Origin of the sequence: Vibrio sp. 10N.222.55.C6 (assembly GCF_041473395.1) — a bacterium.
GTDB classification, from domain to species: domain Bacteria; phylum Pseudomonadota; class Gammaproteobacteria; order Enterobacterales; family Vibrionaceae; genus Vibrio; species Vibrio crassostreae_C.
Map to the genome: position 1 here is coordinate 57026 of NZ_JBFRSD010000021.1, position 56853 is coordinate 113878.

The 56853-nt window shown below is 43.9% G+C and carries 58 protein-coding genes (1 of these 58 running past the window's edge); 26 read left to right on the forward strand and 32 right to left on the reverse strand.

Annotated features, from left to right (window positions below):
* The 3 genes from wrbA to AB4486_RS14730 all read right to left on the reverse strand — a co-directional run.
* Window positions 1–554 carry the 5' portion of an NAD(P)H:quinone oxidoreductase gene (gene wrbA, locus AB4486_RS14720; RefSeq protein ID WP_017060712.1) on the reverse strand. The gene continues 40 nt to the left of window position 1, outside the view, so the window shows 554 of its 594 coding nt (coding positions 1–554); its start codon is at window positions 552–554; its stop codon lies beyond the left edge, outside the window.
* 6 nt (window positions 555–560) lie between these two features.
* A complete protein-coding gene (gene arsC / locus AB4486_RS14725; protein ID WP_372117528.1) occupies window positions 561–911 on the reverse strand; it encodes an arsenate reductase (glutaredoxin) in 351 nt (116 codons plus the stop codon).
* A gap of 123 nt (window positions 912–1034) precedes the next feature.
* On the reverse strand, window positions 1035–2489 hold the full coding sequence (locus tag AB4486_RS14730; RefSeq protein WP_372117530.1) for a M48 family metalloprotease: 1455 nt from the start codon (window positions 2487–2489) through the stop codon (window positions 1035–1037).
* Between the two features lie 178 nt (window positions 2490–2667).
* On the opposite strand from AB4486_RS14730, the gene AB4486_RS14735 reads away from it, so the two are divergent.
* Together AB4486_RS14735 and AB4486_RS14740 are read left to right on the forward strand one after the other, a co-directional pair.
* On the forward strand, window positions 2668–2907 hold the full coding sequence (locus AB4486_RS14735) for a sulfurtransferase TusA family protein (protein ID WP_017060709.1): 240 nt from the start codon (window positions 2668–2670) through the stop codon (window positions 2905–2907).
* Complete coding sequence (locus AB4486_RS14740) at window positions 2900–3979, forward strand: AI-2E family transporter (RefSeq protein ID WP_372117532.1); 1080 nt, start codon at window positions 2900–2902, stop codon at window positions 3977–3979. The genes AB4486_RS14735 and AB4486_RS14740 overlap by 8 nt, the downstream gene beginning before the upstream one ends.
* Before the next feature lie 132 nt (window positions 3980–4111).
* Here AB4486_RS14740 and bcp read toward each other — a convergent pair whose 3' ends face one another.
* Window positions 4112–4582, reverse strand: a complete 471-nt coding sequence (gene bcp / locus AB4486_RS14745) for a thioredoxin-dependent thiol peroxidase (protein ID WP_017060706.1) — start codon at window positions 4580–4582, stop codon at window positions 4112–4114.
* A 12-nt stretch (window positions 4583–4594) separates the two neighbouring features.
* Window positions 4595–5137, reverse strand: a complete 543-nt coding sequence (locus AB4486_RS14750; protein WP_017060705.1) for a glycine cleavage system protein R — start codon at window positions 5135–5137, stop codon at window positions 4595–4597.
* Window positions 5138–5511: 374 nt separating this feature from the next.
* On the opposite strand from AB4486_RS14750, the gene dapA reads away from it, so the two are divergent.
* Both dapA and bamC read left to right on the forward strand, forming a co-directional pair.
* Window positions 5512–6390, forward strand: a complete 879-nt coding sequence (gene dapA / locus AB4486_RS14755) for a 4-hydroxy-tetrahydrodipicolinate synthase (protein ID WP_017060704.1) — start codon at window positions 5512–5514, stop codon at window positions 6388–6390.
* A 48-nt stretch (window positions 6391–6438) separates the two neighbouring features.
* Window positions 6439–7485 (forward strand): outer membrane protein assembly factor BamC, encoded by a 1047-nt coding sequence (gene bamC, locus AB4486_RS14760; RefSeq protein ID WP_372117534.1) that lies wholly within the window; start codon window positions 6439–6441, stop codon window positions 7483–7485.
* A 161-nt stretch (window positions 7486–7646) separates the two neighbouring features.
* On the opposite strand, the gene AB4486_RS14765 is transcribed toward bamC, so the two are convergent.
* The 4 genes from AB4486_RS14765 to AB4486_RS14780 form a co-directional block, all read right to left on the reverse strand.
* Entirely contained in the window at window positions 7647–7856 is a 210-nt protein-coding gene (locus tag AB4486_RS14765) for a DUF2897 family protein (RefSeq protein ID WP_019821638.1), read from the reverse strand.
* Window positions 7857–7864: 8 nt separating this feature from the next.
* Complete coding sequence (locus tag AB4486_RS14770) at window positions 7865–8539, reverse strand: M15 family metallopeptidase (protein ID WP_017063385.1); 675 nt, start codon at window positions 8537–8539, stop codon at window positions 7865–7867.
* Window positions 8540–8584: 45 nt separating this feature from the next.
* Window positions 8585–9721: a succinyl-diaminopimelate desuccinylase gene (gene dapE, locus AB4486_RS14775; RefSeq protein WP_017060700.1), complete on the reverse strand. Its 1137-nt coding sequence runs from the start codon at window positions 9719–9721 to the stop codon at window positions 8585–8587.
* 98 nt (window positions 9722–9819) lie between these two features.
* The gene (locus tag AB4486_RS14780) at window positions 9820–10167 is read right to left on the reverse strand and encodes an ArsC family reductase (RefSeq protein WP_017060699.1); all 348 of its coding nucleotides are present in this window, start codon (window positions 10165–10167) and stop codon (window positions 9820–9822) included.
* Between the two features lie 205 nt (window positions 10168–10372).
* Here AB4486_RS14780 and AB4486_RS14785 point away from each other — a divergent pair, with 205 nt between their 5' ends.
* Window positions 10373–10660, forward strand: a complete 288-nt coding sequence (locus AB4486_RS14785; RefSeq protein WP_004734273.1) for a helix-turn-helix domain-containing protein — start codon at window positions 10373–10375, stop codon at window positions 10658–10660.
* 91 nt (window positions 10661–10751) lie between these two features.
* Here AB4486_RS14785 and AB4486_RS14790 read toward each other — a convergent pair whose 3' ends face one another.
* Both AB4486_RS14790 and AB4486_RS14795 read right to left on the reverse strand, forming a co-directional pair.
* Window positions 10752–11084 (reverse strand): DUF4156 domain-containing protein, encoded by a 333-nt coding sequence (locus tag AB4486_RS14790; protein ID WP_065585044.1) that lies wholly within the window; start codon window positions 11082–11084, stop codon window positions 10752–10754.
* Window positions 11085–11096: 12 nt separating this feature from the next.
* Window positions 11097–11447: a DUF2956 domain-containing protein gene (locus tag AB4486_RS14795; protein ID WP_372117537.1), complete on the reverse strand. Its 351-nt coding sequence runs from the start codon at window positions 11445–11447 to the stop codon at window positions 11097–11099.
* A gap of 109 nt (window positions 11448–11556) precedes the next feature.
* On the opposite strand from AB4486_RS14795, the gene AB4486_RS14800 reads away from it, so the two are divergent.
* The 4 genes from AB4486_RS14800 to AB4486_RS14815 all read left to right on the forward strand — a co-directional run bounded on the left by AB4486_RS14800 (window position 11557) and on the right by AB4486_RS14815 (window position 15693).
* A complete protein-coding gene (locus AB4486_RS14800) occupies window positions 11557–12018 on the forward strand; it encodes a DUF2919 domain-containing protein (RefSeq protein ID WP_136982704.1) in 462 nt (153 codons plus the stop codon).
* 65 nt (window positions 12019–12083) lie between these two features.
* The gene (locus AB4486_RS14805) at window positions 12084–13007 is read left to right on the forward strand and encodes a Dyp-type peroxidase (RefSeq protein ID WP_371724310.1); all 924 of its coding nucleotides are present in this window, start codon (window positions 12084–12086) and stop codon (window positions 13005–13007) included.
* Window positions 13008–13128: 121 nt separating this feature from the next.
* Complete coding sequence (locus tag AB4486_RS14810; protein WP_372117539.1) at window positions 13129–14262, forward strand: flagellin; 1134 nt, start codon at window positions 13129–13131, stop codon at window positions 14260–14262.
* A gap of 297 nt (window positions 14263–14559) precedes the next feature.
* Entirely contained in the window at window positions 14560–15693 is a 1134-nt protein-coding gene (locus AB4486_RS14815) for a flagellin (protein ID WP_102300543.1), read from the forward strand.
* 485 nt (window positions 15694–16178) lie between these two features.
* Here AB4486_RS14815 and crr read toward each other — a convergent pair whose 3' ends face one another.
* The 5 genes from crr to cysZ form a co-directional block, all read right to left on the reverse strand.
* Window positions 16179–16688 (reverse strand): PTS glucose transporter subunit IIA, encoded by a 510-nt coding sequence (gene crr, locus AB4486_RS14820; RefSeq protein ID WP_004737851.1) that lies wholly within the window; start codon window positions 16686–16688, stop codon window positions 16179–16181.
* A gap of 106 nt (window positions 16689–16794) precedes the next feature.
* Entirely contained in the window at window positions 16795–18519 is a 1725-nt protein-coding gene (ptsI, locus tag AB4486_RS14825) for a phosphoenolpyruvate-protein phosphotransferase PtsI (protein WP_017061935.1), read from the reverse strand.
* Window positions 18520–18655: 136 nt separating this feature from the next.
* Window positions 18656–18913, reverse strand: a complete 258-nt coding sequence (locus AB4486_RS14830) for an HPr family phosphocarrier protein (protein ID WP_004734263.1) — start codon at window positions 18911–18913, stop codon at window positions 18656–18658.
* A 302-nt stretch (window positions 18914–19215) separates the two neighbouring features.
* Window positions 19216–20184, reverse strand: coding sequence for a cysteine synthase A (cysK, locus tag AB4486_RS14835; RefSeq protein WP_017061934.1), 969 nt, complete (start codon window positions 20182–20184; stop codon window positions 19216–19218).
* A gap of 237 nt (window positions 20185–20421) precedes the next feature.
* Window positions 20422–21180 (reverse strand): sulfate transporter CysZ, encoded by a 759-nt coding sequence (cysZ, locus tag AB4486_RS14840; protein WP_029235129.1) that lies wholly within the window; start codon window positions 21178–21180, stop codon window positions 20422–20424.
* A gap of 229 nt (window positions 21181–21409) precedes the next feature.
* Between cysZ and zipA the strand changes: the two genes are divergently transcribed.
* The 5 genes from zipA (at window position 21410) to cueR (ending at window position 27605) form a co-directional block, all read left to right on the forward strand.
* Window positions 21410–22453 carry a cell division protein ZipA gene (gene zipA / locus AB4486_RS14845; protein ID WP_372117542.1) on the forward strand — a complete coding sequence of 348 codons (1044 nt, stop codon included), beginning with the start codon at window positions 21410–21412 and terminating at the stop codon, window positions 22451–22453.
* A gap of 92 nt (window positions 22454–22545) precedes the next feature.
* Window positions 22546–24558, forward strand: coding sequence for an NAD-dependent DNA ligase LigA (gene ligA, locus AB4486_RS14850; protein WP_371721450.1), 2013 nt, complete (start codon window positions 22546–22548; stop codon window positions 24556–24558).
* A 525-nt stretch (window positions 24559–25083) separates the two neighbouring features.
* Window positions 25084–26214 (forward strand): porin, encoded by a 1131-nt coding sequence (locus AB4486_RS14855; RefSeq protein ID WP_372117545.1) that lies wholly within the window; start codon window positions 25084–25086, stop codon window positions 26212–26214.
* A gap of 98 nt (window positions 26215–26312) precedes the next feature.
* Window positions 26313–27119 carry a DUF2057 domain-containing protein gene (locus tag AB4486_RS14860; protein ID WP_372117548.1) on the forward strand — a complete coding sequence of 269 codons (807 nt, stop codon included), beginning with the start codon at window positions 26313–26315 and terminating at the stop codon, window positions 27117–27119.
* Between the two features lie 93 nt (window positions 27120–27212).
* Entirely contained in the window at window positions 27213–27605 is a 393-nt protein-coding gene (gene cueR, locus AB4486_RS14865; protein ID WP_017061928.1) for a Cu(I)-responsive transcriptional regulator, read from the forward strand.
* Window positions 27606–27681: 76 nt separating this feature from the next.
* On the opposite strand, the gene AB4486_RS14870 is transcribed toward cueR, so the two are convergent.
* The 6 genes from AB4486_RS14870 to AB4486_RS14895 form a co-directional block, all read right to left on the reverse strand.
* Window positions 27682–27861, reverse strand: coding sequence for a hypothetical protein (locus AB4486_RS14870; protein WP_017061927.1), 180 nt, complete (start codon window positions 27859–27861; stop codon window positions 27682–27684).
* Window positions 27862–28180: 319 nt separating this feature from the next.
* The gene (locus tag AB4486_RS14875; protein WP_017061926.1) at window positions 28181–28630 is read right to left on the reverse strand and encodes an NfeD family protein; all 450 of its coding nucleotides are present in this window, start codon (window positions 28628–28630) and stop codon (window positions 28181–28183) included.
* A 3-nt stretch (window positions 28631–28633) separates the two neighbouring features.
* Window positions 28634–29563: an SPFH domain-containing protein gene (locus AB4486_RS14880; RefSeq protein WP_017063395.1), complete on the reverse strand. Its 930-nt coding sequence runs from the start codon at window positions 29561–29563 to the stop codon at window positions 28634–28636.
* A gap of 197 nt (window positions 29564–29760) precedes the next feature.
* Window positions 29761–30615 (reverse strand): co-chaperone YbbN, encoded by an 855-nt coding sequence (locus AB4486_RS14885; protein ID WP_017061924.1) that lies wholly within the window; start codon window positions 30613–30615, stop codon window positions 29761–29763.
* A 396-nt stretch (window positions 30616–31011) separates the two neighbouring features.
* A complete protein-coding gene (locus tag AB4486_RS14890) occupies window positions 31012–31833 on the reverse strand; it encodes an SDR family oxidoreductase (RefSeq protein WP_372117552.1) in 822 nt (273 codons plus the stop codon).
* 43 nt (window positions 31834–31876) lie between these two features.
* Window positions 31877–32791, reverse strand: coding sequence for a TIGR01777 family oxidoreductase (locus AB4486_RS14895; protein WP_372117554.1), 915 nt, complete (start codon window positions 32789–32791; stop codon window positions 31877–31879).
* A 289-nt stretch (window positions 32792–33080) separates the two neighbouring features.
* On the opposite strand from AB4486_RS14895, the gene AB4486_RS14900 reads away from it, so the two are divergent.
* From AB4486_RS14900 to yfcE, 5 genes are read left to right on the forward strand one after another with little or no spacing between them, the layout of a single operon-like run.
* Window positions 33081–33815, forward strand: a complete 735-nt coding sequence (locus AB4486_RS14900) for a DUF1538 domain-containing protein (RefSeq protein ID WP_017072437.1) — start codon at window positions 33081–33083, stop codon at window positions 33813–33815.
* Window positions 33812–34606 carry a DUF1538 domain-containing protein gene (locus tag AB4486_RS14905; RefSeq protein ID WP_017062208.1) on the forward strand — a complete coding sequence of 265 codons (795 nt, stop codon included), beginning with the start codon at window positions 33812–33814 and terminating at the stop codon, window positions 34604–34606. The genes AB4486_RS14900 and AB4486_RS14905 overlap by 4 nt, the downstream gene beginning before the upstream one ends.
* On the forward strand, window positions 34596–34946 hold the full coding sequence (locus AB4486_RS14910; RefSeq protein WP_017062207.1) for a P-II family nitrogen regulator: 351 nt from the start codon (window positions 34596–34598) through the stop codon (window positions 34944–34946). The genes AB4486_RS14905 and AB4486_RS14910 overlap by 11 nt, the downstream gene beginning before the upstream one ends.
* The gene (locus AB4486_RS14915; protein WP_102455305.1) at window positions 34943–35350 is read left to right on the forward strand and encodes a CBS domain-containing protein; all 408 of its coding nucleotides are present in this window, start codon (window positions 34943–34945) and stop codon (window positions 35348–35350) included. Before AB4486_RS14910 ends, AB4486_RS14915 begins: the two co-directional genes overlap by 4 nt.
* Before the next feature lie 47 nt (window positions 35351–35397).
* Window positions 35398–35943, forward strand: coding sequence for a phosphodiesterase (gene yfcE / locus AB4486_RS14920; RefSeq protein WP_017068995.1), 546 nt, complete (start codon window positions 35398–35400; stop codon window positions 35941–35943).
* A gap of 24 nt (window positions 35944–35967) precedes the next feature.
* Here the strand turns inward: yfcE and AB4486_RS14925 are convergent, their stop codons facing one another.
* From AB4486_RS14925 to AB4486_RS14935, 3 genes are all read right to left on the reverse strand, one after another.
* Window positions 35968–36288: a SelT/SelW/SelH family protein gene (locus tag AB4486_RS14925; RefSeq protein WP_372117558.1), complete on the reverse strand. Its 321-nt coding sequence runs from the start codon at window positions 36286–36288 to the stop codon at window positions 35968–35970.
* Window positions 36289–36422: 134 nt separating this feature from the next.
* A complete protein-coding gene (locus AB4486_RS14930) occupies window positions 36423–36938 on the reverse strand; it encodes a regulatory protein ToxS (RefSeq protein WP_017066005.1) in 516 nt (171 codons plus the stop codon).
* Window position 36939: 1 nt separating this feature from the next.
* The gene (locus tag AB4486_RS14935) at window positions 36940–37851 is read right to left on the reverse strand and encodes a transcriptional regulator (protein ID WP_017066006.1); all 912 of its coding nucleotides are present in this window, start codon (window positions 37849–37851) and stop codon (window positions 36940–36942) included.
* A 270-nt stretch (window positions 37852–38121) separates the two neighbouring features.
* On the opposite strand from AB4486_RS14935, the gene htpG reads away from it, so the two are divergent.
* The 3 genes from htpG to hemH all read left to right on the forward strand — a co-directional run bounded on the left by htpG (window position 38122) and on the right by hemH (window position 42299).
* Window positions 38122–40026, forward strand: a complete 1905-nt coding sequence (htpG, locus tag AB4486_RS14940; RefSeq protein ID WP_017062201.1) for a molecular chaperone HtpG — start codon at window positions 38122–38124, stop codon at window positions 40024–40026.
* A gap of 388 nt (window positions 40027–40414) precedes the next feature.
* Window positions 40415–41059: an adenylate kinase gene (gene adk, locus AB4486_RS14945; RefSeq protein WP_017062200.1), complete on the forward strand. Its 645-nt coding sequence runs from the start codon at window positions 40415–40417 to the stop codon at window positions 41057–41059.
* Window positions 41060–41336: 277 nt separating this feature from the next.
* The gene (gene hemH / locus AB4486_RS14950; protein ID WP_017063404.1) at window positions 41337–42299 is read left to right on the forward strand and encodes a ferrochelatase; all 963 of its coding nucleotides are present in this window, start codon (window positions 41337–41339) and stop codon (window positions 42297–42299) included.
* Between the two features lie 123 nt (window positions 42300–42422).
* On the opposite strand, the gene AB4486_RS14955 is transcribed toward hemH, so the two are convergent.
* The gene (locus AB4486_RS14955) at window positions 42423–43820 is read right to left on the reverse strand and encodes a peptide MFS transporter (protein WP_372102834.1); all 1398 of its coding nucleotides are present in this window, start codon (window positions 43818–43820) and stop codon (window positions 42423–42425) included.
* Window positions 43821–44321: 501 nt separating this feature from the next.
* Between AB4486_RS14955 and rfaH the strand changes: the two genes are divergently transcribed.
* Window positions 44322–44828 carry a transcription/translation regulatory transformer protein RfaH gene (rfaH, locus tag AB4486_RS14960; RefSeq protein ID WP_017068990.1) on the forward strand — a complete coding sequence of 169 codons (507 nt, stop codon included), beginning with the start codon at window positions 44322–44324 and terminating at the stop codon, window positions 44826–44828.
* Between the two features lie 78 nt (window positions 44829–44906).
* Here the strand turns inward: rfaH and asnB are convergent, their stop codons facing one another.
* From asnB to nagA, 4 genes are all read right to left on the reverse strand, one after another.
* Window positions 44907–46577: an asparagine synthase B gene (gene asnB, locus AB4486_RS14965; RefSeq protein ID WP_017062196.1), complete on the reverse strand. Its 1671-nt coding sequence runs from the start codon at window positions 46575–46577 to the stop codon at window positions 44907–44909.
* A 235-nt stretch (window positions 46578–46812) separates the two neighbouring features.
* Window positions 46813–48399, reverse strand: a complete 1587-nt coding sequence (locus AB4486_RS14970) for a cation:proton antiporter family protein (protein ID WP_017062195.1) — start codon at window positions 48397–48399, stop codon at window positions 46813–46815.
* Window positions 48400–48482: 83 nt separating this feature from the next.
* Entirely contained in the window at window positions 48483–49697 is a 1215-nt protein-coding gene (locus AB4486_RS14975) for an ROK family protein (protein ID WP_017062194.1), read from the reverse strand.
* 2 nt (window positions 49698–49699) lie between these two features.
* The gene (nagA, locus tag AB4486_RS14980; protein ID WP_017062193.1) at window positions 49700–50836 is read right to left on the reverse strand and encodes an N-acetylglucosamine-6-phosphate deacetylase; all 1137 of its coding nucleotides are present in this window, start codon (window positions 50834–50836) and stop codon (window positions 49700–49702) included.
* 475 nt (window positions 50837–51311) lie between these two features.
* Here nagA and nagE point away from each other — a divergent pair, with 475 nt between their 5' ends.
* Window positions 51312–52862 (forward strand): N-acetylglucosamine-specific PTS transporter subunit IIBC, encoded by a 1551-nt coding sequence (gene nagE / locus AB4486_RS14985; protein WP_032545860.1) that lies wholly within the window; start codon window positions 51312–51314, stop codon window positions 52860–52862.
* A gap of 299 nt (window positions 52863–53161) precedes the next feature.
* Entirely contained in the window at window positions 53162–54829 is a 1668-nt protein-coding gene (gene glnS, locus AB4486_RS14990) for a glutamine--tRNA ligase (RefSeq protein WP_017063407.1), read from the forward strand.
* A gap of 132 nt (window positions 54830–54961) precedes the next feature.
* On the opposite strand, the gene AB4486_RS14995 is transcribed toward glnS, so the two are convergent.
* Both AB4486_RS14995 and fcrX read right to left on the reverse strand, forming a co-directional pair.
* Entirely contained in the window at window positions 54962–55579 is a 618-nt protein-coding gene (locus tag AB4486_RS14995) for a prepilin-type N-terminal cleavage/methylation domain-containing protein (protein ID WP_371724299.1), read from the reverse strand.
* A 57-nt stretch (window positions 55580–55636) separates the two neighbouring features.
* On the reverse strand, window positions 55637–56083 hold the full coding sequence (fcrX, locus tag AB4486_RS15000) for a ferric iron uptake transcriptional regulator FcrX (protein ID WP_017061956.1): 447 nt from the start codon (window positions 56081–56083) through the stop codon (window positions 55637–55639).
* 207 nt (window positions 56084–56290) lie between these two features.
* Here fcrX and AB4486_RS15005 point away from each other — a divergent pair, with 207 nt between their 5' ends.
* Window positions 56291–56797 carry a DUF4442 domain-containing protein gene (locus tag AB4486_RS15005; RefSeq protein ID WP_017061955.1) on the forward strand — a complete coding sequence of 169 codons (507 nt, stop codon included), beginning with the start codon at window positions 56291–56293 and terminating at the stop codon, window positions 56795–56797.
* Window positions 56798–56853: the final 56 nt, after the last annotated feature.

A 56853-nucleotide genomic window follows, 5' to 3' on the forward strand; every position in this document is an offset into this window, starting at 1 on the left:
AGGCGTTTACCTAGGTTTTGCGCCAACTCAATCTCTTCTTTGCTAAGTGAAGCGCTCTCTCCAGTACTGCTTGCACCATAAGGCGTACCACCAGTTTGAGTGGTGTGCAGCGCCGGTTCTGAGTAGGGGATGCCCACGACTAACATGCCGTGATGAAGCAGGGGCAACATCATGCTTTGTTGTGTTGTCTCTTGACCACCATGCAATGATGAAGAAGAGGTAAATACACAACCTGGCTTATCGATGAGATCACCATTGATCCACATTGATGTCGTGCTATCCCAAAAGTGCTTCATTGGCCCGGCCATGTTACCAAACCAAACCGGACTGCCTAGCGCCAAACCATCACAAGATCGAAGCTCTTGTAACGAGGCAATAGGATCGGTTGGTTGATAGCGTGAATCAGGCTGCTCTTCTACCGTGTACACGTCGTTCACCGTTCTTAACATGGCTTCACAGTTTGGGATAGACTCAACCCCTCGTGCAATCTGCCTTGCTAGAGCTTGTGTGTTGCCGTGGCGGCTGTAGTAAAGAACAAGAATGTTAATGCTCATATTGGATTACAGAATCTCTAGCACTTGCTCTGGTGGACGACCAATTTTTGCTTTGTTGTTCGCGACAACGACTGGGCGCTCAAACAGTTTTGGATTGGTTGCCATCGCGGCGAAAAGATCTTCATTAGTGACTGAAGCATCACCAAGGTTTGCTTCTTTGTAGTCCGCTTCTTTGGTGCGCATCATGTCGCGAACACTGTCAAAACCAAGCTGAGTGAACAGTACTTTCAGCTGTTCAACTGTTAACGGAGTCTCTAGGTATTTGATTACCTCTGGCTGTACGCCGTTTTCCTGAAGCACTTCTAGAGTTTGACGGCTCTTTGAGCAGCGTGGGTTATGATAAATCACGACAGACATGGTTCTTCCTCATTATTATTTTTGATTTAATTGTTTAGCTGAAGCCACCATAGGTGACTTCTTTTTTTTGTGTAACGTTGAGCTTTCTTTTTATACTGGCAACGAGCGTTACCAGTAAACACTCTATTGTAGCGACAAGAAGCGCTCTCGTTGAATCATTAGCTGATCAATTCGAGCGTCGTAGCGTGCTTGTTTTAGGCTTCCTAATTCTGCGATTTGGCTTGCTTGCGTGTAGTACTGAATCGCTTTGTTCCAGTTGGCTTGCAGTGCCAAAATTTCTGCACGAGCAGCCAGTTCTTCGTCGCTATTACCAAGGCTCGTATTTACTTTTGAAAGTAAGTGCCAGCCATTGGTGTCATTCGGGTTATCGTGCGTGTAACGCTGCAATACGCGAACCGCTTCTTGAAGATCTTCATTTTCAATCAGTGCGTTGGCGTAGTTAATGGTCAGAACCGGGTTGTTTGGTTGACGAACCAGTGCCGATTTAAGTTCTTTAATCGTAATCTCAGGCTGCTTCTTCTCGATGTGCAGATCCGAAATAGCATCTAGATAAAACAGGTTGGTTGGATCGCTGTTAATCAGCTTGTTCAGGATGGGCTCTGCTTTGTCTAATTTTTTAGAGTCTAGGTAAACCAGTGCTTGGCCATATTCTAATGACGGAACCAAAGCTTTAGGGGCTTTCTTTAGCTGACGCTCAAACCAATCAAGAGCAGCATCATTATTAATGCCAGCATAGCGCGCAACAATGCGGGCTCTTGCTAGGTGGTAGTCCAGAGAGGGAGCCAGTTTCAGTGGCGGGTAACTACGAGCACGAGCACGTGAATCGGTAATTCGGTCTTCTGGTAATGGGTGAGTCAGTAGCATTGGCGGTGGTGTGCTCGCATAGCGATATTCATCAGCTAAACGGCCAAAGAAACGTGGCATCGCATTCACATCAAACCCAGCTTTTGCTAGCGTGTTGATACCAAAGCGGTCGGCTTCTTTTTCATTACTACGGGTGTAGTTGATTTGGCTTTGCATATTACCCGCAGTCGTTGCCGTTAGGGCTGCAATGCCGGCTTCAGGAGCTGCAATTGCCAGTAATACAGAGGCTGCTAGCGCTGCAATGGTTGCTGGAGAGCGGCGCGCTTGGTCTTCCATACTACGCGCTAAGTGACGTTGGGTTACGTGCGCGATTTCGTGCGCTAATACAGAAGCTAATTCACTTTCAGATTGTGCATGCAGGAATAGACCTGAGTGCAAAGCAACATAACCACCAAAGAAAGCAAAGGCGTTGATGTTGCGGTCACGGATCATAAAGAACTGGAAAGGTGTCTTTACATCATTTGCGTTCGCGACCAGACGATGGCCAAGAGTATCAATATATAGATTTAGAACTGGGTCGTTTACGATAGGCTGGCTACTTCTGATGATGCGCATGTAGGCATCACCATAGATAAGCTCTTGGTCGATAGTGAGTGTGCCGCCAGCAGCGGTACCGATATCTGGTAGCTCCAAACTATTGGTATTCGCCATAGTTGGGGTGCTTAATGTAGCTGCGATGCATAAGCAAGCAATTGAGCGAGCGCGTTTAAACATATTAGTCAGTAATACTCCGTTTCTTCTGACAGTAAGACAAGTGCAATGGAAATTGGTTCTTTATCTGATTTAACCTTTGCCAAGTGCGTGCGCTATCATGAAGGAGGATGAATGAATGATGGCGCGTTTTCAAAAACAGATTACAATACGACCCTTATAATAAGCATCGAGCTCAAGAATGACACCTAATATTCTAGATTTACGCCAAGAGCGCTGTCCAATGGCGCTATTATTAGCCAAGCGTCACAGTGTAAAGTTAGAAGTAGGGCAGTCATTGTCAATTTATGTGTCTGATAACAGTTCGATGAAAGATATTGTTACTTATTTGTCTAAGCAAGCCTATGACGTCATCACTGAGGTTTGCTCTAATTACCATCATCTCCTCGTCACTAAAAAGGAATTGCAGTCAGATGCTTGAAATGGTCAATCGTTGGTATAAACGACGTTTCTCTGATCCCCATGCTGTCAGTTTGGTTGCCATCATTCTCTTCGGCTTTATTACGATCTACTTCTTTGGTCACCTAATTGCGCCACTCTTGGTTGCAATTGTGTTGGCTTATTTGCTTGAGTGGCCTGTTACCCAACTTCAAAGACTCGGTGTTCCAAGAACGCCTTCGGTGATGTTGGTGATCATGATGTTCTTTAGCCTGATGTTGCTGGCGCTGTTTGGTTTAGTGCCTACCATTTGGGAGCAAGTGGGTAACCTCATCAATGATATTCCAAGTATGTATGGCGGCTTACAGAAGTTCATCGCGACGATTCCTGAGCGCTATCCTGAGTTAGCAAACTTGCAGATCGTTGAATCGATTGTGTCTAACGCGAAAAACAAAGCATTAGGCTTTGGTGAAAGTGTTGTTAAAGGTTCTTTGGCTTCTCTTGTGAGCTTGGCTACGCTTGCGGTTTACTTGATTCTTGTGCCGCTGCTGATCTTCTTCTTATTAAAAGATAAAGAAGAGATGATCAGCATGGCGAGTGGCGTGTTGCCTAAAAACCGTCGTCTAGCGACCAAGGTTTGGGTTGAGATGAACCAACAAATCTCGAACTATATTCGCGGCAAGGTCCTTGAGATCTTGATCGTCGGTGGTGTCAGCTACGTGACCTTTGCGATTCTAGATTTACGTTATTCAGCTCTGCTGGCTGTCGCGGTTGGCTTCTCGGTACTGATTCCTTATATCGGTGCGGCAGCTGTGACTGTTCCTGTGGCGATTGTAGGCCTGTTCCAGTGGGGATTAGAGCCTCAGTTTTACTGGTTGCTTCTCGCTTACGGTATTATCCAAGCGCTAGATGGTAACGTGCTCGTTCCTGTTCTTTTCTCTGAAGCGGTGAACCTGCACCCAGTGGCCATTATTGTTGCCGTGTTAGTGTTTGGTGGACTGTGGGGATTCTGGGGCGTGTTCTTTGCTATCCCGTTGGCAACGTTAGTTAAGGCGGTTTGGAATGCCTTACCGAGTCACGCATTAGACGATGACCCCGAACTCAAAAGTAATTGATCTTGTTATAGAAAAAGGCCGAACATCCATGATGTTCGGCCTTTTTGCTCTTAGCTTAATCATTAGCTTAATGAGTGTTGCTCTTGCCTTAGAGAGTGGTGAATCTAAGTCATTAACTCACTCAAATCGCCCTTAAGCTTCTTGATTGAAGTAATCTAGAACCACTTCGTGGTGAGTCTTAGTCTTGAACTTGTTGAAGACATGTTCAATCTGACCTTCTTCATCAATTAGGAAGCTAATACGGTGCAGACCGTCGTAGATTTTACCCATGAATTTTTTCTCGCCCCAAACGCCAAACTGTTCAGCAACGCTGTGGTCTTCATCAGATAGCAGGGTGAAGTTTAGAGATTTCTTCTCAACGAAGTTTGGTAGACGTTTTACTGGGTCAACACTCACACCTAGAACAACCACGTTTAGGTCATCAAGCTGTGTTTTGATATCACGCAGGCCTTCCGCTTGCACAATACAACCTGGAGTCATTGCTTTAGGGTAAAAATAGAAAAGTACTTTTTTACCTTTGAAGTCACCAAGAGATACGATATTGCCATCTTGATCTGGAAGAGAAAAAGCAGGTGCTGGAACACCAGCCGTTAGCGTATTCATGACATTTCCTTTTTAAAGACTGTTTTTGATAAAGTTGAGCGAGCCTTGGACTGATAGGCTCTGACACAGCGAATCGAATTCTTCTTGTAGCTGCATCAAGTTACATTCTGATTGCACAGAAGCGGTAATAGAGATATGGAATTGGTCGTTGTCGAGTTGAACCTTAGATTTATTGATGGTTCGTGCACTTAACGAATCGAGGCCGATGTTTCGGTCTGCGAAGAACTGGGTAAACTGCTCAGTAAGTCCGATTTTATCGTCTGACTCAACGAACACCTCTACTGTGTAAGAGTTCTCAATAACATCATGAGTTGAGGTTCGCTTCATAATCGTAATCAAGTCGTGCTCTTGTCCAAGCAAGGGCAAGGTGGTTTCAACGCGGGTAATGTTGTTTGCCTTTCCAGACAGCAGCATGATAAGCGTAAATTCTTCGCCAAACAGGGCGATACGGCTATCAATAATGTTACAGCCTGATTGGGTGACTAAATGAACCACTTGGTTGCATACACCTGGGCGATCAGTGCCCACAGCTGTGATTACTAGATGTTGAGTCATAAAATCACGTCTCTTTATATTCCATTGATTCATGCATGTTAGCACAGTTAGCTCGTGGAATAAGCGTGCGTGCGGGGCTTTTTATGTGCGACCTTGCTTCGAACATGCAACCAATGATAAGAATATCGAGCGCGTTAAAAAATGAGATAGAGCGATGAGAGCACAGCTTACTTGTTACTGACATCCAGTGATGTGCTATCCGCTAGATTGAGTGCAGGTTACCCAAATTCTAGGTAGAACGCCGTTAGAAGTCGTTTTACCTCAAACATACGACAATATTTAATGCAGATGTTGCCGGTAAGCCACTTTAATGTCTTGTGTTTATTGATTGGCTTACAGTAACATGCAAAAAGAATAAATTAAGGGAGATAGACATGTTTTCAGGAAGTATCGTTGCGCTAGTTACGCCATTTAATACAGATGGTGAAGTGGATTTCGACAGCCTTAAAAAGTTAGTTGAGCACCATATTGCTGCAGGTAGTGATGGTCTGGTTGCGGTTGGCACAACAGGTGAGTCTTCAACACTCACTATTGAAGAGCATGTCAAAGTCGTCAACAAGATCGTTGAATTTGCTGATGGTCGTATTCCCGTTATCGCTGGTACAGGTGCAAATGCAACTCATGAATCTGTTCTATTCAGCCGTTTGTTGAATGGTTCTGGTATTGCTGGTTGCCTGAGCGTAACGCCTTACTACAACAAACCGACTCAAGAAGGTTTGTACCAACACTACAAAGCGATTGCTGAAGTCAGTGACGTTCCACAAATTCTATACAATGTTCCAGGTCGTACTGCGGTAGACTTGTTGCCAGAAACGGTTGCTCGTCTTGCTGAGATCGAAAACATCGTTGCACTGAAAGATGCGACGGGTGATCTCGACAGAATTGCAATTCACCGTGAACTTTGTGGCGAAGACTTTATCTTACTAAGTGGTGATGACTTAACAGGCCTAGAATTTGTTAAGCGTGGTGGCGATGGCGTGATCTCTGTAACGAACAATGTTGCAGCCGCTGATATGGCAACCATGTTCAAGCTAGCAAAAGAAGGTAAGTTTGAAGAAGCGGAAGCGATCAATGAGCGTTTGATGCCTCTACATAAGAATTTGTTCGTTGAGTCTAACCCTATTCCCGTAAAATGGGCGGTTCATAAAATGGGTCTGATTGCTGAAGGTGGCTTACGTCTACCGCTGACTGAACTGTCAGAGCCAGCTCAACCTGTTGTTGCTCAAGCAATGACTGAAGCGTGCATTTACTAAAACGTATGAAGTGATGCCGAAGCGAACCTTCGGCATTTAGGAGTATAAATGAAGTATTCTCACCAGCTAGTGATTGGGTCACTGGCTGTTTTCGTTCTTACAGCATGTTCTGGCAACCCGACTCAACGTCGCCAAGCCAAAGATGATTTCGAATACTTAGAAACACCTGAGTTTTCACAATGGCAATTGCCTGTAGATGCTCAGCCTCAGTTCTACCCAAATTTTGACATCCCAAGCGGTGAATTCAGTGGTGGTACTGGTCGTGAAGTGGATATTCGTCCACCGCAACAGGTTCTTGAACTGATCCCGGGTGCTCGTGCTGAGCGTCAAAACGGTGAAGTGACACTATGGCTTCTTCGCGCAGAAGAGGCAGACCGCGTGTGGCAAACGGCTGTAGATATGCTGGCTCAACGTGGTATTGGTATTCGTGAGCAATCAGAGAATGAGATTGAGACCGATTGGGTAACTTGGGTTTCTGAAGATGAAGACGTAGAGATTGGTAGTCGTTACTCTATCTCTCGCTTCCAAGCAAACAACCGTCATGGCTTCAAGATTAATCTGATTGATTGGCGTGAAGGTACTGAAGAGAAAACAGTAACGGCAACCAATAAAGAGCGTTACAACGCGTTCCTGACCAACCTAGTTATGGCTAAGTACGATGAAAACCTTCGTGCTGAAGCGGCGCTGAAAGCGCAAGAGTTGGTGAAGCGTATTCCAATTTCAATGGGTGCTGACCGTAGTGGTTTCCCTGTGATTATTGCTCGTACGCCATACAATGTATTCTGGCAGCGCCTGCCTAACTTGTTGCCTGCTATGGGCTTTGAGCTTGAAGAACGCAATCAATCTCAGGGTACGGTGAAGGCGAAGTACGCAGCACCAGATGATGAGTTCTGGGAAGAAATTGGCCTACAGCCTATCGACTTAGCGCCAGGCACTTACAACTTCCTATTTGGTGACCTTGGCAACCGTACGTCAATCAACGTAACGGATGCATCAGGTAAGCCAGTAGAAGAAGAGCTGCTTAAGTCTATGGTTCCGGTATTAGCGCATATTGCTGACCAAACCAAAGATGACAAAGAAGCGAAAGCTGAGTAGTCATTCAAGCCGTCACAAGCTGAGTTAAATCAGCCTTGTGATTAGCAAAAGCAAATAAAAAAGAGGACACACTGTGTCCTCTTTTTTATTGTATTCGTTGTCATCAGGCTACATTGGTCAATCAAAATTGGTCAATCAAGCTGATTAGCCAAAGCAAAAGGCTATGCGTCTTTATTGTCTTTGGATTCTTCTTTTTCAGCTTTCTCTTGGTTAAGTTTATCCAAGCGATTGAGCTTATCTAAATCTCGCTCAGTTTTACCACGCCCCGTCAGATCCATATTGGCTGTCTGTTTGAGCGCTGCGATGTTACCCACAACAACGCTAACTACGATGATGATGATAACCCAAGGGTTTGTAAGCCACTCCAACATAAGCGCTCCTAATGACTGATATTCGCTACGAAGCGTGCATAGATCTCGTCTAGCTGCTCCATAATAATCTCATACCCTAATACTGGCTTAGATTGGAGTTGCTTGCCAAGTAAAGTCGGAGATAACTGTGATAAACACGACTCCGATACTTTGCGATGGCTGATATGCCATGGTTCGATCGCCACACCACCCAAATCTTGGCTGTAAGGAAAGAAGAAACCAAATTGTGCAGCATGAACTGATAGCCATTGGTAAAACGATTGCTGGTGGCCAGTAAGGTATTCCCATGGTTCTAATTGCAGATGTATGCCTTCAGGTAAGTGGTTACGAGCAAAGACATCGAAGTCACAACCCCAATGATGACGACTCGCGCCGGGAAGCGCAGACCATCTCAGGATAGCCGATAGCTTTTGTTGTTCGGTCAGTTTTGAAGCATCAAGAGGTTGGCTTTCTGAATCTAATATCGGAGCTTCGCCAGAAAACTTACGGTTCCAAATCAGAGATTGCCTTTCATAGTCGCGAAAGCCACTGGCAATCTCCATTTTAAAACCAGCGAGCTGAGCAGCTTCAATCAAATTATTCAGGTCATTCTTAACCTCACTGTGGACCAAGAAGGTCTTGGTGCCGATCAGGCTAGGCTCTAGATGAGAATCTGATTGTCCGGTAAGCTGCTCTGGTGTCATAACGAGTCTCTCAATAATTGGATGCTATGAATCGCTGATGAAAGACTATTTAGCGAATAGGTTCACTAATGTTCTTTCGTACATGTCAGTTAGCTTTTCTAAATCGGCTACCTTCACGCATTCGTTAACCTTGTGAATCGTTGCATTCACAGGGCCTAGTTCAACCACTTGTCCGCCCATACGTGCAATAAAGCGACCATCAGATGTACCGCCAGTCGTTAGCAGTGCTGGTTTCACATCATTGACGTGACCCACTGCATCAACAATAGCATCAAGCAGTGAACCTGCGTCTGTTAAGAACGGGTCGCCATTGAATGTCCATCTTAGGTCGTATTCGAAATCATACTTGTCGAGTGTCGTTGTGATGCGCTCAACGATGATGTCGTTGCTTAACTCTGTACTAAAGCGTAGGTTAAACTGAACATTAAACTCACCAGGGATCACGTTTGAAGCACCAGTACCCGCACTCACATTTGGAATTTGGAAACTGGTTGGCGGGAAGTAATCATTACCTTTATCCCACTCAGTTGTTGCTAGCTCATTAATAGCAAGCAGAGAGCTGTGTACTGGGTTGTTTGCTAGGTGAGGGTAGGCAACATGACCTTGTGTGCCTTTAATCGTTAGGTCGCCAGTGATAGAGCCACGACGGCCGTTCTTCACGACATCACCCACGAACTCAGTGCTCGATGGTTCACCAACGATACACATATCGATGTTTTCACCGCGCGCCATTAATGCTTCAACAACACGTACAGTACCGTTGATGAAAGGACCTTCCTCATCTGAAGTGATCAGGAAACCAATTGAGCCTGTGTGGTCTGGGTGTTTGGCAATGAACTGCTCGACGGCAACAATCATTGAAGCCAGAGAGCCTTTCATATCAGCAGCGCCACGGCCATGTAGGAAACCGTCTACGATAGTCGGTTCGAATGGCTTAGTGTTCCACTGTTCGATTGGGCCTGCAGGTACCACATCAGTGTGACCAGCAAAAGCAAACAGAGGCGCTTCAGTACCACGACGAGCCCAGAAGTTGGTCGTATCTTCAAATACCATCACTTCGATTTCAAAACCGAGTGCTTTTAAGCGTTCAATCATCAGGTCTTGGCAGCCTGCATCTTCTGGTGTTACCGATTGACGGCTGATTAGGTCTTTTGCCAGAGCCAAAGTTGGGCTATCTGTCATCCTTGAATTCCTTGTTTAAATAAAACGTCTAGTCATTAATTTTTAGAAGCTGATTCAATGATCAACGTCCAGTTGTCTGTCTATGTAAATACAACGATCTAAGCAAAAATAGCCGCGTATTGGTCGGCTTTAAATCCGATGTGAAGCTTACCTTCAACTTTTAAGATTGGGCGCTTGATCATGGCAGGTTGTTCAACTAGCAAAGTCACCGCTTTTTCTTCTGTTAGGGTGTCTTTCTGTTCTTGAGAAAGTTGGCGATAAGTCGTACCACGTTTGTTTAGCACAAGCTCCCAACCTAGCTCAGAGCAGAAGCTTGTTACTAGCTCTTCTGTGATGCCTTGTTTGCGATAATCGTGAAATTCGAACTCGATACCTTCAGCTTCGAGCCATTTCTTTGCTTTTTTAATGGTGTCGCAATTTGGGATACCAAACATGGTGATAGTCATTATTCTTCCTTTGAGTGATTTTATTTCATTGTTATGGGTTGAATCCTATCAGGAAGCAGCAACTCAGACAAAATAGAGTGATGAATATTTCATAGAGTGAAAAAAAAGCGTAAGAAAATGTCACTATTGGAGACTTATTGATCAGCCTCAACATGTTGTCAGCGAAAAAAGAAATAATTGAACTGCACATATATAGGAGGTGTCAATGGAGTTGAGTCCTGTTTTTGCAAGGCGGCTATATTTAGCATTGTTAGTGGAAAGCCTTGATAGGCCAAATGTGCCTAAACTCATCGAAAAAACGGGGTGGCCTCGTCGTACTATTCAAGATGTACTCAAGGCGTTACCGGGGATCGGTATCGAACTTATGTTTGTTCAAGATGGGCGACGTCATAATGATGGCTATTACCAGTTATCCGACTGGGGGCCATTTGACAGTCAATGGGTTATCCAGCGTAAAGGCGATATAGCAACAAGCCTTGGATTTAGTGCATAAGCCAGCGAAAGCTGGCTTTCTTTTTTTAGAATAGAAATAGTAGGGAGCATCTCGCTAATATGAGTTGTGAGCTACCCCATTACGTTTCTATTTACTTACACAGATAGGCAGTTCCCAGCATAGTCACGGATGTGGAAAAATCTTGGGGAAGTGTGAATATCACGGTATCTGCGCCTAGCTCAATCGTATTCGACTTGAGTTGATTCATGGCGCCTTGAATCAATGTGTCATTTGGGTAAAACAGGTAGTTGTACCAATGGCCTTCGCTGCCTGTGACTTCCCCTTTATACTGACATTTATCGATATTAATCACGCCATGGTAATCCATTTGCACGTTGGCAGCTTCGCTATGAGGCGTTGATGTCGGTGTCGTGCAACCGAGTAACACGCTACTCATAGCCAAAGCGATTAATTCCTTTTTCATACGCTTATCCTGTTATTTCATCAAATAAATCGCGAAGCCTATCCAGCTAGCGAACAATAATAACCACGGCAATTTACTGGCGTGATTTGATGTTGTTTCATTATCCAAGTCGACATTCTGTTCTTGGTCTTGGTCTTGGTTCGCTTGTAGAGTCTGCCTCTCTTTCTGTACGCGCTTTTTAGCTTTATCGGCTTGGCGGCTGCGTTCTTTTTGCTGTTTCTTGTACAGTGCGATGCCTTTCTCGATACCCTGAGCAATCAGTTTAGTTTGTTCTTTGGTTTGAGCTGGCTTTTGAGTCGCTTTGGCTATCTTCAGTGCTTCCTGTTGAGATTCAACAGAGGGCGTATTAGTTTTGTTTTTCATACTGAGTTCGACAATTAAAACGGATTGGCTACTAAGATAACGCAAAGCTAGTTAAGTATGAATGATTTGCGTTAAAGTGTTGGTTTGAAAATAAGTGAAAGTGAGATTTGTGCGGTACTCCATAGAACAATACGACAAGCACGGCTTTTTGAAAGCTCCAATCTTGCTCTGGCTAGGTTGGTTGTTTCTTGCGAAAGCCTTGGTCGTTTTCATTGTTGCAGGCGCAAGCCGAGAATCGGGAACCGATATTCTTGAGATAATCTACCCAGACCATCAGATGTTTTATGTCGGGATCGCGTTGAGTGTGCCTAGTTTGCTGCTGATGTGGTTATTTGGGCTAAGATCGCCAGATAGAAAGCGCCTTAACAAAGTCGTGTCATGGGGACGTTGGGTTACCATGATGGCTATCTTGGCACAGGGCTCCCATACGATTTATTTAATCTATTTGGATAACGGATGGTTCCGTTGGTCAAATGGCATCACCCTATTGTTGCTGCTGTGGTTAGCGCTTTATCTAACCAATAGCCATGCTGCAAGGGATTGCTTTAAAGTGGTTGAGCACGAAGACTGATTCTCATCAAAACATTTGTCCCATTCACAATTATACTTAGAAGCTAAAACTGGAAGGAATAATCTATGCTTAATGTTTCAAATGAGCAGCCTAACGTTCAAAGTGCTATTTTGCCTGAAGCTGGGCCTTTCGCGCTTTACGTTCAACTTAAAGTGAACGCTAATACTGCTAATGTACTAGCAGAAATTCAAAAGCTTCCGACTCTAATCGACGAACTAAACCAAACTCAGCCTGATGCGAACTTAACGGCATCGGTTGCGTTCTCAAAAGCTTTTTGGGATAAGTTCGAGCAAGCAGCGCCCGCTGATTTGATCGACTTCCCTGTGCTGGGTGAAGGTGATATCACAGCACCGAGCACACTGTCTGACGTTCTGATTCACTGTCATTCAAACCGACATGATCTGCACTTCTTTATCTTGCGTAAATTGCTATCTGAAGTAGCAGCTGATGTTGAAGTGGTTGATGAAACTTATGGTTATCGCTTCCTAGACTCTCGTGACATGACAGACTTTGTTGATGGCACTGAAAACCCGAAAGACGCACAACGTGCTGAAGTCGCTATTGTGCCTGAGGGTGAATTCGCTGGTGGTAGTTATGTAATGGTGCAGCGTTTTGTGCATAACCTGCCAGCTTGGAATCGTTTGAATGTATCGGCACAAGAGAAAGTGATTGGCCGAACTAAACCTGATTCAATTGAGTTAGATGATGTTCCTGCGGCGTCTCACGTTGGCCGTGTGGATATCAAAGAAGAAGGCAAGGGGCTTAAGATTGTTCGCCACAGTCTACCTTACGGTACTGCTACGGGCGACCACGGCTTATTGTTCATTGCTTACTGTAACGTTCGTCATAACTTCGATGCGATGTTAGAGAGCATGTACGGCGTAACTGATGGCAAAACAGACCAACTGCTTCGCTTTACTAAAGCGGTGACTGGCGCGTATTACTTTGCTCCTTCAACTGAGATGTTGAGTGCATTAACGATTAAGTAAGTCGTCTCAAAAAGAATAAACAAAGGGAGCCTCAGGGCTCCTTTTTTATTAAAGCTTTATATGAATTGGTCGATATAAGAGCAATCGTGAGTTTTATTCCTCTTTTTGTAAGCGAAGGTCTATGGCTATAACTGTCAATACGAATGTCTCGGCGTTAGTGGCTCAGAGAAACCTCTCTAACGCTAATAACATGCTGAACCAATCTTTGGAGCGCTTAGCTTCAGGGAGCCGTATTAATAGTGCAAAAGACGATGCGGCTGGCTTACAGATCTCAAATCGATTAGAAGCACAGATGAGTGGCATTGATGTTGCTGTTCGAAATGCTAACGACGGTATCTCCATTATGCAGACTGCAGAAGGGGCGATGAATGAAACCACTAATATCATGCAGCGCATGCGAGACTTATCCCTACAAGCGAGTAACGGCTCGAATAGTTCATCGGAACGAATCGCTATTCAAGAAGAAGTCACCGCGTTAAATGACGAGCTGAATCGAATTGCCGAAACCACTTCATTCGGTGGTAAAAAACTCCTTAACGGCAGTTTTGGGCACACCTCGTTTCAAATCGGCGGCAGTTCGGGCGAAGCTGTGCAGATTGGTTTGAAAAGCATGCGTACTGATGACATCAACATGGGCGGCTTTAGCTACGTTGCTAATGGCATGGCCAGTGATTCATGGGAAGTGAAATCAAACCAGAATGATATGACGATGTCGTTTACGGATCGTTTTGGTCAGCCTCAAGAGATCACCATTAATGCGAAAGCGGGCGATGATCTCGAAGAGTTGGCGACTTACATTAATGGTCAAACGGATCTCTTATCGGCTTCTGTTAATGATGACGGACAACTTCAGATTTATATGTCAGGTGAAGATACCGCGGGTACCATCTCTTTTTCAGGTTCATTAGCCAGTGAGCTTTCGATGTCAGCGGGCTATTACGAGTCAGTTAATGACATCAATGTAACGGATGTGGGTGGTGCTCAGCGCGCCGTCTCTATTTTGGATACGGCGATGAAGTATGTCGATAGCCATCGCTCTGAATTAGGGGCAATGCAAAACCGCTTTGATCATGCCATTAACAATCTTGAAAACGTTCATGAGAATTTGGCGACATCAAACAGTCGAATCAAAGATACCGACTACGCCAAAGAAACCACTCAAATGCTCAAGCAACAAATACTGCAGCAAGTGAGCACAACGATACTCGCTCAAGCCAAGCAAGCGCCGAATCTAGCTTTAACGTTATTAGGTTAATGAATTACCTACAATCTTATAAAAGCATTTCAGCTTGGCCGGTGCTTTTTGGCGAATAAAAATACAATTTCTCACTCGACTGACTTCCCGGCAACTTTAGCGATTTTCTCATCTTTTTTCGATAATTTTACGACCAGTCACGCTTTCTTCTGTTTTACCGCTATTTCTTTAAATTTGTTGTTTTTTTCCTAAAGGTTTCGCCAATCACGCCGTTATTAAAAGTAACTTAGAGATAACTACTTGGTTTTCCGAGACGTCGGAAACCGCTATACCGGAAAATCAATTGGAGAAGTCACCATGGCAGTGAATGTAAATACAAACGTTTCAGCGATGACAGCGCAACGTTACCTAAACAATGCAAACAGCGCACAACAAACATCAATGGAGCGTCTAGCTTCTGGCTCAAAAATCAACAGCGCAAAAGATGACGCTGCGGGTCTACAAATCTCGAACCGTTTGAACGTTCAAAGTCGTGGCCTTGATGTTGCTGTACGTAACGCGAACGACGGTATCTCAATTGCACAAACTGCTGAAGGTGCAATGAACGAGACGACTAACATCCTGCAACGTATGCGTGATTTGTCTCTACAATCTTCAAACGGCTCAAACTCAAAATCTGAGCGTGTAGCGATTCAAGAAGAAGTAACAGCACTGAACGACGAACTGAACCGTATCGCGGAAACGACGTCTTTTGGTGGTAACAAGCTGCTTAACGGTACTCACGGTACTAAATCATTCCAAATCGGTGCGGATAACGGTGAAGCTGTAATGCTTCAACTGAAAGACATGCGCTCTGATAACGCTCAGATGGGTGGTAAGAGCTACCAAACTGAGAACGCGAAAGACAAAGACTGGAACGTTCAAGCGGGCTCTAACGACCTAAAACTGTCGTTCACTGACAACTTCGGCCAAGCACAAGAAATCGACATCAGCGCAAAAGCGGGTGATGACATCGAAGAGCTAGCGACTTACATCAACGGTCAACAAGATTCTGTTAAAGCGTCTGTTACTGAAGACGGCAAGCTACAAATGTTCACAGGCAACAACAAAGTGAGCGGCGATGTGTCTTTCTCTGGCGGTCTTGCGGGCGAGCTAGGTATTCAAGCAGCTAAAGACGTAACGGTTGATACTATCGACGTAACATCTGTTGGCGGCGCACAAGAGTCTGTAGCAGTAATCGATGCGGCCCTTAAGTATGTAGACAGTCACCGTGCTGAGCTAGGTGCTTTCCAAAACCGTTTCGACCACGCTATCAGCAACTTAGACAACATTAACGAGAACGTTAACGCATCTAAGAGCCGTATTAAAGATACCGACTTCGCGAAAGAAACGACTCAGATGACTAAGTCTCAGATCCTTTCTCAAGCTTCAAGCTCGATTCTTGCTCAAGCGAAGCAAGCACCGAACTCGGCACTTAGCCTACTAGGTTAATCGATTGAAAAGCCACGTTGACCGATAGTGTTGACGTTAGGCTTCCACAAATTAGCTCGTGGTGAGAGATGAGCGCTAAACAGACCCAGCTTCGGCTGGGTTTTTTATTGCCTGAAATTTGGAGAAGAGAGGGGAGTTGTGGTGTTGGTAGTTGATTGGAAAGCGAGATTCCCTATCACGTTCGTGCCTCACTGTAGGGAATGACGGGAGTTGGGTATTGGTGACTCTATAGCTAACTGTATAGAAGAGGTCGGTTTGAGTAACAATCACTCAGGCTTAAACCATAGTGTTTAATCGTCATCCCAGAATCGAACCGAGCGAGATGTCAGGGATCTCTGTTCGTGAGAGGCCCAAAGAAGAAGGGGATTTGTAGTTGTTAGGTATAAGGCCAAAGCGGCTGGTAATCTGGCATTAGAACTATATAGCAGGCACAAAAAACGCCACCCTTAGGTAGCGTTTTAATTAAAGCAGTTAAGTAATCGAGATTACTTAGTTACTTTAAGAACTGGAGTTTCGCCAACAGTTACAGAACCAGAAAGCTTGTTCAGCTCCTTGATTTCGTCCATGTTAGAGATAACAACTGGAGTAAGCGTAGATTTTGCTTTCTCTTCTAGAAGCGCTAGGTCGAAAGTGATGATAGTGTCACCAGCTTTAACAGATTGACCTTCTTCAGCTACACGAGTGAAGCCTTCGCCTTTAAGTTCAACAGTATCGATACCGAAGTGAACGAAAAGCTCAACACCGTCGTCAGACTCGATAGAGAATGCGTGGTTAGTTTCGAAGATCTTACCGATAGTACCGTTAACTGGAGCTACCATTTTGTCGCCAGCTGGTTTGATCGCGATGCCGTCACCAACGATTTTTTCAGCGAAAACTACATCTGGCACATCTTCGATGTTTACGATTTCACCAGAAAGAGGTGCGATGATTTCGATTGCACCAGCATCAGCGCTGTCATCAGATACAAGCTTTTTCAGTTTGTCAAACAGACCCATTGTGTCATGCTCCTAACGTTTAGTTTTATTCTGTAGAATATACTATACCAATCTAACAAATTAGACGACTATTTTTAGCCGTCTAACGTTATTAAGCGATTGGCGATTACTGAGTTTTCTCAGCGATGAACTTTTCTACGCAAGCTTCAATTTCAGCAGCTGTTGGTAGAGATAGTGCTTCGTCAGCCATAGCTTTAACTTCAGCGAAGTTAGAGTTACGGATTACTTTCTTAACTTTAGGGATAGAGATACCGCTCATAGAGAACTCATCTAGACCCATACCAAGAAGAAGTAGCGTTGCACGCTCATCACCAGCAAGCTCACCACACATACCAGTCCACTTACCTTCAGCGTGTGATGCGTCGATCACTTGCTTGATTACTGTAAGAACAGCAGGAGATAGTGGGTTGTATAGGTGAGAAATCATTTCGTTACCACGGTCTACCGCAAGAGTGTATTGCGTTAGGTCGTTAGTACCGATAGAGAAGAAAGATACTTCTTTCGCTAGGTGGTGTGCGATTGCAGCAGCTGCTGGAGTCTCAACCATTACGCCGATTTCGATTTCTTCATCGAAAGCTAGGCCTTCAGCGCGAAGTTCAACTTTGTACTCTTCGATTGCTTTTTTCAGTTCACGGATCTCTTCAACAGAAATGATCATTGGGAACATGATACGTAGTTTACCGTGTGCAGATGCACGTAGGATGCCACGTAGTTGGTCACGTAGGATTTCACGACGATCCAAGCTGATACGTACTGCACGCCAGCCTAGGAACGGGTTCATCTCTTGTGGAAGGTCCATGTATGGTAGGTCTTTGTCGCCACCGATATCCATAGTACGGATAATCACTGACTCGCCTTCCATTGCTTCTGCTACTTCTTTGTAAGCAACGTATTGCTCTTCTTCAGTAGGAAGCGCGTCACGGTCCATAAATAGGAATTCAGTACGGTACAGACCAACGCCTTCACCGCCGTTACGCAGGATACCGTCACAGTCTTTTACTGTACCGATGTTGCCACAAACTTCTACACGGTGACCGTCTAGAGTTTCAGCATGTAAATCTTTTAGTTTTGCTAGTTCAACTGCTTCTGCTTCGAAATCTTCTTTGATTTTCTTAGCTTCTGCTAATTCAGCATCTGAAGGGTTGATGATGATCTTGTTGTTCATCGCGTCTAGCACAAGCATGTCGCCGTTCTTAACTTGCTTAGTGATATCGTTAGTACCAACGATAGCTGGAAGTTCAAGAGAACGTGCCATGATTGAAGTATGAGATGTACGACCGCCGATGTCACAAGCGAAACCAAGAACGTAGTCTAGGTTGATTTGTGCAGTTTCAGATGGCGTTAGGTCGTAAGCTACTAGGATAACTTCTTCATTGATATCTGCTAGAGATACAATGTTAATGCCTAGAGCATTTTTAACGAAACGAGTACCGATATCACGGATATCAGTTGCACGTTCTTTTAGGTACTCATCATCAAGAGACTCTAGTGCAACAGCTTGCTCTTCGATCACAGTGTGGATCGCGTTGTCTGCGTGCATCTTGTCTTTCTTGATGAGTGCTAAAATCTCTTCTTCTAGCTCTTCATCTTCAAGCAGCATGATGTGGCCTTCAAAGATTGCTTCTTTTTCTTCGCCAAAAGTTTCAAGTGCTTTTTGCTTAACAACTTCAAGTTGTTGAGAAGATTTGTTACGAGCGTCAAAGAAACGCTGTACTTCTGCTTCAACTTGGTCGTCAGAGATAGATTGAGTGTTTAGGACAATTTCATCTTCTTGAAGTAGTAGTGCTTTACCGAAAGCAATACCAGGAGATGCTAGGATGCCTGAAATCATAGCCTTACCTTAGTTGTTCAACTGTAAACGGGAGAGTGTGTGACTTTAAGTCGTCGACTAATGTCGCGCTTATTCCTATCTATTTCGAACAAAGCCACTTTGCTATGCAAAATGGCTTTGAAAGAAGGAGACCGTATTAGTGTAGTTGATCCATAAGAGCAACTAGGTGGTCTACTGCTTGCTGAGCTTGAGGACCTTCAGCTGAAATAGTAACGTTAGTACCTTTTACTAGGCCTAAAGTTTGTAGTTTGAACAGGCTTTTCGCGCTAGCGCTTTTGCCGTTAGAAGTCACTGTGATGTCAGCGTCGAAAGATTTTGCTTCTTTAACGAACTGTGCAGCTGGACGAGTGTGAAGACCGTTTTCTGCTGTGATTTCTACTTGCTTCTCGTACATTTTATATACCCCAATTAATTTATTTTTTGTAAGTTTGTAACCAGATTAGCTTAACTGCTTTAGCCCAAATGCGCTAGAGGCTAGTACGCCATGTTCGTGTTAGAACTTAGACTGGTTATAAATTTTTATCCAGCCATGGTCGTCTTTTGCTGAGTACTCATGACTTTCAGAATTTGTTTATTGCTTCTTTTATTTTGAAGCGAAAAATAAAACAGACCTGATATTACCAAAGGTGGGGCAGGGATCAACAAAAAAGCCCCTAAACGGGGCTTTTTTGGACGAAAAATTGATTTGACCACATATTATTGTTGGTTCTCTTTTTCCGTAAAGATGCCAGCAAATAGGGCTGTGCTTAGGTAACGCTCACCAGAGCTTGGTAGTACAGTAACGATAGTTTTTCCTGCAAATTCAGGTAGTTCGGCGATTCTGTTCGCTGCTACTACTGCCGCGCCAGATGAGATACCAGCAAGAATACCTTCTTCTTTCATTAGGCGTTGAGCCATCTCGATCGCTTCTTCAGAAGTTACCGATTCAACACGGTCAATAATCTCTAAATCTAGGTTTCCAGGGATGAAACCTGCACCGATACCTTGAATTTTGTGTGGAGCTGGTTTGATTTCTTCACCTGCAAGTGCCTGTGCAATCACTGGAGACTCTGCTGGTTCAACCGCTACTGAAGTGATCGCTTTGCCTTTTTCACCTTTAATGTAACGACTTGTACCTGTGATAGTACCGCCCGTACCAACACCCGCTACAAACACGTCGATTTCGCCGTCTGTTGCTTCCCAAATTTCAGGACCAGTCGTTTGCTCGTGAATTTGTGGGTTGGCTGGGTTGTTGAACTGTTGAAGTAGTAGGTACTTGTCTGGGTCTGAAGCAACAATCTCTTCTGCTTTAGCAATCGCACCGTTCATACCTTTTGGTGCTTCAGTCAGCACTAGGTTTGCGCCAAGCGCTTTAAGCAGCTTACGACGTTCTAGGCTCATTGATTCAGGCATAGTTAGCGTTAGTTTGTAACCGCGTGCTGCTGCTACGAATGCAAGTGCAACACCTGTGTTACCACTGGTAGGTTCAACAAGCTCGATACCTGGCTTAAGCGTACCCGCTTTTTCTGCTTCCCAGATCATGTTTGAACCGATACGACATTTAACACTGAAGCTTGGGTTACGAGCTTCGATCTTAGCTAGGACGTTACCTTTGCTTACTTTGTTAAGGCGGACTAGAGGTGTGTTACCAATCGTTAGGGTGTTGTCTTCGTAGATCTTGCTCATGCGATATTCCTTCATTTAATGACAGAACTAAACGTAGTATATCAATCACTTTACCGTCTAGTGTCTTACGATGTTTATTCAGCTTGAATTTAGATTAAACAAGTTGAAAAAAAGGTAAAAGGACTAAAAAGTTATATCATATAGATATGTAGCAGAATTCACGCCTATCTTTATTGAAATCAGAACTTCAAAAAGATAGGCGAAACTAGGAAGTATAGGCGGGGTAATAGACGAGAATTATAGACGAGAACGCAGAGCTTGGTCTTTAAACTCAGCAACCCACATTGCCGTCGCGCCGCAAACGGCAACGGGCATTACGATCAGGTTTAGAATTGGAATTGTGGTGAACACAGAAACAAGCGCGCCAAAGCTGTAGCTCTTGCCTTGTTTTTGTTTCAAATTGTTTCTCATGTCATCAAATTTGATTTTATGGTTATCGAACGGGTAGTCGGCGTATTGAATCGCTAACATCCATGCTGTGAAAATGAACCATAAAAACGGAGCAACGGTTTGCCCTAGTGCTGGAATTAACAAAAGTAGGAATAAACCGATCGCTTTTGGCAGAATGTAGACAAGCTTGCGCCATTCTCTCGCTAATATACGTGGGGTATCTTTGAGGACATCAAGTAAACCATCGTCATTAACTTTTTTACCGCTCAACAACTCTTCAACTTTTTCCGCGAGTAAACCGTTGAACGGTGCGGCAATGAAGTTAGCGAGCGTGCTAAAGAAATACGAGAATGTGGCCAAGACGGTTAACACAAGTAATGGCCATAAAATGTATGACAACCACGACAAGAAACTTGGCAATGCACCAATCCAACCTTCAATCCAAGTGTTTAGGTTGGAGAAGATATAAAACAAGGCACCACCAACGAGTAACACGTTCGCGATAAGTGGCATTAGTACAAACTTACGAATGCTCGGTGATAAAGCGATTTTTATTCCGAAAATAAAATAGCCAAAGCCGGAGCGGGGAACAGATTCAATAGTCATATTTAAATTAGGTCACATGTGAATTTGGTTAAATAGCAAACATGTCTAGTGTACTCGACCGAAATTAAGAAAAAAAGCGTGGTGAAAATCACACCATGTAAGGAACTAATTGTATTAAGTTGTTCTAAAACAGTGGCTACTTTTGATAGAGTAGTGAGATTAGCCAAATTAACCCAACTTAGTGACAGCGTGTTTATAGCTAGTTGACTAAGAAAGCTGAGAGCGAAAAATGCAGGAATTGCGATTTGTACTCATTATTGTTGGCGCATTAGCTATCGCCGCATTATTGTTCCATGGTCTATGGACGAGTAAAAAAGAAGGGAAAGCAAAGTTTGGAGATAAGCCGCTCGGTAAGCTTGATAACGACAGCTTAGATGAAGCAGAAACTATTCCAAACCGTTCATTCGCCCCAGAAGATGATTTTGAGATAATCCGAAAAGAACGTAAAGAGCCGGATTTTGCTGTTTCACCCTCTGATACTGATCCGCTGATCGACTCAGATCCGCTAACAGCGCCACAAGCGAAAGAAGCTTACGAAGATGATATCGAATTAAATGATCTTCCTTCTTTCAGCGTAGAAGACCCAATTAAGGTTGAAAGTGAACCTGAAGTGATTGAGGAAGAGAAGGACGTTGAGCCTGAAGTTCCAAGCTTTGAGTTGACTGACGAGCAAAAAGAAAACCATGCCGGCTTTAAAGTGCAGTACGGTTCGTTTGAAGAGCCTTCTGAAACAGTTGATGAGCCAGTCGGTCCAAACGAAACGCTTACTCAAAGAGAGCCGGTTGTTGCGAAAGAAGTCGTGACTCCGCAAAGTGCGACTGTTGAAGAAGCAAAACCAGATGAAGAACTTGGTTTAGAAGTGATCGTTCTTAATGTTCACTGTGCTGGAGAGATCCCATTCGTTGGGACTGAACTTTTCCGCAGCATGGAGAACAACGGTTTAACTTATGGTGAGATGTCTATTTACCACTGCTTTGCACAATCTACAGATGCACCAAAGGTTATTTTCAGCGTTGCAAACATGATGCAGCCAGGAACGCTAGAACATGATGATCCTGCTGACTTCACGACTAAAGGTATTTCGTTCTTTATGACGTTGCCTTGTTATGGTCAAGCTGATCAAAACTTCAATGTGATGCTGAGTGCGGCGCAGAAAATTGCTGACGATATGGGCGGAAACGTGTTGGATGAGTCACGCAACTTAATGACACCAAACCGTTTATCTGACTACCGCAAGCAAATCAGAGACTTTATGACGGCATCGAATGCCTAGCCGTATTGTTTAGCCTTGTAAATAATCTATATTTATAGAAAAGGGCTCCTAAGGGAGCCCTTTTTGATATTTCAATCACGATAGAGAATGATATGAAAGAATCGATTCAAGTTACCTTAGAGCAGTTAAGAGAAACTCTGCATTATCACGCCGTTCGTTATTACGTAGAAGATAGCCCTGAGATCCCTGATGTCGAGTACGATCGATTAATGCAGCAATTGCTAAAGATCGAAGAAGAGAACCCGGAACTAGTGACGGTAGATTCTCCGAGCCAACGTGTTGGTGGTCAGCCTCTCGATGGTTTCACTCAAGTGACTCATGAGATCCCAATGCTTTCTCTGGACAATGCTTTCTCTGATGAAGATTTGGATGCGTTCAATAAGCGAATGTCTGATAGAGCGCCAACCGCTAACCTCAAGACTTTCTGTTGTGAACCTAAGCTTGATGGCCTTGCAGTTAGCCTACTCTATGTGAATGGTATTTTAGTTCAGGCTGCGACTCGTGGTGACGGTGCGACGGGTGAAAACATCACTGAAAACGTGCGTACGATCAGCTCTATCCCACTTAAGTTACAAGGTGAAGGCTGGCCGCAGCGTATTGAAGTTCGTGGCGAAGTGTTTATGCCAAAAGCGGGTTTCGATAAGTTGAATGAGATGGCGTTGAAGAAAGGCGAGAAAGTATTTGTTAACCCACGTAATGCCGCCGCAGGTAGCCTGCGTCAGCTTGATTCCCGTATTACTGCGAAACGTCCGCTAGCTTTCTACGCATACAGTGTCGGTGTTGTACAAGGCGCTGAGCTATCAAATAGTCACTACCAACGCTTTTTACAGCTTAAAGGTTGGGGCTTACCTATGTGCCCCGAGACTAAGCAACTGAGCTCTCTCGAAGACGTGAAAGCCTATTACCAAGATATTATGACTCGTCGTGATGCTCTGGCTTACGAGATTGATGGCGTTGTTATCAAAGTCGACGATATCGCGGCTCAAGAAGTGCTTGGTTTTGTTGCTAGAGCGCCACGTTGGGCAATTGCTTATAAGTTTCCAGCTCAAGAAGAGATTACACTGCTCAATGACGTTGAATTTCAGGTGGGCCGTACTGGTGCTATTACGCCGGTTGCTAAACTTGAACCTATCTTCGTTGGTGGCGTGACAGTCAGCAATGCCACTTTACACAATGCCGATGAGATTGCGCGTTTAGGCGTGAAGGTAGGCGACAGCGTTATTATTCGCCGTGCAGGTGATGTTATTCCGCAAATTGTGGCTGTTGTACTAGATCGTCGCCCTGAAACGGCTAGAGACATTGTTTTCCCTGATGCTTGCCCTGTATGTAGCTCTACGGTTGAGCGTGTCGAGGGGGAAGCTGTAGCGCGTTGTACTGGCGGTCTAGTGTGTCAGGCACAGCGTAAAGAAGCGCTTAAGCACTTTGTGTCGAGAAAGGCGTTGGATGTCGATGGCCTTGGCGTAAAAGTGATAGAGCAGCTTGTGGACCGTGAAATGGTAGAAACGCCCGCTGACTTGTTCAAGCTTAGCGCGGGCGTAATTACAGTTCTTGATCGTATGGGGCCTAAATCGGCGCAAAATGTGGTGAGTGCGCTGAATAAAGCCAAAGACACAACGTTAGCACGTTTCCTCTATTCACTCGGTATTCGTGAAGTCGGTGAAGCGACGGCTATGAACTTAGCTCAACACTTCAAGACGTTGGAGTTGGTTCAAGCAGCAACCCATGAACAGTTAGTTGAAGTGTCAGATATTGGTGACATCGTAGCAAGTCACCTCACGAGCTTCTTCTCGCAGGAGAAAAACAGAGCTGTAGTCGAGCAGTTGCTAGAGCTTGGTGTTAACTGGCCTGCAATCGAAGCTGTTGCGGATGACCAAGAGCTACCATTAGAAGGTAAAGTCGTTGTGTTAACAGGCTCATTGTCGCAATTAGGTCGAAGTGAAGCTAAAGCTGCGTTACAAGCATTAGGTGCGAAAGTGACGGGTAGCGTATCGAAGAAAACGGACATCTTGTTTGCCGGTGAAGCTGCGGGTTCTAAATTAACTAAAGCACAAGATTTAGGTATCGAAATAAGAACAGAAGAAGATCTAATTGCACTTATTTCGTAAGTAAACCAAGGTAAAAAAAGCTCAAAAGCACTCCTTTAAAGGGAGTGCTTTTTTTGTGTCTGCTGCAAATTAGATGCCTTTTTAATTGTTGAGAATTTTGTACCTATACGAACTCTCAAAAAGGGACAGTGACGCTGCTCAACATTAATGAAATACCATTCTAGTTGTATCAAAAATGCGAGTCATATCTATTTTTACAAAGTGATAATTACCTCAAGTTGTTGAATTTATTGGTATTGATTTTGTTTTGGTGAGGATTTTTCTATTTATCGATCTGGATCACTAAGTACCTATTAAATTTGCACCAACTCATATTTTTTTAGATGAAAATTAAGTTCTCATTGATCTTTTTGAGGGCGAAGTTAGTCTTAATGCCATGGATGCACATGATGTGTATAACCAGAAAGGAAATAGAGAATTCAGAGTTTAGGGTTCTCAAACAAGAAAAGGTATTTCTCTCTACGGCGGCCAACTTTAGGCGGGGAATATTCAAACAGCTATATCCATTTTTAGGAGTTTTATTCCATGGAAAACAAAATTTTCAAACGTACTCTACTAGGTGCATCCGTTGCACTTTTATCGACAGGCGTAATGGCGAAAGAAGTTGGTATCAACTCTGATTTCAACGTTGACGTATACGGTGTTGCAGCTATCTCTCTAGTTAACTACAACACAACTGACAACAACGACTCTAGTACTGGTTACGCTGTAGAGAATGAATCTCGTATCGGCTTCCGTGCTCATAAAGAGATGTTTGATGACGTATTAATCACAATGCAGATTGAATCTGGCTACGTAGATAGCACAGACTGGGGTCATGGCGGCGTTTCAGGCGGTGTGCTTGGTTTCCGTGATACGTTCGTTGGTGCTTCTGGCTCTTGGGGTAACCTGCGTGTGGGTCGTGTTCTTACTCCACTATACGAAATCGTCGACTGGCCATTCTCTAACCCTGGTCTAGGTTCTGTATTCGATTGGGGCGGCATCAACGGTCACTATGATCGTCAATCTAACCAAATACGTTACGATTCAGCTAAATTTGGTGGTTTCTCTTTTGCAGCTTCTGTTGGTCGTGATGATAACGACAACGGTGGCGGTGCAGCGACTCGTGATGCGAACTTCTTTGGTGCTAGCGCAAAATATGCATTCGAAAAGATTACATTTATGGGTGCAGTTGAATCAGGAACGCGTGTAGTAGGTAAGAGTGGCGGTGAATGGGATTTCGATCCTGATACTGGCGCTCCAACTAAGAGCACAGAATATGCGGCTTATGATGATGACACATTTGCATATATCGTGGGCTTCGAAGCTAGCTTACCAGCTGGTTTCGGTATCGCGGCTGCGTATAAAGGCGAAGAGTTAGATAACGGTTCTCGTAAATACACACAAGATTCATACTCAATCATTGGCCAATATTGGAATGGCCCAATTGGAGTAAAAATTGGTTATGCTGCTAACTTAGAAGCAGATCTGTCTGGCGAAACAGCTACAACAAACTCTGCATTGAAAGCGGAACAAACAGACGACAGCAACACAATTTCAGCTCAATTAATGGCTGTTCATAACGGTTTCGTACCTTACCTACGTGTAGCGGGTCGTACTGTTGGTGACGCTGATACAGATATCGTAACTCGCGTTGGTCTTGAATACGGTTTCTAAGCTAGAATCTTTAGCTTAAACAGTTAGATAAAAATTAAAACGCTGGTAAATTTTGTTTGCCAGCGTTTTTCCATAGTGAACATAAGGAATTAGTCATAATGAATAAAGTTAGTGTAGTTGTATTATCATTATTTTTGGGAGCTTGTAGTTCACTCGATTCACAAAGTAATTTTGCAGACTCAGTTGCTGATGTGCAGCCCAAAGGTGGTTACATTAAAGTAACCGGTCAATCTTACGTAGCAGAAAATAGATCAAATGTAGGCGCAGACATTCTCAAGTCGTCGCTTTACTTTACATACAATAAAGAAGTAACACCAAATACTGCCCCAGAATCTTCAATTACTATGGACGTGAGTTACTTCCAAAGTTACAAAGAGTACGAAACGGTTAGTTTTTTTGGTAAAACGATAGAATTAGAAGATAGACAAGTACCAAGAGAAAGCTGCAGCGAGCACTGTACTAAGACTCAATATATTAAGTTTCCATTAAGTGACGCTGATATTCAGCAAGCAAGACAAAAGAATTTAGAATTTACGCTTGAAGGCCAAAACTCAGTCATGAGCACGACTTTTATCGTACCAAAGGCGTATATCGACACAATTTATAACGGTGCAAATAATCATACAGCTATCGCGGTTGCTCCAGTCGCGGCTGTTCCAGTAGCAGCAGTAGTTGCTGAAGAGCCAAAAGCATCACAAGCACAAGAGATGGTGAATTACTGGTATGGTGAAGCAACCAAAGAAGAGCAATCTGCAGTAACAGATTGGGCATTCAAGAACCGTAAGAACGCTAACCCAGCATTACTAGAAGGCTCAAAAGAGATCGAAATGGTTTCATACTGGTTCAATAAGCTAGACAGTGAAGAAAAATCTCAAACTATGATTTGGTTGTTAGAACAAGAGTAAGTTTCTAACGTTACACCCTAGCTATGTTTTTCAGCCGCAGTATTGTATAACAGCAGTACTGCGGTTTTTCATTTTAGGCTTACAGGTAAGATTGTGAATATTGGTGAAGTAGCGAAGCGTGTTGGTACAACAGCGAAATCCATTCGTTTTTACGAAAGTAAAGGCATGATGAGCCCACCGCACCGATCAGAAAATGGTTACAGGCAATATGGCGAGATTCATATCGAACAGTTAGAGTTCGTTTTGAGAGCTAAAATGGTTGGTTTCACTCTCGATGAGTGTAAGTCACTGGTTGAGTTGGCAATGAATCCCAACAGACAAAGCTACGAAGTAAAGAAGAAGGCTACTCAGAAGTTAGATGAAATAGAGTTGAAGCTTGCGGAGTTAAACAAGATGAAGGTGCAGCTACAATCTTGGGTACATGACTGCCCTGGAGATACTTCAACGGAATGTCCTATCTTGAATAATCTATCTGGCCGCAGTTAGGTTATTCCAGTTCTAAATAATCGTCAGGCAGCAATTTCATTACTAGCCTGACTTTAATCACCTATCACAGCACCTATCACAGCACCTTTCCGCCGTAATGTTTACAGATCAACAGTGGTACATGAGTGACTGCGTTACCATCTGAACACTTAACGATAGGCCCCATGTTTCCGTTACCAGGAGACTGACTGCTCGCTAGAGCGCTTCCAAATGACAAGCTGAAAATAGCCGTTAGAATTATTAAAAAATGTCTCATACAAACTCCATTAGGTTTATCTCTAATTGAGATAATTGAAAGTATGGACAAGGAAAAGAAAATTTCAAAAATTGGACGGACTTAACATTTTTAATAATTATAAATAAGCGAGAGTAAGGTTAACTATTCATATATATATTGGGTAAGAAATCTGGCTTTCTTATACCTTTTTAGCTCAATCAAACTTTTTAGCTTTACGAAATAAGAACTTATTTTTTTTTCAATTCAATCTATCGCAATGATAATTCGAATATTATTAAGGTTCAAAAATAGAAAAAGCCTGCATTTATTGAAAATGCAGGCTTCATATAGCTCTTGTTTATAAAGGTTCTATTATTAGAACGATTCCGTCTAAAGCGACAATCTTAATTTCGGTTCCAGATGGAATATCTTGACTGGCCTTTGCTGACCAAGAAGAGTCACCGAACTTAATTCGACAGCTACCTTTCTTTACGTCTTCACTTAAAATAACGGTTTGACCTACCAATTGCTTTTCTCTTTGGTTTAACTCTCGCCCTGCATCCGATTGCTTGTCATTCGAGAGTTGTCTTCTCCACCACAACCAAGTGGTAATAAGAGAGAAGCTAGCAAAGGACAGCCATTGCATCTGCCAACCAATTGGTAATGCTCCTAATAGGGCACCGACCAGCATGGCAGATATGCCTATCCATAAAAAGTAACCAGCGGTTCCAATTAGCTCAAGCGCTAACAATGCTAGACCAAACGCTAACCAATGCCAGTGGTTTACTTGTTCTAGTAATTCGACCATAAGTTAGTCCTTACTACCTTTGTCATTCTTATGTGCAAACATCTCCGCGATACCCGCTACAGAACCCATAAGGCCAGTTGCTTCGAGTGGTAGCATGATGATCTTGCCGTTTTCAGCTTGGCCTATAGATTTCAATGCGTCGGTGTAACCTTGTGCAATGAAGTAATTGACCGCTTGCATGTCACCTTGAGCAATTGCCGTTGATACCATTTCTGTCGCTTTAGCTTCTGCTTCTGCGGCACGCTCACGGGCTTCTGCTTGCAATATTGCCGCTTGCTTCTCACCTTCTGCTTTCAGGATCTCTGATTGCTTGTGGCCTTCTGCTTTCAAGATCTCAGCTTGTCGTACACCTTCTGCTTCTAAGATATCAGCACGTTTATTACGCTCGGCTTTCATCTGGGCATTCATCGCAGCAGTAAGGTCTGCTGGTGGCTGTACGTCTTTAATTTCGATACGGGTGACTTTTACGCCCCAAGGGTTTGTCGCTTCATCAACGATGTTCAGTAGCTTGGTATTGATCATGTCACGCTGACTCAGCATCTCATCCAGTTCCATCGAGCCAAGCACAGTACGGATATTGGTGAGGGTTAAGTTACGGATCGCATGTTCAAGGTCATTCACTTCATAAGCTGCCTTAGGCGCGTCGATAACTTGAACAAAACAAACCGCATCGATAACCACATTTGCATTATCTTTGGAGATGACTTCTTGTGCTGGGATGTCGAGAACACGCTCCATCATGCTGATGCGCTGTCCAACTTTATCAATAAATGGAATGATTAAGTTAAGACCCGGTTTAAGGGTGTGTGTGTATCGCCCGAAGCGTTCAACGGTCCAGTTGTTGCCTTGTGGAACGGTTTTTACGCCAGCGAAGATAAATAACAGTGCGACGGCAGTAAAGACGCCGATAGTAATCAAGGTATCAATAGGCATACAAAATCCTTTGCAAGTTTGAGTTTTTGATAGTTCAGTATTGATACTGGCTCATATTTAAATTCTGAGCAAATTTATAAACGAGAAATGGGCCATAAAGCATTGATTTTATGGACCATTTTACATTCTATTATGCGATAAACTAATTGATTGAATTGTCAATTTTCGATGTTTAATCTACGGCTTTTTAGGTTTAACTAGTAAAGCAGAGAGTACAGTTGTCGACGGTACTTACTGGCAACTGGGTTACCTTGTCCAAGCGCACTCAAGATGTCCATGAACTCTTTCTTCATGTCACCATCGAGAGCATTAAGATCTTTGGCTAGGAAAGACCATAATAGATCCATAGCTTCTTCACTGCGGTTCACTTGGTGATATTGCAATGCTAATTCAGATGCTGTTTTAGCGTCGCTCGGATTTTGCTGAAGAGCGGCTTCTAATGCTTGTATTTCAGGGCTGTCTGCTGCTTGTTTATGAAGTTCAAGCTTTGCAACTAAGCCTTTGTAGTAGTTGTCTTGGTACTCAAGAGGGATAGTTGCTAGCTGAGTTTCAGCAAGGTCAAATTGTTGTGTTTCTAACAAACACTCTGCGATCGCCAGTTTTACTTCACCTTTATTCGTCAGCTCTGCTGGAAGTTGCTGCATTGCTGCTAGTGCCTGTGTGTGCTCGCCAGCTTGCATTTGCTCAAGAGCCTGACGCAAAGCAAGTTCATCTTGGCTAGGAAGGTGTTTGCTGAGCATATCGACAATAGCTTCTATGCTTTGAGGGCCACCGAGCCCATCGACTGGCTGACCATTAACAAACAGTGCAATAGTGGGCAGTGCTTGAACACCAAACTGGCTAGCAATAGCTTGCTCTTGTTCGCAATTGAGCAGGGCTAAGGTGAAGGCACCGTTGTATTGCTGAGTTAAAGTTTGCAGTTCAGGAATGACTTGGGCGCTCTCTTGGCTCATTGGTGCCCAAAAATGGATGAGTACAGGGGTCTGCATCGAACCTTCTAATACTTGACGAAAGTTCTGCTCATTAAGTTCAACAATATGCGGAGATTGCATTTACGTTCCTTGAGGTTTGTTTTGTGGATACGTTGCAAATATGGGGGGGTTAGTCGGTAACTTCAAGATCTAACTCGGTTATCTCGGATAAAAAGAACCAAAAATAGAAAAACGCTATGCTTCGATGTTGATAGAGTTGTTATCTCAACATGGAAGGCATAGCGTTATCATCGAGGTAGTCAGTGAGGCGTTGCGTGAGATACTCAAAACAGTATAAACAGCGTAATTGCCAGACCCACACCTACCCAATTAAGGCGGTTTAAAGTCATGAGATTTCCAGAGTAGAACCATCAATTGGGAATAACTGATGGGATAGGATAATCATGACATCTTATTGTTACGGAAAAATTACATCGTTACATTAAAGTTTGCGACTCTGCATTCAAAGTTAGTAATTTATGCAGCTTTTCTCAAAATAGGGTCTAGCAAGCGACTCGGTAGAATCCTTTTCAATACCGCGAACACTTTAGTCGGGGTCGTAACTCGGTATCTTAGCTTGGGTTTGTCGGCGGTGAGAGCATGGAATACCGGCTCAATACAACTTTCTGGAGGTAGGACAAAAGCGTTATTCGATGATTCTTTTTCGAGTCGATCTTTTTGTTGTTGGTAAGCGTCTTGGTGGGCGCTGCCAGAAATGTTGATCCATTTATTGAACGCTTTCAAGGCATTGGTTCTAAATTGAGTCTCAATTGGCCCTGGTTGCAGTAATGAGATCTGTATACCGCTGCCATGCAGTTCTAATCGTAAGGTATCTGTCCAACCCTCAATCGCGAATTTAGAAGCATTATAAGCACCACGATACTTCATGGCTGCAAAACCTAATACGGAACTGTTTTGTACGATTCGACCTTCGCCACGCTCGCGCGGAAGGATCTGACAGACGAGATGGTGCCAACCAAAGAAGTTGGTTTCGAATTGTTCTCTGAGTCCTTGGGTCGGTAAGTCTTCTAGTGCCCCTGCTTGACCGTAAGCACCGTTATTGAATAATCCATACAATCCATTAGGTGCGAGATCAATAGCAAGCTTGGCGCCATGCTCAATACTTTCTTGGTTGGAAAGATCTAATTGAATACAGGTGAGGCCTTCATCTTGAAGGCGTTGAACATCTTGTGGATCACGACAAGATGCAATGACATGAAAACCACGCTTTTGAAGTGCATGAGCACATGTATAGCCAATACCTGTTGAGCAACCGGTAATAAGAATCGACTTGTTCACACTTAATCCTTTATTAGAGTCTCTATCGCTCTAGGGTAAAGAATTAGTCTCGATGTTGTAACAAGTTTTTTAGTGCTGGCTCGATTCTTGAGTAACTAAAGATGAATCCCATCTCAGTGAGTTTCTTTGGCTTGGAGCGAATGCTGTCAAATAGCAAACAAGATGATTCCCCCATGAGAATCGACATTGCCCATTTCGGCGTGAATAAGAAATGCGGTCGGCCTAATTGTTTCGCTAACGTGCTGCTGAACAGTTTGTTGGTCACAGGGTGAGGGGCACACATATTGAATTCCCCTTGAGCGTGGGGGAGTGACAACAAGTGATTGATGGCTCTCACCATATCGAGAATGTGAATCCATGGCATGTACTGCTCACCTGAACCTATTGGACCACCGACGCCGAGTTTATAAGGCAATAGCATCTTCTTGAGTGCGCCGCCATTCTCGCCAAGTACAACCCCTGTTCGCAGTAGTATCACGCGTGTGCTTTCTGATTGTGCTCTCTTGGCTATCTCTTCCCAGTGGGCACAGACTTTATGAGGAAAGCTTTCATCTTCTACTTGCAGTGACTCGTCAAACGGGTGCTGCTGTTGATCGCCATAGTAACCCACGGCTGAACCGCTAATAAAAGCGTGTGGCGGGTTGCTACTGGCATGAATTAATTCGACCAGCTTTTCAGTGATGTGCCAGCGGCTGTTACAGATCCTCTCTTTTTGTTCTGTACTCCAACGCTTATCGGCAATCGGCTCACCCGCGAGGTTGACCACCACATCAAAGTCATTGAGATCACTGAGCTCATCAAGGGATTGAATGTAATGAAGGTTGTTCTGGTTGAGGTGATTTAGGTTTTGCTTCGCATTTTCAGGACTCCGCGTCAGCAATGTCACGTCGTCAGTGTTCCAACTCTTGACCAATTCAGAGCCAATAAATCCAGTACCACCCGTTAACAATATCTTCATACCAATCTCCCTATTAAACATAATTATAGACATGGCTTGTTTTTAGTCGCCAATCAATACGAAAAAATCACTATAACGATCATAAGGTTTCAATCGTGTGATGCCCAAATTACGCCTTTTTCAATTTACAAAGGAGTGAAATTAAATTCATCAAGTCAGGATGTGTACCGTCATCACACTTATGCACTTTACTCGGATATGTTACCAACTGCGTAATATTTGTCACATAAGCAATGATAAGGATTTGCCATGATTATTATTAATTCATAATCAGCGACAAGGAATTGCGATGACGGCGGTGCTTGCTTTGTTTCGATCCATGTTAGGTAGCCTGAGGGATCTATTGCCAATCGTGGCGGTAATCGCTTTCTTCCAGCTTGCTGTCTTACAAGAGCCACTTCCTCATCTTTTATCTATTCTGACTGGCTTAGTGCTCGTCGTTTTTGGACTCACTTTCTTTATCTTTGGCCTTGAAATGGGGTTGTTTCCAATTGGCGAATCGATGGCTCAAGCATTTGCCAGAAAGGGGAGTGTGTTCTGGTTATTGATCTTCGCTTTTTGTTTGGGTTTTGGTACCACCATAGCCGAGCCAGCGTTAACCGCAGTCGCTGCCGAAGCCGCAGAAGTGGCAGCTGAGGGAGGTGTAATCCCCAATACGTTAGATGAAATGGAGCAGTATGCCAATGGCCTGCGCTTTACTGTGGCACTGTCAGTCGGTATCGCTATTTTACTCGGTGTGCTGAGAATCTTAAAAGGTTGGCCAATCCAGTACATGATCATCGGTGGATATATTGGAGTGGTCGTGCTCACTGCATTTGCTCCGGAAAACATCATTGGAATTGCGTATGACTCTGGTGGAGTAACGACATCGACGATCACCGTCCCATTAGTAACTGCGTTAGGGGTGGGTTTAGCCTCGGCAATTAAAGGGCGTAATCCGATGATAGATGGTTTTGGGTTGATCGCGTTTGCTTCGTTGCTGCCGATGATGTTTGTCATGGTGTACGGGATGGTGGTGACATGATCAGTGTTCAACAATTTATCGACACCTTTCTCGGCACTGTGATGGATGTGATCCCGATTGCGATCATCATCTTCGGTTTTCAGTTGGCGGTATTACGAAAGCCAGTCAATAACCTAGCCAAAGTGCTGATCGGTTTCTTCTACGTCATTCTTGGCTTATCACTCTTTTTGATGGGATTGGAACTCGCGTTATTCCCTCTAGGGGAGACGATGGCAATGCAACTCACCGAGCCAAGTTTTTTGACTGAGTTTAAGATCAGTTCTGGTCTTGCTTTGGCTTGGTTTGATTATTACTGGGTCTATCTTTTCGCGTTTTGTATTGGTTTCAGCACCACGATAGCCGAGCCCTCTTTGATTGCTGTAGCGATTAAGGCGAACCAAGTTTCCGGTGGCAGTATCAGCGTCAATGGGCTGAGGATCGCCGTGGCATTGGGCGTTGCTATCGGTATCTCACTGGGCAGCTACCGTATCGTTGCGGGTGACCCGATCCACTACTACATCATTTTTGGTTATGTCGTCGTGGTCATTCAAACCTTTTACGCCCCAAAACTCATTATTCCATTGGCCTACGATTCGGGTGGCGTCACTACATCAACGGTGACAGTCCCTTTAGTGACGGCGCTCGGGCTTGGACTCGCTTCAACCGTACCAGGAAGAAACCCTGTTATTGATGGCTTTGGGTTGATCGCCTTTGCCAGCTTATTTCCCATCATTTCAGTGATGGGCTATGCCCAAATAACACAATGGTTAAACCGTTTACACACCTCTAAGGAGAGCAAAGATGCGCTTTAAACTTATCTTAGCGTTTGTAGAAGAGAGCAAGACCGACACTGTGCTCGATGCCGCGCGTGATGCGGGCGCGACTGGAGCAACGGTGATTAACAACGCCAGAGGGCAAGGCTTAAACCAAAAAACCACCTTCTTTGGCCTAACGCTAGAGGTACAAAAAGATGTGTTGCTGTTTGTGGTTGAGGAACACTTAGCGAGGCATATTCTTGAAACTATTGGCGAAGTCGGTGAGTTTGACCAAGAGTCAGGACAAGGTATAGCGGTGCAGATCGATATCGAAGATGCAGTCGGGGTTGCGCATCAAGTCGAGACATTAACTAAGGTTGTGGAGGATGAGTTATGAGTACCAATGAAAAAATCCGAGTAGGTGATGTCATGGCCAATACGTACGTGATTATCGATGGGCTAACCACAGTGTTAGAAGCGATAGAGATGGCGAAGAAGCACAAAGTGAAAGCAATTATTGTCGATAAGCGCCACGAAGATGACGAATACGGCATCGTATTGATGAATGACATTGCCAAGAAAGTACTGGCTAAGAACCGATCTCCAAAGCGAACCAATGTTTATGAGATCATGACCAAGCCAGCGCTAAGCGTGTCTGCTGAGATGAACGTAAAGTATTGCGCTCGCCTGTTTGAACGCTTTGGTATCAGTCGTGCGCCAGTAGTTCGTGATAACAAGATAGTCGGTATGGTTAGTTACAATAATATCGTGATCAATGGTATGGCGAGAGATGACGTGTAGCATTTAGATACGTACAATAGGCTCATAAATTTTATGGAGAAGTACGTGTGAAATTATTTTTTGCTTCAGACCTACACGGTTCGCTGCCAGCAACAGAAAAGGTATTAGAACTCTACCAAGCATCTGGTGCGCAATATTTAGTTCTATTGGGTGACATTCTGAATCATGGACCAAGAAATCCGATTCCAGAAGGATACAACCCGCCGGCGGTTGCAGATAAGTTGAATGCGTTTTCTCAAGAGATCATTGCCGTTCGTGGTAACTGCGATAGCGAAGTGGATCAGATGTTGTTGTCTTTTCCAATGATGATGGATTACTCGTGGGTGCTATTAGAATCAGGCCAGCGTATCTTCCTAACGCATGGCCATTTGTACAACACCAATAAACGCCCTGCGTTGAAGGCGGGCGATATCATTGCACACGGTCATACCCATATTCCTGTCGCCGAATACCAAGATGACATCTTTATCTTTAACCCTAGCTCGGTGACATTCCCACGAGAGGGACACGCGGCAAGCTATGGCATCTATGAAAACAATACCTTCAAAGTCATTAGCCTTGAAGGTGATGTTCTCGTGAGTGGTCAGCTTTAAATCATTGGATCGGCTGTGAAAGGCTTATTTTGAGTCCACGTGGCCGAGACCTCTGTCTGGAGCAATGATGTTTCGTACTCTTTGCTTCAGAACTTTCGCCTCTGGAAAACCGTCATCTGCTTTTCTTTCCCAAATCTGCACACCATTACAAAAGATTTCGAACCTGCCTCCTGTGTCTGGGTGTAAGCTCACTTGTTCAATTTCTTCGCTGAAGGTATGCAGTAGCTCTTGGCATAACCAACTAGAGCGAAGCATCCAATTGCATTGACGGCAATAGTGTATGGCGATTGTGGCTTTTGTTGCTGTTTCTTTCGTAGGCGCCAGATTTGGTTGATCCGTATTCATAGTTAATCCTTAAAATGCTACATCCGTAATTTGATACCAACGGCTAACAAAAAAGGGGCTTCATGCCCCTTTTTCTATTGGTTTTCCGTTTTGTGGTATTCAGCGACTCATAAACAGTAAATAGCGATCCAATCTTAGTTTGAAAACAATACGGTAGAACCATGATTTAAGCTAGTTAGTAGCAGTGCCTTCGGGTTAACAATATCTATGCGGCGGCTTTGCTCTGCGTCCATCTTAATGACTTGAGTGATAAGCTCTAGTTGCTCTTCTGAAAAGTCTTGGCGCTGAGCCGAAGTCACATCTTTAAACTCCGTTGGCGAAACCAGTAAGTAGTTATCGTTAATATCCCACTGACCCGTTTCAGAGATGTTGATGACATTCGCAGGCTCAGTTTGATTACCGTAAAGTCTCACCACTGACATTCTTAAATATGTACCATTTGGTAGGTATTTCGCATTCGATGATAGTTCAACTCTACGAAGCGGGCCGATTGAGTCAGCTTGCTTGTTATCGCTAATCAGCGTCACCATTTTCGACTGCCACTCATGCTGAGTGAGCAAGCGCTCTACTTTTGCATCGCTGCCCCAATATAACCAACCACTTAAGAATGCAGATAGAACCAGTAAAATAATCGATACTTTTAATTTCATGTTACTGACCACCGTTGCAAATGTCGTTTACATCCGACTGGTTTGCGTAAATTCTTAGGGTTACATTTTCGCTCGAGTAATCTTGCGGGTGAATGTAGTTGAGGGCTAGGTTATTGGTTTGTCCACCTGTCGCGATCACTTCAGTCGGCTTTAGCACGCCAGTGTGATTCGTGTTGTAACGTAATACACACTTTTCTATCGCTGGCAGCCAACTACTGAGGTCTGGGTGGTTAACCGGTGATTGAACCTTTACACCATCTACTTCAGTCAAAGTTTTGAACTCAGACTCTGCTGGGTTAGTAAACGTTAAAACGAGAATCGGCATGATGAAAGCGGCAAGCAGTAACCAAAATGTTAGCCATTTATTGGTGCTTTTAGTTGGAGCTACAACAGGAGCGGTTGCTGGTTCTACAGCCACCTTGGTCTCTTGAACTCTTGCAATTGGCTCTGGTTCAATCGATTCCGTGATCGCTTCTTCAGTCGCAGCAGGCGTTGCAAACGTTAGGATAGGCTCAACGTCATTTTCTGCAATTTCAGCGGCTACTGGCTGATCATTTGATGACAGTGGCGCAGAGCGCTCAACGGTCGCAATAAATTGGTAACCGCGCTTTGGTACTGTTTTTACGAATTCAGGAGATTTAGTCGAGTCTTTGAGCATCTTTCTCAGAGTCGATACGGCTTGCGTTAAGCTTGAGTCATCCACCTCAAAGCCTTGGTCTCGCCAAACATACTCATGCAATTCATTGCGAGTGATAACTTCATTGGGTCTTTCTGACAGCATCAGGAGAATGCGGCTTTCATTGCTACCAAGACGAACGACTTCACCGTCGCTCATTTGATCAACAAGTGAATTGCTGTTTGGGTCGAATACGAACCGCTGTGCGAGAATAAACTTTGTGCCGATATTGCTCATTGAATTCTTCTATTTTTGATTGTTTTGGGTGCGAAATAGACAAATCTCAGGTGAAGTTCCGTTAATTCTTCACCAAATCATGGCTTCTTTTATGTTCTTTTATATTTATCAGACTCAAGGATAATAAAAACAGATCAAAAAAACAGTGTTTTTATGATTTTTGACCTTGAATTTACATTTGTCATCCTCATGTTAATGAACAGAAGAGTGGCATCAAGTGTTACGCCCCTATGATTATTCAACATAAAGTATAGATGTTTTGGAGTAAAAATGAGCGAAACGGCAACGCAAAATAAAGAGACTCGTGGCTTTCAATCTGAAGTAAAACAACTACTTCATCTAATGATTCACTCACTGTATTCAAATAAAGAAATCTTTCTACGTGAGCTGATCTCTAACGCATCTGACGCGGCTGATAAGCTTCGTTTTCAAGCTCTATCGAACGGTGACCTTTACCAAGGTGATGCAGATCTAGGTGTAAAACTTTCTTTCAACGCGGAAGCAAACACGTTAACCATTTCTGATAACGGTATCGGTATGAGCCGCGACAACGTTATTGAGCATTTAGGTACGATTGCTAAGTCAGGCACTGCAGACTTTTTCTCAAAGCTGTCTGAAGACCAAAGCAAAGACTCTCAACTGATTGGTCAATTTGGTGTGGGTTTCTATTCTGCATTCATCGTCGCAGACGCGGTAACGGTTCGCACACGTGCAGCTGGCCTGCCGAACAATGAAGCTGTTCAGTGGCACTCTGCAGGTGAAGGCGATTACACAATCGAAGACATCACTAAAGAGTCTCGTGGTACTGACATCGTTCTGCACATGCGTGAAGACGGTAAAGAGTTCTTAAATGAGTGGCGTCTGCGTGAAGTGATTGGTAAATATTCTGACCACATCGGTATTCCTGTTTCTATCTTCACAGCAGTGAAAGATGACGAAGGTAAAGACACCGAAGAGAAACATTGGGAACAGATCAATAAGGCGCAAGCGCTTTGGACTCGCAACAAATCTGATATCGAGAAAGAAGAGTACCAAGAGTTTTACAAGCACGTATCTCACGACTTTGCTGATCCACTAACCTGGAGCCACAACAAGGTTGAAGGTAAGAACGATTACACAAGCCTGCTTTACATCCCAGCGAAAGCACCTTGGGACATGATGAACCGTGACCACAAGAGTGGCTTGAAACTTTACGTGCAGCGTGTATTCATCATGGATGACGCAGAGCAGTTCATGCCATCTTACATGCGTTTCGTTCGTGGCTTGATTGACTCAAACGATCTGCCATTGAACGTGTCTCGTGAAATCCTGCAAGACAACAAGGTAACTCAGTCTCTTCGTGGCGCATGTACCAAGCGTGTACTGACTATGCTTGAGCGCATGGCGAAGAATGACAATGATAAGTACCTAGAGTTTTGGAAAGAGTTCGGCCTAGTATTGAAAGAAGGCCCGGCTGAAGATATGGCGAACAAAGAGAAGATCGCTGGTCTACTTCGTTTCTCGTCAACGGAAGTGGATTCTGCTGAACAAACCATCAGCTTAGAATCTTACGTTGAGCGCATGAAAGAAGGCCAAGATAAGATTTACTACCTGACAGCAGATAGCTACGCTGCCGCTAAGAACAGCCCACACTTGGAGCAGTTCAAAGCTAAAGGTATTGAAGTGGTTCTAATGTACGATCGTATTGATGAGTACGTAATGAACTACCTGACTGACTTCGACGGTAAACAGTTCCAATCGATCACTAAAGCAGGCTTAGACCTAAGCAAGTTTGAAGGTGAAGAAGAGAAAGAGAAGCAAAAAGAGACAGAAGAAGAGTTCAAATCTGTTGTTGAGCGTACTCAATCTTACCTAGGTGGTCGTGTTAAAGAAGTTCGTACGACCTTCAAGCTAGCAACGACACCTGCGGTTGTTGTGACTGACGACTTCGAAATGGGCACGCAAATGGCGAAGCTTCTTGAAGCTGCGGGTCAAGCGGCACCGGAAGTGAAGTACATCTTCGAGATTAACCCTGAGCACGCACTGGTTAAACAGATGGCTGACGAAGCAGACGAGCAAGCGTTTGGTCGTTGGGTTGAGTTGCTACTTGGTCAAGCGATGCTGGCTGAAAAGGGCTCAATGGAAGATCCGTCACAATTCTTGGGTGCAATCAACGAGCTACTAACAAAGCGTTAGTCTTTCGACTTTAGGTTAAGCCAATGATTGTAATAAAAAGCTCGCAAATGCGGGCTTTTTTTATGAACGTCGTTGAAAATTGACCTAACGTGGTCAACGTCACCGTTATCGTCACAACAAATGTTGTCGATGCATTCTTTAGTCGTAAATTCAGCCAAATTGAATATTAATGTGATAGAATGCTCGACCTAATCAGCTGGGGCTAGGAAGCTATCAACTCCAGTTGTATGATTTTTAAACGTTATACCGAAACTTACCGTTTTGCTTCTGTTCACAGTTTTGCTTAGCCTCAATGGTTACTTAACGCTTTCTGTTCATCCTAAAAATGAGCAAGAGTGGAGGGATAGTGAGCTTCGGTATAAATCATAATTTTATAAGAGGATTAAACATGCGCATCATTCTTCTAGGTGCTCCTGGCGCGGGTAAAGGTACTCAAGCTAACTTCATCATGAACAAATTTGGTATCCCTCAAATTTCAACTGGTGACATGCTACGTGCTGCTATCAAAGCGGGTACTGAGCTTGGTAAGCAAGCAAAATCAGTAATCGACGCTGGTCAGCTAGTTTCTGATGAAATTATCCTTGGTCTTATCAAAGAGCGTATCGCTCAAGATGACTGTGAGAAAGGTTTCCTACTAGACGGTTTCCCACGCACAATCCCACAAGCGGATGGCCTAAAAGAAATGGGCATCGCTGTTGATTACGTTGTTGAATTCGACGTAGCTGACGATGTGATTGTTGAGCGTATGGCTGGTCGTCGTGCTCACCTTCCTTCTGGTCGTACATACCACACTGTGTACAATCCGCCTAAAGAAGAAGGTAAAGATGACGTAACGGGTGAAGACCTAGTGGTACGTGATGACGACAAAGAAGAAACAGTTCGTGCACGTCTAGGTGTATACCACGATCAAACAGCTCCGCTAATCTCTTACTACGGTAAAGAAGCTGAAGCAGGCAACACTCAGTACCTTAAGTTTGATGGTACTAAGCAAGTTGCTGAAGTTAGTGCAGAACTTGAGAAAGCACTAGCATAATTGGCTAACAGCCAGTTTTAGAATTTGATATATTGGAAGCGACCTTAAGGGTCGCTTTTTTTGTTTCAATTTTTAGTACGATACCAATCTAGATAATTTGATTGCACATGATTCAGAACGGTTCAGACCCGATGGCAGTGGCTAGCAATTGAGAGTGGATGTTGTGTATCTCATATGAAGAGTGATTATTCAGACTTTCATTGAGGCGCAATGATCTTAAACTTATGCAGATTAGTATATTACTTTCCAGAAAATCACATATTGGTCTCAGGTATCTATGGAAAATAATAAAAAGCAGGGTGTTTTACTGGTGAACTTAGGAACTCCAGATTCGGCGACCCCCGCTGGCGTTCGTCGATTTTTGAGTGAATTCTTACACGACAAGCGAGTTGTAAACCTAACGCGTTGGCTTTGGTGTCCTATATTACATGGGGTGATTTTACCGATTCGCTCGCCTAAAGTTGCTAAGCTGTATCAGTCTGTCTGGATGGATGAAGGCTCACCACTGCTTGTGTACTCTCAAAGACAAGCTGAAAAGCTCCAGAAGAAGCTAGAGATGCCTGTTGCACTGGGTATGACCTATGGCAACCCAAGCCTAAAGACTGGTGTTGAGCAACTGATGGAGCAGGGCGTTGAGGACATCATCGTACTGCCTTTATATCCGCAGTACTCTGGTACAACCACAGCGGCGGTTTCTGATGGTTTAACCAAAGCCTTTAAGCAGATGCCAGTTATCCCGAGCTATCGCTTTATTCGCGACTACTACGCGCACCCAAGCTATGCCAAAGCATTGGCTGAAAGCGTCCGCAGTCATTGGGATAAAAATGGCAGAGCCGATCATTTAGTGTGTTCTTTCCACGGTATTCCGAAGCGACTGGCTGATGAAGGCGATATCTACCCTCAGCATTGTGAAGCGACAACAAAGCTGCTTGCGGCAGAGTTAGGTTTGTCAGCGGACGATATCACAATGACATACCAATCGCGATTTGGTCGAGAAGAGTGGTTGAAGCCATACACTGACGAGACACTTGAATCACTGCCGAGTAAAGGCATCAAGAAGATCGACATTATGGCACCTGCCTTTTCGGTTGACTGTTTGGAAACGTTGGAAGAGATTTCAGACCAGTGTAAAGAGACTTTCATTGACGCTGGTGGTTCGGACTTTAGCTACATTATGTGTCTGAACGACAGAGATTCGCACATCGATATGATGGCAGAGTTAGTGGCGCTGTATCGCTAACAGATGCTGAGCCTTGATTATGACTTATCGTTAGCATTAAGGCGCATAATACAAATAACAAAAGGGCTGCTCATTGAGCAGCCCTTTTTGATCAGGATATTTCGTTTTGAAACAGCTTGAGAGTTAAGCCGCAGATGTCTCTGTTGCTTGCTTAGCTTTAGGCTCTGCTTCAAGCGTCATGTTGGTTTCTACGCCGTGCATCCATGACACAAGCTTACCAGCACAAAGCAGCAGTAATATGCCACTCACCGTTGCTGTGATAGCAATACCACTGAAGATTGACATAGCACCAAGCTCACCAACGTGAGAACCAACCAGGCCTGCCACGTAGTTTGCCACCGCATTGAAGCCAAACCATGCACCCATCATCAATGATGCTAGGCGAAGCGGAGCTAACTTAGTGACCAACGACAGGCCAATAGGAGATAGACAAAGCTCACCAAGGGTATGGAAGAAGAAAGCGCCGACTAGCCATAGCATTGATGTTTTCACTGTTAGGTCACCGCCTTGCTCCATTACCGCGCCCATCATGCACACAAAGCCCAGTGCTAAGAAGAACAATGCCATTGCAAACTTCACAGGAGAGTTGGGTTCACGCTTACCCAGTTTCACCCAGAACGCAGCAATGATTGGAGCAAGTGTAATGATGAAGAATGGGTTCAAAGATTGGAACCACGCAGCAGGAACTTCAAAGCCACCAATCATACGGTCAGTATATTGTTGAGTGTAGATGTTCATTAGGCCGCCAGCTTGTTCAAAGCCCGCCCAGAATACAATCACGAACAGACCCATGATAAGAATCACTTTTAGTCTGTCGAACTCTTCTTTGGTCAGTGGCGCTTTTTCTTTAGATTTGTTCAGTGCTTTCGCTCTTGCAGCAGCAGGTACAGAACCGATGTTGCCTAACCAAGACTGAGCCATTGTCACTTGCATGATCAAGCTAATAACCATACCAATACCAGCGGCTAGGAAACCTGCTTTCCAACCGAATGAATCGACAGCAGCACCTGAAATTAATCCACCAAGCAGCGCACCTAAGTTGATGCCCATGTAGAAAATGGTGAAAGCACCGTCACGGCGGTTATCGCCTTCTTGGTACAGATCGCCAACCATGGTTGAGATGTTCGGCTTAAACATACCGTTACCACTGATTAGCAGTGCTAAACCAAGGTACAGAGCGTTCACTTGGTCTAAACCGATGAAGCCGTTAGGTAGAGCCAGTGTAAATTGGCCAAGTGCCATTAATACACCGCCAATCAGAATTGATTTACGCTGACCTAGGTAGTTATCGGCAATCCAGCCACCAATTAATGGTGTGATGTAGACTAAACCGGTGTAAATACCGTAGAGATCGAGTGCGTTTTTCGTTGACCAACCCAGTCCACCGTTGAGGGTAGTGTCAGTCAAAAATAAGACAAGGATGGCGCGCATCGCATAGTAAGAGAAACGTTCCCATAGCTCTGTGCTAAAAAGTAGAAATAGGCCTCTAGGGTGGCCAAAGATGTTGTGGTTGCTTGGCATAAGTTTTACTAATTTTAGGTATTAAAAGATTTTATGGTCATTCATGTATACACAGTGGGATAAAAGTCTGCAATAGACTTATTTTATGGTCACGACAACTTGGTTTAACTAAGGTGTTGATATTAAATATCTTTATTTTTAATGTTGCCCATTTTAGATGTGCTGCAAACTAATTTTCCAGATTTGAGTTGGTTGGTTAATAACCTTCATTAAAGTTGTGTTGAATTAAAATCTTTAGATATATTGCTCTGGTGTATCATTTTGAGTTTGAAGGGAGTGGCATGCGCATTAGGTGGGGCATACATATGCTTACAACAATGAGTCTTTTGATCTCTAAATGATCTCTGTACAATGCTTAACCACTCCGACACCTATAACTTTTTGTTGATAAATTGGTCTGCTACGCATTATTTTTCGTTAGCAACGATTCATTTTATTAATGGTGATTTAACCGTTTTAGGCATGTGGTAAAATATCTAAAAATATAAAATGGCTAGTCAAATGAAACGTTGGTATTTGCTTTACTGTAAGCGTGGTGATCAAAAACGCGCTCAGCAGCACTTAGAGAATCAGGGGGTAGAGTGCTTTTACCCTCAAATAGAAGTCGAAAAGGTGGTGAGAGGGAAAGAAAAGCAGGTCAAAGAACCGCTGTTTCCGTCTTACATCTTTGTTCGCTTCGACTATGAGCAAGGTCCTAGCTTCACGACCGTTCGTTCAACACGTGGCGTTGTGGACTTTATTAAGTTCGGTTCACTGCCGCACGAGGTCCAAGGAGACTTGGTGTTTGAACTTAAAGAGTTTGAGAAGTGCTGCAGTAACGAAGTGGAAGATTGTTGTGTTGAGTTTGAATCTGGACAGGTAGTTAAGATTCAGAGTGGCCAATTTGCTGGGGTTGAAGCTATTTTCGATCAGAAAGACGGTGAGGCTCGATCGATTATGCTGGTGAAAATGATCAGCCAAGTCGTTCCAATCAGTATTGAGAACGAAGCACTACAAGCTCGCGCATAACTGCAGTAATAAAAATAGGCTTAAAACAAAAGGCGCATAATGCGCCTTTTTTAGTCTTTAGGATTTGTTCAAAACGCTCTAAGCGTTGTAAGCATCGTTGTGAACGGCTTGTACTGCACGGCCTGATGGGTCGACACAGTTTTTGAATGACTCATCCCACTCAATCGCTTTCGCTGATGAACAAGCAACTGAAGGACCACCAGGTACACACTCTGCCGCAGATTCTAGAGGGAATAGCTCCTCAAAGATTTCACGGTAAGCATAACCTTCTTTGGTTGTTGGCGTGTTGTAAGGGAAACGGAACTTAGCAGCTTCCATTTGTTGATCCGTTACTTTTGCTTCAGCCGTTGCTTTCAATGTATCAATCCAATCGTAGCCAACACCATCAGAGAACTGCTCTTTTTGACGCCATGCGATTGAATCTGGTAGGTAGTCTTCAAAACACTCACGCAAGATGTGCTTCTCCATCTTACCGTTACCACACATCTTGTCTTCAGGGTTTAGACGCATTGCGACATCGATGAACTCTTTATCCAAGAATGGTACACGGCCTTCAACACCCCATGCCGCTAGCGATTTGTTTGCACGAGCACAGTCGAACATGCTTAGAGCAAGTAGCTTACGTACTGTCTCTTCGTGGAACTCTTTCGCGTTTGGCGCTTTATGGAAGTACAGGTAACCACCAAAGATCTCATCAGCACCTTCGCCAGACAATACCATTTTGATACCCATTGCTTTGATCTTACGAGCAAGCAAGTACATTGGCGTTGATGCACGAATCGTCGTTACATCATAAGTCTCGATGTGGTAGATAACATCACGGATGGCATCTAAGCCTTCCTGAATGGTGTAAGTCATCTCGTGGTGCACAGTACCGATCTTGTCCGCAACTTCACGAGCAGCGATAAGGTCTGGTGCGCCTTCAAGGCCAACAGCGAATGAGTGCAGTTGTGGCCACCAAGCTTCAGATTGCTCATCATCTTCGATACGCATTGCAGCAAAGCGTTTTGCGACGGCTGAAGTAATTGATGAATCAAGGCCGCCAGATAGAAGTACACCGTAAGGAACGTCAGTCATTAGCTGACGTTTAACTGCTGCTTCTAGCGCTTCAGTCAGTTCTTCTTTGCTTGTGCTGTTGCCTTGTACCGCAGCGTACTCGTTCCAATCTCGGATGTAGTAGCGTTGAGGTTCAGCATCTTTCGAAGAGTAGAAGCTACCTGGAGGGAATTCACTGATCGTCTTACATACTTCAACCAATGCTTTCATCTCTGAAGCCACGTAGTAGTTGCCGTGCTCATCGTAACCTTGGTAAAGCGGGATGATACCAATATGATCGCGGCCCACTAGGTACTCGTCTTTCTCTTCGTCGTATAAAACGAATGCGAAAATACCGTTAAGCTCTTCTAGAAGGTCTGCACCCATCTCTTGGTATAGCGCTAGGATAACTTCACAGTCAGAATCAGTCTGGAACTGGTACTTATCTTCATAGCGTGCACGAAGTTCTTTGTGGTTATAAATTTCACCGTTTACTGCAAGAATGTGCTTTTTGTCTTGACTGTATAGTGGTTGAGCACCACTGTTCAAGCCAACAATAGCAAGACGTTCATGAGCAAGGATTGCTTTTTCACCAGCATAGATACCAGACCAGTCTGGACCACGGTGACGAAGCTTCTTAGACATTTCTAAAGCAATAGGGCGAAGTGCTGCGGCATCACTTTTAATGTCGAGAATGCCAAATACTGAACACATAGAACTTCCTTTTAAATAATTTCCAAATCAACTGCATTCAATTTGCCATTCTGGCTAAAAAAAGCAACCGGATGTGAGCAAAAAAATAATATAAAGGGTGTTCTGTTAGAAATTATCTAATTTTTATGTGCTTTTGGTGTGTGATGTTTAATTGCGGTTGGTTTTTTAAACAAAAACCTCTCAAAATTGCGAAAAATAGGCAGTTTTGAGAGGTTTAGTTGAACACTGTCTAATACTAGATTTTATTGATATTTGGATTTAACTGTTCGCAAACGTGGCGAGCAAAACCACTACCAGCCTCGCTGTAAATGTTAAATGCCGCATCAACGCCATTCTCTTTCAGTGTTTCGAGTTGATCGGGATATTCAGCAATAGCCGCAATTTGGCCTTTAAAGTTACGTGACTTTAATTGTTCTAAAGCGGTTTGATTACCTTGGTGGTGAGGCATTGCCAAAATCACCAGCTTTACGTTTGCTGTATCTAGAATTCGCTCCCAGAAATCTGGGTCAGTCGCGTCGCCAGAAATCACGTTTCTGCCTTGGCTTCTGTGGTTGTGCGCGGCTTCTTCACGCACTTCTACACCTAGGCTGACCTTGCCATAGCGAGTACGTAATTCGTCATAAGCACCGGTACCAATTCGGCCCATACCTAGAATAAGCACTTGGGCACGACCAGGGTCAATTCGCTTATCACGTCGGTGAAGCTTTTCTGACGCATGCTCTTTTAGCCATTTACCTGACTGCTGATAAAGCTTATGACCAGCTCGGTTTAAAGGAGCAGCGATTAGAAAAGACAGTGAAACTGCAATGGCAACGGCAACTAAGATATCACCCGACATCCAACCCATCTTGAAGGCGAGACCACCAACGATGAGGCCAAACTCGCTATAGTTAAACAGTGATAGCGAGGCAAGTAGAGACGTTCGAACACGGAACTTGAAGCGGTTGAGTACCAAGAAGTAGAGAACACCTTTCACTGGCAGCATCAGCAAGAACAAGATTGCGAGCATAAAGCCTTGAATGGTTGGTTGCTCTGACAGACCAATATTCAAGAAGAAACAGACAAGGAAAAGTTCTTTAAGGTTAAACAGCGACTTTGATAATTCTGAGGCTTTTGGGTGACCAGCAAGTAACATACCTAGAACAAGAGCCCCCAAATCTGGTTTCACACCAACCAAATGGAATAAACCAGCACCGACGACTAATGCGAAGAAGATGCCGGAAAGAACCAGCATCTCACCGTGACCAACCCAATCGAGCACTTTGTAGAACAGTGGGCGTAATAAGGGTAGGGCAAACAGAGCAATTGCATACCACTCAGGTATTTTGCCCGTAGAAGCCGTTAAGAATACTACGGCGAAGATATCCTGCATGACCAAGATACCAATCGCTAACGTTCCGTAGGTCGCATTCATTTCGCCTTTCTCTTGCAGAGTCTTAACCGCAAATACAGTACTAGAGAATGAAAGAGCAAAACCGAGCAGAACGATCTGTTCTACCGACATGGCAGCTAGCGATGAAATACCTAAGAACTTAAAGCCAAACAGGGCGACGGCGAAAAACAGAGTGGACAAAAGGTTGTGGATTGTCGCGCCAGCCCAGATCTCTTTAGAGAGTAGGGTTTTGATATCGAGCTTTAAGCCGATAGTAAATAGAAGCAGCGTGACACCAAGGTCAGCTAAAGTAATGATGGTGTCATTGGTTTCAAAGCCAAAGGCAAAAAGCCCAAAGCCTGCAACCAAAAAACCAACTAATGGGGGAAGGTGACACTTTAAAGCAATAAATCCTGCGATAAACGCAGTGGATATTAATATAAGTTCCATAACTTGTTGTTGTAGTTCCCTAGCTTAAAAAAACGGGCCGTGTTTATACAAACACGGCCCGCGGAAAATCAGAATTGTTTTCTCTAGTCTTCGAGAAGCTTCTGCAGTAACACGCCGTTAAGCATGGCGCGCTTAATCATAGCAAAAGCTCCCATCGTAGGATGTTTATCGATCTGTGATGCTACAATAGGCAGGCCGCTATGGAAAGTCGTTAACGACTGATTCTCTACATTGCGCTTAATTGCAGGAAAAACAATCTCTTGTGCCTTGGTAATATCACCAGCAATGATAACTTTTTGAGGGTTAAATAAGTTAATCGTCATCGCGATAGCCTTACCTAACTGGTTTCCTACTCGAACTAAGCTTTGCTTGGCTAGCTCATCACCATTAATCGCGTGGTCACAAACGTCTTGAATCGTAATATGCTCAAGCTCTGTTAAAGAAGACTCATAGCCTTGTTTAATCAGCTTCTGCACGCGTTCAACGATAGCTGGGTTTGCCGCTACTGTTTCAAGACAGCCGAAGTTACCACATTGGCATTGCTCGCCTAGCGGATCAATTTGGATATGACCAATTTCACCCACATTACGGTTATGACCTAGGAAAACCTGACCATTAACGATAATACCTGCACCTGTACCACGGTGAACACTGACCAAAATAGAATCTTGGCTATCTTTACTTGCACCGAAGTAGTGCTCAGCAAGCGCCATTCCACGAACATCGTTACCAACAAAACAAGCAACATGGAATGTATCGCGAATAATGTCGCTTAATGCGAGGTTATCGATGTCGGTATTCGGCATGTACTCAACAACACCGGTCGTTGGGTTAACCAAGCCTGGAAGCGTGACACCAATAGCAATCAGTTGATCGATCTTTGGTTGATGCTCAGCAATGAAAGCTTTGAGGTTATTGACCAAGCCTTGGGTAAGATCTGATTGGTCTGAATAATTCAGGTCTTGCTGTTGGAAAGCCAATTCACGACCACCAAGGTCATGCAGGCTTATTTGAATGTAGTCTCGACCCAAACGCACAGCAACAGAATGAAAAGGCTCTACTTCTGTGGTTAGGGAGATAGCGCGTCTACCGCCAGTAGACGCTTGCTGCGCAACCTCTTTAATTAGGCCGCGCTCTAAAAGTTGGCGGGTAATTTTTGTAACACTTGCCGGTGCGAGTTGGCTTACATCAGCCACTTGTATACGACTGATAGGTCCCTGTTGGTCTATAAGTCGGTATACCGCCGCACTGTTTAGTTGTTTAACTAAGTCTACGTTACCTATTTGTCCGCCATTCATACTTAATTGTGCTCGTATTGTCCGTTAACAACAGTCGCTTTAACGTTAAAGTCTCGGTCAAATACAGCTAGGTTTGCAACCATGCCTTTTTTGATTCGACCTAGCTTGCTTTCTACACCGATAGCCGTAGCTGGGTATAGCGTAGCCATGCGAAGAGCTTCGTCTAAAGCGATACCAGCGTGCTCAACTGTATTCTGAACTGCTTCAATCATAGTCAGAGCTGAGCCGCCCAGTGTGCCGTTTTCATCAACACACTTACCATCACGGTAATATACTTTCTTACCGACAAAAATAAAGTATTCCATGTCAGCACCTGCAGGAGCTGTGGCATCCGTCACTAATACCAACTTTTCTCCCTTGATTTTATGCGCAATTCTGATGTTTGCGTAATCAACGTGGAAGCCGTCGGCAATAATGCCAGCGTAAACCTCAGGAGTATCGTAAATCGCGCCAACAACGCCAGGCTCACGACCAACCATCGGCGTCATTGCATTGAACAGGTGAGTGGCGAACGTGATACCAGATTCGAAACCTTGACGCGCTTCTGCGTAAGTTGCGTTGGTGTGGCCGATAGAAACGACAACGCCAGCTTTGTGCAGGCGTTCGATGTGTTCAGGGTCGTTAAGCTCTGGAGCCAATGTAACTTTTGCAACAAGGTCACGGTTCTCACAGATAAGCTCAATCATTTCGTTGTCAGATTTACGAATGTGATCGACGCTATGGATGCCTTTTTTCGCAACGTTTAGGTAAGGGCCTTCAAGGTGCAGACCTAAAGATTGGTTTTGGTATTGGTTATGGTATTCACGAGCTGCCGTAATAACCGCACGCATATCTTCGTCTGAAGAGGTGATAAGCGTTGGTAGGAAGCTAGTACAGCCAGATTTCAGGTTTGCTTTGTGCATGATCTGCATGGTTTCTGCAGTGATCTCATCGTTAAGCATTACACCGCCACAACCATTCAGTTGTAGGTCAATGAAACCTGGGCTTAGGTTTGCTCCGTCTAGGTCGCGAAGCTCGATTCCTTCTGGCAATTCAGAGATAGGACAGACTTTTTTGATCAGTTCGTTTTCGATTACAACAGCATGATCGGTTAGAACATCACTACCAGTGTAAATTTTACAGTTACTTAGCGCGTACATAGTCAGCTAATCCTTATTTCGTGAGATCTTTTAAATTCGTTCGTTACCTAAATGCGGACTTAGTTTGCGAGCATCATTTACGTAACGATTTATCTTTTATGGGCAAACGGCTTCAAAATGATAAGCGATTTAAGTTGTTGAAAAACATATGAACAATTGATTTTTATTATACATTTAGGTCCATCAATAATGATTATTCACGGTGCTCTATAAGCCCGGAGTTACCATCTTTTTGCCTAATGATTAGATTTGGATTTTATCCATAAATGTTCATTTTTTTGAATGATAAAATAAGTTTTATGATCTCGCTAGCAAAAACCTCTGGATTTGGTAAAAACTGGTGATTAGGATCACAAATGGTAAGGTTTTAATTTGCGGGGCAAAATTAATTGAATACACTGAATAGGACTAAATTGAGCGACTAAAATAAGTTTCTCAAACGAATTCTAAAAAATCCTATAGGGGGAAACAACTGGTGAATATTCTAGGATATGCGCAGAAGCTTGGTAAGGCGTTAATGCTACCAATCGCAACGCTTCCGATTGCGGCATTGCTGCTACGTCTGGGTCAACCAGACTTACTCGATATCGCATTCATGGCATCTGCTGGTAACGCAATCTTCAGTCAACTACCATTATTGTTTGGTTTGGGTATAGCTATTGGTCTTTCTAAAGACGGTAACGGCGCAGCAGGTCTTGCTGGTGCAGTTGCTTACTTTGTTCTGACAGCAACCGCAACAAACATCGATGCTAGTGTAAATATGTCATTCTTCGGCGGTATCTTTGCAGGTATCATCGCAGGTCACTCTTACAATGCATTCCACGCGACTCGTCTTCCAGAGTGGCTAGCATTCTTCTCTGGCAAACGTCTAGTTCCTATTATGGCTGGTCTATTTGCTCTAGTTGCTGGCGCAATCTTTGGTGTTGTATGGCCTGCTGTTCAATCTGGTCTAGATGCACTTGCTCACGCAGTTTCAACGTCTGGCGCTATCGGTCAATTTGTTTACGGTACTCTTAACCGTGCACTTATCCCAGTAGGTCTACACCATGTACTGAACTCGTACTTCTGGTTCGGTATGGGCTCTTGTCAAGAGATCGTAGTTGCTGCAGAAGGCTTCTCTCAACTTTGTGTTGACCCTGCACTAGCTAAAACTTTAGTTGTTGGTCAAGAGTACACATTTGAATTTGCTAACTCAGTTAACCCAGAAATTGTTGCAACTGTTAAAGAAGTAACTGAAACAGTTAAATCTGGCGACCTACACCGTTTCTTCGGCGGCGATAAAGGCGCTGGCGTATTCATGAACGGTTTCTTCCCAGTAATGATGTTCGGTCTACCAGGTGCTGCACTTGCAATGTACCTAGCTGCTCCTGCTGAAAAACGTAGCCAAGTTGGTGGCGCACTATTCTCAGTTGCATTCTGTTCATTCCTAACAGGTATCACAGAGCCGCTAGAATTCATGTTCGTATTCCTAGCTCCTGCTCTATACGCAATGCACGCTGTATTTACAGGTTTGTCTCTAGTAGTTGCTAACATGTTTGGTACTCTGCACGGTTTCGGTTTCTCTGCTGGTCTTATCGACTTCGTATTGAACTGGGGTCTAGCAACTAAACCATTCGTACTACTACTAATCGGTCTTGGCTTCGGTGCTCTATACTTCTTCACTTTCTCTTTCGCAATCCGCGCTTTCAACTTGAAATCGCCAGGTCGTGAAGATGATGACGAAGCTGTTGCAGCTCCTGCTGGCGAAGCACCAAAGGGCGACCTTGCACGTCAATACCTGAAAGCTCTAGGTGGTCACGACAACCTAACTTCAATCGACGCTTGTATCACTCGTCTACGTCTAACTCTTAAAGACCGCTCTGTTGCAGATGAAGTTGTTCTTAAGAAACTTGGTGCTAAAGGTGTGGTTAAACTAGGTGAAAACAACCTACAGGTTATCCTAGGCCCACTAGCTGAAATCGTAGCTGGCGAAATGAAAGCTATTGGTGCAGGCGAAGACCTATCTGATGTAAAACTTCCACAGTAAGGGAAGTACTTAATTAAGACGTAAAGTTACTCTTAAGTAAGTGTCAAATTGAAAGCCTCCCACACGGGAGGCTTTTTTGTGCCTGCAGTTTAAGACCAGCGAACACGGTTCGTTCTATTCTTCATCGAATAGCAGAAATAATCGCAATTAACGGACGGTTCTTATTGTGCAAAGGCTAAGAATTGTGGATGATTAGCAACAATGATCTTTCTATCTTTGACTGGCGCTATAAGCGACCGTTTTCTTGGGGACGAAAGATAACTTTCTCTGACAATACTAAATACATAGAGGTGCTATAGATGAGTGAAGCTGAGGCTCGTCCATCGAATTTCATTCGCCAAATTATTGATAAAGATTTAGCGGATGGTACACACAGTAGCGTGCATACTCGTTTCCCGCCGGAGCCAAATGGCTACCTGCACATTGGTCACGCTAAATCTATTTGCTTGAACTTTGGTATTGCTCAGGACTACCAGGGACAATGTAATCTTCGTTTCGATGATACAAACCCTGAAAAAGAAGACGTTGAATACGTTGAGTCAATTAAGAATGATGTAAGCTGGTTAGGCTTCGAATGGTCTGGTGATATTTGTTACTCATCAAACTACTTCGATACGCTTTATGCTTATGCTGTGGAATTAATTAATAAAGGCTTAGCGTATGTTGACGAGCTAAGTCCTGATCAAATCCGTGAGTACCGTGGCACGCTAAAAGAGCCTGGTAAAGCGAGCCCATACCGTGACCGCAGCCCTGAAGAGAACCTAGCGTTGTTTGAAAAAATGCGTGACGGTGGCTTTGAAGAAGGTAAAGCGTGTCTACGTGCTAAGATCGACATGAGCTCTTCGTTCATGGTTATGCGCGATCCTGTTATCTACCGTGTTCGTTTTGCTCACCACCATCAAACGGCTGACAAGTGGTGCATTTACCCAATGTACGACTTTACTCACTGTATCTCTGATGCGCTGGAAGGTATTACGCACTCTATCTGTACGCTTGAATTCCAAGATAACCGTCGTTTGTACGATTGGGTTCTAGATAACATCACGATTGACTGCCAACCTCGTCAGTACGAGTTTAGCCGCCTGAATCTTGAATATACAGTGATGTCTAAGCGTAAGCTGAACCAACTTGTGGTTGAAAACCTAGTTCAAGGTTGGGATGACCCACGCATGCCTACTATTTCTGGCCTACGTCGTCGTGGTTTTACTTCAAGCTCGATTCGTGAATTCTGTAAGCGTATTGGTGTAACTAAGCAAGAGAACATGATTGAGTTCGGTTCACTTGAATCTTGCATCCGTGATGATCTGAACGAAAATGCACCTCGTGCAATGGCTGTTCTGGATCCAGTTAAGATCGTTATCGAAAACTACGAAGCAGATACAGTAGAAACGCTAACGGTTGCAAACCACCCGAACAAGCCAGAAATGGGTACTCGTGAAGTTCCATTTACACGCGAAGTTTGGATCGAACGTGACGACTTCCGTGAAGAAGCAAACAAAAAGTACAAGCGTTTGGTTCTAGGTAAAGAAGTTCGCCTGCGTGGTGCTTACGTGATCAAAGCTGAACGTATCGAAAAAGATGCAGAAGGCAACATTACGACTATCTTCTGTTCTTACGACAATGAAACATTGGGTAAGAACCCTGCAGATGGCCGCAAAGTGAAAGGCGTTATCCACTGGGTATCTGCTGATAAAGCACTGCCTGCTGAGATTCGTTTGTACGATCGTCTATTCACAGTGCCAAACCCAGCCGCTGCTGATGACTTCGCTGCAACGCTAAACCCTGAATCTCTTGTTACGCTAAATGGTTTTGTTGAACCTAGCTTAGCAGAAGGTGTGGCAGAGCAAGCGTACCAGTTTGAACGTACAGGTTACTTCTGTGTGGATTCGAAAGACTCTAAAGCAGATGCACTAGTCTTCAACCGCACGGTTGGTCTACGTGACACATGGGGTAAAACTGAAGCTTAATGCTTGAGTATTTAGTTTGTTAAAAACGACCCAATAAAAAACCGGCTTAGAGCCGGTTTTTTTGTGTCTTAAATTTGATTACCAAGGTGTTTCTAGTGACCAACTAGCGTTTTAAGCACTAGAGCCAGAGTTTTAGGGATTATTAGGGTCTTGTTGGGTTACTTCACCCGTGCGTGAGTTGTACCAGAAAACATAACCTGCATTACCAGGATCGCTGTCGAAATCGACTCCAGTGTAGATGAAGTAGCAAAGCGCGAGTTTGTTTTGAGGAGTATCGTCTTTGGCAACAAAACTATGGTTTTGACGGCGGGTAATAAAATCAAAATTGTTGGACTGGTTCGGGTCTGTAGTAGCGGTCAGGTCGGTTGTCATAATGGCATTCCATATTGACACACACCCTTGGTCACCTTGACCTATGTTGTAAGGCTGCCCCATAGGGTTGCCTTTATCGACGCCGAGTGGGTAGCCGACGTCATTTATGTCCAATTGAGCATTGCCGTCTCCGTCTTCCCCAAAACCTGGCATGTCATTCATTTCAGCGTTGCCGCCGCCGCTGACCAGCCATTTACTGTGAGCAAACGTGATCGCAGTTTGAAATTGAGATTGAGCAGCGTCAAACAGAGCGATACGGCCATCGGTTTGAATGTTAAGAAAACGGGGAAGGGCAACAATAGCAAGCACTGCAATAATCACTACAACAACCAACATCTCAATTAAAGTAAAAGCCTTAACTAGCGGGATTCTTTTCATGGATACTTTATGATGCCCTATATAAAAAACGCCGGCCTAAGCCAGCGTTCTGTATTACTACTTCGCTTTATGCGCGTCTGGATTGCCTTTGCAATCTCCGTTAATGCTTTTGCCGTACAAGTACAAACTGTGGTTTGTTAGTTGCACGTTGTAACGCTGAGCAATCTCTTTCTGTCTTTCTTCGATGATGTCATCAGAGAATTCGATCACTTCGCCACAATCTAAACATACAAGGTGGTCGTGGTGGTGCTGTGTAGAAAGTTCAAATACAGACTTGCCGCCTTCGAAGTGGTGACGAGTTACAATGCCAGCGTCATCGAATTGGTTAAGTACTCGATAAACGGTTGCAAGACCGATTTCTTCACCTAGGTCGATCAGCTTCTTATATAAATCTTCAGCACTAATATGTTGGCAGTCTGGCTGTTGTAATACTTCTAAAATTTTGAGCCGTGGAAGGGTCACTTTAAGACCTGCATCTTTTAGCGCTTGATTATTGTCTGACATATACTTTCCTGTTGATGATCTGCAGCAATTAACAGAATTCAATATTAATACCATTATAGTTTAGTCAGGCATAACAATAAACCACGAACTTCAAAGGGTTACTTACTGACATCACAATCTGTTTTGTAAATTGGAAGTATCTCACTTATAGTGGAGGTACGACCAGTCAAGGTGACGGTGTTTCTGATATGAACATGGAATGTTGTTATGAATAAGCAACTCGCAAAAATATATAAACCCAACATTGTAAAATTTGCTCTTAATATTTGGCCTCCCTTTTGGGGAGCGGGTATTCGAATAGCCCACATTAGCACTGACTTTAGGGTTGTTAAGACAGTACTTAAGCTACGCTGGTGGAATAAGAACGCCAATCGTACTCAATATGGCGGCAGTATCTTTTCTCTTACCGATCCCGTTTACTCATTGATGTTAATGGGAATTTTAGGTGAACGATATTATGTTTGGGATAAAGAAGCGAGCATTAACTTCATCAAGCCGGGGCAATCGGACTTGTATGCAGATTTTGAGATAAGGCAAGGGCAGCTTGACGATATCTATCGTCAGACGCAACTCGGTGAAAAGTGTTTCCCCGAATTTATTATTCACGTGAAAGATAAGCAGGGTAATGTGGTTTCAGAAATTCAACGCACCCTCTATGTAAGAAAGAAGCCGCAATTTAGAGATGATGATGAAGCATTAGAGGCTGAGTGCTAATTAATAGATTTTAAATAGCAAAAAACCTCCTATAAGGAGGTAATGCCGTTCACTTA

Bases quoted from the DNA above. Each gene is read 5' to 3' on its own strand.
- arsC (WP_372117528.1), bottom strand. From the start codon at position 911: ATGTCTGTCGTGATTTATCATAACCCACGCTGCTCAAAGAGCCGTCAA.
- AB4486_RS14730 (WP_372117530.1), bottom strand. From the start codon at position 2,489: ATGTTTAAACGCGCTCGCTCAATTGCTTGCTTATGCATCGCAGCTACA.
- AB4486_RS14735 (WP_017060709.1), top strand. From the start codon at position 2,668: ATGACACCTAATATTCTAGATTTACGCCAAGAGCGCTGTCCAATGGCG.
- AB4486_RS14740 (WP_372117532.1), top strand. From the start codon at position 2,900: ATGCTTGAAATGGTCAATCGTTGGTATAAACGACGTTTCTCTGATCCC.
- bcp (WP_017060706.1), bottom strand. From the start codon at position 4,582: ATGAATACGCTAACGGCTGGTGTTCCAGCACCTGCTTTTTCTCTTCCA.
- AB4486_RS14750 (WP_017060705.1), bottom strand. From the start codon at position 5,137: ATGACTCAACATCTAGTAATCACAGCTGTGGGCACTGATCGCCCAGGT.
- dapA (WP_017060704.1), top strand. From the start codon at position 5,512: ATGTTTTCAGGAAGTATCGTTGCGCTAGTTACGCCATTTAATACAGAT.
- bamC (WP_372117534.1), top strand. From the start codon at position 6,439: ATGAAGTATTCTCACCAGCTAGTGATTGGGTCACTGGCTGTTTTCGTT.
- AB4486_RS14765 (WP_019821638.1), bottom strand. From the start codon at position 7,856: ATGTTGGAGTGGCTTACAAACCCTTGGGTTATCATCATCATCGTAGTT.
- AB4486_RS14770 (WP_017063385.1), bottom strand. From the start codon at position 8,539: ATGACACCAGAGCAGCTTACCGGACAATCAGATTCTCATCTAGAGCCT.
- dapE (WP_017060700.1), bottom strand. From the start codon at position 9,721: ATGACAGATAGCCCAACTTTGGCTCTGGCAAAAGACCTAATCAGCCGT.
- AB4486_RS14780 (WP_017060699.1), bottom strand. From the start codon at position 10,167: ATGACTATCACCATGTTTGGTATCCCAAATTGCGACACCATTAAAAAA.
- AB4486_RS14785 (WP_004734273.1), top strand. From the start codon at position 10,373: ATGGAGTTGAGTCCTGTTTTTGCAAGGCGGCTATATTTAGCATTGTTA.
- AB4486_RS14790 (WP_065585044.1), bottom strand. From the start codon at position 11,084: ATGAAAAAGGAATTAATCGCTTTGGCTATGAGTAGCGTGTTACTCGGT.
- AB4486_RS14795 (WP_372117537.1), bottom strand. From the start codon at position 11,447: ATGAAAAACAAAACTAATACGCCCTCTGTTGAATCTCAACAGGAAGCA.
- AB4486_RS14805 (WP_371724310.1), top strand. From the start codon at position 12,084: ATGCTTAATGTTTCAAATGAGCAGCCTAACGTTCAAAGTGCTATTTTG.
- AB4486_RS14810 (WP_372117539.1), top strand. From the start codon at position 13,129: ATGGCTATAACTGTCAATACGAATGTCTCGGCGTTAGTGGCTCAGAGA.
- AB4486_RS14815 (WP_102300543.1), top strand. From the start codon at position 14,560: ATGGCAGTGAATGTAAATACAAACGTTTCAGCGATGACAGCGCAACGT.
- crr (WP_004737851.1), bottom strand. From the start codon at position 16,688: ATGGGTCTGTTTGACAAACTGAAAAAGCTTGTATCTGATGACAGCGCT.
- ptsI (WP_017061935.1), bottom strand. From the start codon at position 18,519: ATGATTTCAGGCATCCTAGCATCTCCTGGTATTGCTTTCGGTAAAGCA.
- AB4486_RS14830 (WP_004734263.1), bottom strand. From the start codon at position 18,913: ATGTACGAGAAGCAAGTAGAAATCACAGCAGAAAACGGTCTTCACACT.
- cysK (WP_017061934.1), bottom strand. From the start codon at position 20,184: ATGAGCAAGATCTACGAAGACAACACCCTAACGATTGGTAACACACCT.
- cysZ (WP_029235129.1), bottom strand. From the start codon at position 21,180: ATGACTATTGAATCTGTTCCCCGCTCCGGCTTTGGCTATTTTATTTTC.
- zipA (WP_372117542.1), top strand. From the start codon at position 21,410: ATGCAGGAATTGCGATTTGTACTCATTATTGTTGGCGCATTAGCTATC.
- ligA (WP_371721450.1), top strand. From the start codon at position 22,546: ATGAAAGAATCGATTCAAGTTACCTTAGAGCAGTTAAGAGAAACTCTG.
- AB4486_RS14855 (WP_372117545.1), top strand. From the start codon at position 25,084: ATGGAAAACAAAATTTTCAAACGTACTCTACTAGGTGCATCCGTTGCA.
- AB4486_RS14860 (WP_372117548.1), top strand. From the start codon at position 26,313: ATGAATAAAGTTAGTGTAGTTGTATTATCATTATTTTTGGGAGCTTGT.
- AB4486_RS14870 (WP_017061927.1), bottom strand. From the start codon at position 27,861: ATGAGACATTTTTTAATAATTCTAACGGCTATTTTCAGCTTGTCATTT.
- AB4486_RS14875 (WP_017061926.1), bottom strand. From the start codon at position 28,630: ATGGTCGAATTACTAGAACAAGTAAACCACTGGCATTGGTTAGCGTTT.
- AB4486_RS14880 (WP_017063395.1), bottom strand. From the start codon at position 29,563: ATGCCTATTGATACCTTGATTACTATCGGCGTCTTTACTGCCGTCGCA.
- AB4486_RS14885 (WP_017061924.1), bottom strand. From the start codon at position 30,615: ATGCAATCTCCGCATATTGTTGAACTTAATGAGCAGAACTTTCGTCAA.
- AB4486_RS14895 (WP_372117554.1), bottom strand. From the start codon at position 32,791: ATGAAGATATTGTTAACGGGTGGTACTGGATTTATTGGCTCTGAATTG.
- AB4486_RS14900 (WP_017072437.1), top strand. From the start codon at position 33,081: ATGACGGCGGTGCTTGCTTTGTTTCGATCCATGTTAGGTAGCCTGAGG.
- AB4486_RS14905 (WP_017062208.1), top strand. From the start codon at position 33,812: ATGATCAGTGTTCAACAATTTATCGACACCTTTCTCGGCACTGTGATG.
- AB4486_RS14910 (WP_017062207.1), top strand. From the start codon at position 34,596: ATGCGCTTTAAACTTATCTTAGCGTTTGTAGAAGAGAGCAAGACCGAC.
- AB4486_RS14915 (WP_102455305.1), top strand. From the start codon at position 34,943: ATGAGTACCAATGAAAAAATCCGAGTAGGTGATGTCATGGCCAATACG.
- AB4486_RS14925 (WP_372117558.1), bottom strand. From the start codon at position 36,288: ATGAATACGGATCAACCAAATCTGGCGCCTACGAAAGAAACAGCAACA.
- AB4486_RS14930 (WP_017066005.1), bottom strand. From the start codon at position 36,938: ATGAAATTAAAAGTATCGATTATTTTACTGGTTCTATCTGCATTCTTA.
- AB4486_RS14935 (WP_017066006.1), bottom strand. From the start codon at position 37,851: ATGAGCAATATCGGCACAAAGTTTATTCTCGCACAGCGGTTCGTATTC.
- htpG (WP_017062201.1), top strand. From the start codon at position 38,122: ATGAGCGAAACGGCAACGCAAAATAAAGAGACTCGTGGCTTTCAATCT.
- adk (WP_017062200.1), top strand. From the start codon at position 40,415: ATGCGCATCATTCTTCTAGGTGCTCCTGGCGCGGGTAAAGGTACTCAA.
- hemH (WP_017063404.1), top strand. From the start codon at position 41,337: ATGGAAAATAATAAAAAGCAGGGTGTTTTACTGGTGAACTTAGGAACT.
- AB4486_RS14955 (WP_372102834.1), bottom strand. From the start codon at position 43,820: ATGCCAAGCAACCACAACATCTTTGGCCACCCTAGAGGCCTATTTCTA.
- rfaH (WP_017068990.1), top strand. From the start codon at position 44,322: ATGAAACGTTGGTATTTGCTTTACTGTAAGCGTGGTGATCAAAAACGC.
- asnB (WP_017062196.1), bottom strand. From the start codon at position 46,577: ATGTGTTCAGTATTTGGCATTCTCGACATTAAAAGTGATGCCGCAGCA.
- AB4486_RS14970 (WP_017062195.1), bottom strand. From the start codon at position 48,399: ATGGAACTTATATTAATATCCACTGCGTTTATCGCAGGATTTATTGCT.
- AB4486_RS14975 (WP_017062194.1), bottom strand. From the start codon at position 49,697: ATGAATGGCGGACAAATAGGTAACGTAGACTTAGTTAAACAACTAAAC.
- nagA (WP_017062193.1), bottom strand. From the start codon at position 50,836: ATGTACGCGCTAAGTAACTGTAAAATTTACACTGGTAGTGATGTTCTA.
- glnS (WP_017063407.1), top strand. From the start codon at position 53,162: ATGAGTGAAGCTGAGGCTCGTCCATCGAATTTCATTCGCCAAATTATT.
- AB4486_RS14995 (WP_371724299.1), bottom strand. From the start codon at position 55,579: ATGAAAAGAATCCCGCTAGTTAAGGCTTTTACTTTAATTGAGATGTTG.
- fcrX (WP_017061956.1), bottom strand. From the start codon at position 56,083: ATGTCAGACAATAATCAAGCGCTAAAAGATGCAGGTCTTAAAGTGACC.
- AB4486_RS15005 (WP_017061955.1), top strand. From the start codon at position 56,291: ATGAATAAGCAACTCGCAAAAATATATAAACCCAACATTGTAAAATTT.